This is a genomic window from Streptomyces sp. NPDC060002 (assembly GCF_042737245.1).
GTDB lineage: Bacteria > Actinomycetota > Actinomycetes > Streptomycetales > Streptomycetaceae > Streptomyces.
Genome location: NZ_JBHWUW010000016.1, coordinates 96732 through 151685, shown reverse-complemented (window position 1 = coordinate 151685; position 54954 = coordinate 96732). Strand labels below are relative to the sequence as shown.

The window sequence follows — 54954 nt, the reverse complement described above, 5'->3', positions numbered from 1 at the left end:
GGGTGCGTGGTGTTGACCACGCACCCCGGCCGTCGGGCAGTTCCGCTCAGCGCAGGAAGGGGTCCACCGCGACCGCCACGAACAGCAGCGACACATAGGTGATGGACCAGTGGAACAGCCGCATCTCCTTCAGCTTCCCGCCCGAGGCCTCCGCCTTCGCGCGGCTCTGGAGCGCGTGCGCCTCCCACAGCCACCAGCCGCCGGCCACCAGCGCGACCGAGGTGTAGAACCACCCGGTGTAGCCCAGCGGGGTCAGCAGCAGCGAGACGGCGACCATCACCCAGCTGTAGAGGACGATCTGCTTGGCGACGGTCTTGTTGGAGGCGACGACCGGCAGCATCGGCACGCCCACGCGCGCGTAGTCGTCCTTGACCTTCATGGACAGCGGCCAGTAGTGCGGCGGCGTCCAGAAGAACATCACGAGGAAGAGGACGACCGGCGCCCAGGACACCGAGTCCGTCACGGCCGACCAGCCGATCAGGACCGGCATGCAGCCGGCGATGCCGCCCCAGACGATGTTCTGCGAGGTGCGGCGCTTGAGGATCATCGTGTAGACGACGACGTAGAAGAGGAGCGCGCCGAGGGCCAGCCAGGCCGACAGCCAGTTGACGGTCAGACCGAACAGGAGTGTGGAGACCACCGCGAGGGTGATGCCGAAGGCGAGGCATTCACGCGGGCTGACCATTCCGGTGACCAGCGGGCGCTGCGAGGTGCGGTCCATCAGCGCGTCGATGTCGCGGTCGATGTACATGTTCAGCGCGTTGGCGCCGCCCGCGGAGAGATAGCCGCCGAGGCAGGTCAGGAGGACCAGGCCGAGGTCCGGAACGCCCTGCTGCGCCAGGAACATCACCGGGACGGTGGTGATCAGCAGCAGCTCGATGATCCGCGGCTTGGTCAGCGCCACGAACGCCTTGACCCGGGCCCCGAACGGCCGCCGGCTCGGGCTCTGGCTCGTCCCGATCATCCCTACTGGACGGGATTCAACGGCCGTCACGCACACCCCTGACAGAGACTCCCAGCAAGCCCGCGGGTGTGAACTCCCCGTAAAGGCTCGCGCGTACCACGCCACTGTAGACGTTGCCCAGACCCGGACATTCGCGGGGGTGGGGTCGTGTTGGACGGCACCTGCGAAAGAGCCGGAGGGCACTCTGTTGAGCACTCGTACGAGCGGCTCCGTATTCACTTGCCGAACAGGGAACACACCGGTCGGGAGGCGGATCACCAAGACTCCCGGCAGTCTGGAATGACTCGAAAAAATGCACGTTCTCACGGGGGTAGGCTCGACAACGGCCGGTGGGCGCCGCGTGCACCGGCATTCGACATGCGTGACATGTGGAGAGGAGCCCTGACCCAGGGTGAGCACCAAGCCGACCACCACAGACCTCGAGTGGACCGAGTTGGACCAGCGGGCCGTGGACACCGCCCGCGTCCTGGCCGCCGACGCCGTACAGAAGGTCGGCAACGGCCATCCCGGTACGGCGATGAGCCTGGCGCCTGCCGCGTACACCCTCTTCCAGAAGGTGATGCGGCACGACCCGGCGGACGCCGACTGGGTCGGCCGCGACCGCTTCGTGCTGTCCGCGGGCCACTCGTCCCTGACGCTCTACACCCAGCTCTACCTGGCCGGCTTCGGCCTGGAGCTGGACGACCTGAAGGCGTTCCGTACCTGGGGTTCGAAGACGCCGGGTCACCCGGAGTACGGCCACACCACGGGCGTCGAGACGACGACCGGCCCGCTGGGCCAGGGTGTCGCCAACGCCGTGGGCATGGCGATGGCCGCCCGCTACGAGCGCGGTCTGTTCGACCCGGAGACCCCGGCCGGCGAGTCGCCGTTCGACCACTTCGTCTACGCGATCGCCGGTGACGGCTGCCTCCAGGAGGGCATCTCCGCCGAGGCGTCCTCGATGGCCGGTCACCAGAAGCTCGGCAACCTGGTCCTGCTGTGGGACGACAACCACATCTCGATCGAGGGCGACACCGAGACGGCCGTCTCCGAGGACACGGCCAAGCGCTACGAGGCGTACGGCTGGCACGTGCAGCGGGTCGCCCCCAAGCCGGACGGCGACCTGGACCCGCACGCCCTCTACGACGCGATCGAGGCCGCGAAGCTGGTGACGGACAAGCCGTCCTTCATCGCGATGCGCTCGATCATCGCCTGGCCCGCGCCGAACGCGCAGAACACCGAGGCCGCCCACGGCTCGGCGCTCGGCGACGACGAGGTCGCGGCCACCAAGCGCGTCCTCGGCTTCGACCCGGAGAAGTCCTTCGAGGTCGCGGACGAGGTCATCGGCCACACCCGGGGCGCCCTGGAGCGCGGCCAGGCGGCCCGCGCCGTGTGGGAGAAGTCCTTCCAGCAGTGGCGGGACAACAACCCCGACCGCGCCGCCGAGTTCGACCGCGTCGCCGCGGGCGAACTGCCCACCGGCTGGGAGGAGAAGCTCCCGGTCTTCGAGCCCGGCAAGGGCGTCGCCACCCGTGCCGCGTCCGGCAAGGTGCTCCAGGCGCTCGGCGCGGTCATCCCCGAGCTGTGGGGCGGCTCCGCCGACCTCGCGGGTTCCAACAACACGACGATCGACAAGACGTCGTCGTTCCTCCCGGCGGACAACCCGCTGCCGGAGGCGGACCCGTACGGCCGCACCGTCCACTTCGGTATCCGCGAGCACTCCATGGCCGCGGAGATGAACGGCATCGCGCTGCACGGCAACACCCGCATCTACGGCGGCACGTTCCTCGTGTTCTCCGACTACATGCGCAACGCCGTCCGGCTGTCCGCCCTGATGCACGTGCCGGTGACGTACGTGTGGACGCACGACTCCGTCGGTCTCGGCGAGGACGGCCCCACCCACCAGCCGGTCGAGCACCTCGCCTCGCTCCGTGCCATCCCGGGCCTGAACGTCGTCCGTCCGGCCGACGCCAACGAGACGGCGATCGCCTGGCGCGAGATCCTCAGGCGCTGGACGAAGGTCTTCGGCAAGGGCGCCCCGCACGGTCTGGTCCTCACCCGCCAGGGCGTGCCGACGTACGAGCCCGACGAGAACGCGGCCAAGGGCGGGTACGTCCTGTTCGAGGCCTCCACGGGGACGCCGGAGGTGCTCCTCATCGCGACCGGCTCCGAGGTGCACGTCGCCGTCGAGGCGCGCGAGCGGCTGGAAGCCGACGGTGTGCCCACCCGCGTGGTGTCCATGCCGTCCGTGGAGTGGTTCGAGGAGCAGGACCAGGGGTACCGGGACAGCGTCCTGCCCCCGTCCGTCAAGGCCCGCGTCTCGGTCGAGGCCGGTATCGGTCTCACCTGGCACAAGTACGTCGGGGACGCAGGCCGCATCGTTTCCCTGGAGCACTTCGGTGCTTCCGCCGATGGCAAGGTCCTCTTCCAGGAGTACGGCTTCACTGCCGAGAACGTGGCCGACAAGGCCCGGGAATCCCTCGCCGCCGCCCAGCGCTGACGCTCACATACGACACGTAGGAGATGTAATTCCATGACAGACGCACTCAAGCGCCTCTCCGAAGAAGGCGTCGCGATCTGGCTGGACGACCTGTCGCGCAAGCGGATCACGTCCGGCAACCTGGCCGAACTGATCGACCAGCAGCACGTCGTGGGCGTCACCACCAACCCGTCGATCTTCCAGAAGGCCATCTCGCAGGGCGACGGCTACGACCAGCAGCTGTCGGACCTCGCCGCCCGCAAGGTCACCGTCGAAGAGGCCATCCGCATGATCACGACGGCGGACGTCCGCGACGCCGCCGACATCCTGCGCCCGGTCTTCGACGCCACCGGCGGCCAGGACGGCCGGGTCTCGATCGAGGTCGACCCGCGCCTGGCGCACCACACCAAGCCGACGGTCGCCGAGGCCAGGCAGCTCGCCTGGCTGGTCGACCGCCCCAACACGCTCATCAAGATCCCGGCCACGATGGGCGGCCTGCCCGCGATCACCGAGGTCATCGGCCTCGGCATCAGCGTCAACGTCACGCTGATCTTCTCGCTGGAGCGCTACCGCCAGGTCATGGAGGCCTACCTGGCCGGCCTCGAGCAGGCCAAGGAGCAGGGCCTGGACCTGTCGAAGATCCACTCCGTGGCGTCCTTCTTCGTGTCCCGCGTGGACACCGAGATCGACAAGCGGCTCGACGCGCTCGGCACCGACGAGGCCAAGGCCGCCCGCGGCAAGGCGGGCCTGGCCAACGCCCGGCTCGCCTACCAGGCGTACGAGGAGGTCTTCGCCGGCGAGCGCTGGGCCGCGCTGGAGAAGGCGGGCGCCAACAAGCAGCGTGCGCTGTGGGCCTCCACCGGTGTGAAGGACCCCGCCTACAAGGACACCCTGTACGTGGACGACCTGGTGGCGCCGAACACGGTGAACACCATGCCGGAGGCGACCCTGTTCGCCGCCGAGGACCACGGCGTGATCACCGGCAACACCGTCGCCGGCACCTACGAGCAGGCCCGCGCCGAGATCGACGCCGTCGAGAAGCTCGGCATCTCCTACGACGAGGTGGTCCAGCTCCTCGAGGCCGAGGGCGTGGAGAAGTTCGAGGCGTCCTGGAACGACCTGCTCAAGTCGACCGAGGCGGAGCTCCAGCGCCTCGCCCCCACGGAGGGCTGAACTCTGTCGAGCAGCAACCCGCTGCGTGACCCCGCCGACCGACGGCTCCCGCGTATCGCGGGGCCGTCGGGCCTGGTCATCTTCGGCGTCACGGGCGATTTGTCCCGGAAGAAGCTCATGCCCGCCGTGTACGACCTCGCCAACCGGGGTCTGCTGCCGCCGGGCTTCTCGCTGGTCGGCTTCGCCCGCCGCGAGTGGGAGCACGAGGACTTCGCACAAGAGGTCCACGACGCCGTCAAGGAGCACGCCCGCACGCCCTTCCGCGAGGAGGTCTGGCAGCAGCTCGTCCAGGGCATGCGCTTCGTGCAGGGCACCTTCGACGACGACGACGCCTTCGAGCGGCTGCGCGGCACGATCGAGGAGCTCGACAAGGCGCAGGGCACGGGCGGCAACTTCGCCTTCTACCTCTCCGTGCCGCCGCGTTCCTTCCCCGTGGTCATCCAGCAGCTGAAGAAGCACGGGCTGGCCGACCAGAAGAACGGCTCCTGGCGACGCGCGGTCATCGAGAAGCCCTTCGGTCACGACCTCGCCTCGGCCGAGGACCTCAACAAGGTCGTCCACGAGGTCTTCGGCTCGGACCAGGTCTTCCGCATCGACCACTACCTGGGCAAGGAGACCGTCCAGAACATCATGGCGCTGCGCTTCGCCAACACGATGTTCGAGCCGATCTGGAACCGGTCCTTCGTGGACCATGTGCAGATCACGATGGCCGAGGACATCGGCATCGGCGGCCGGGCCGGCTACTACGACGGCATCGGCGCCGCCCGTGACGTCATCCAGAACCACCTGCTCCAGCTCATGGCCCTCACGGCCATGGAGGAGCCGGCCTCCTTCGACGCGGACGCGCTGGCCGCCGAGAAGACCAAGGTGCTCGGCGCGGTGCGGCTGCCGAAGGACCTGGGCCGCGCCACCGTGCGCGCCCAGTACGCGGCCGGGTGGCAGGGCGGCGAGAAGGCCGTCGGCTACCTCGAAGAGGACGGCATCGACCCCCAGTCGAAGACCGACACCTACGCGGCCGTCAAGCTGGAGGTCGACAACCGCCGCTGGGCGGGCGTCCCCTTCTACCTGCGCACCGGCAAGCGCCTCGGCCGCCGGGTCACCGAGATCGCGGTCGTCTTCCAGCGGGCGCCGCACTCCCCCTTCGACTCCACGGCCACCGAGGAGCTCGGCGCGAACGCGATCGTCATCCGCGTCCAGCCGGACGAGGGCATCACGGTCCGCTTCGGCTCGAAGGTGCCCGGCACCTCGATGGAGATCCGGGACGTGTCGATGGACTTCGCCTACGGCGAGTCCTTCACGGAGTCCTCGCCCGAGGCGTACGAGCGCCTCATCCTCGACGTGCTGCTGGGCGACTCGAACCTCTTCCCCCGCACGGAAGAGGTGGAGCTGTCCTGGAAGATCCTCGACCCGATCGAGCGGTACTGGGACAAGAACGGCAAGCCCGCGCAGTACCCGTCGGGCACGTGGGGGCCCGTCGAGGCCGACGAGATGCTCGAGCGAGACGGACGGAGCTGGCGCCGGCCATGAAGACAGACCTCACGGACACCACTGCCAGCAAGATCAACAAGGCGTTGGTGCAGGGCAGGCGGGCGATAGGCACACCCGCCGTCGGCATGGTGCTCACCCTCGTCGTCGTCACGGACGAGGAGAACGCCTACGACGCCCTGAAGGCCGCCAACGACGCGTCGCGCGAGCACCCCTCGCGCACGCTCGTGGTCATCAAGCGCGTCTCGCGGTCCCCCCGGGGCCGCACCCAGTCCCGTCTCGACGCCGAGGTACGCCTCGGCGCGGACGCGGGCAGCGGCGAGACGGTGATCCTCCGGCTGTACGGCGAGGTCTCCGACCACGCCCAGTCCGTCGTCCTCCCGCTGCTGCTGCCGGACGCGCCGGTGGTGGTCTGGTGGTCGGTGGACGCCCCGCGCGACCCGGCGGGCGACCCGCTGGGCGCCCTGGGCCAGCGCCGGGTCACCGACAGCTACGCGGCCGAGAAGCCCATCAACGAACTGCGGGGCCGCGCCGAGAGCTACGAGCCGGGCGACACCGATCTGGCCTGGGCCCGGATCACCCCGTGGCGCTCGATGCTGGCCGCCGCCCTCGACCAGGTCAGCTGCGAGATCGTCTCCGCCGAAGTGGCGGGCGAGGAGTCCAACCCGAGCGTCGAACTGCTCGCCATGTGGCTCGCCGACCGGCTCCATGTGCACGTCCGCCGCGCGATCTCGGCCGGCCCGGGTCTGACCCAGGTCCGGATGGAGACCACCGGCGGTCCGATCACGCTGCACCGGTCGGACGGTGCGATGGCCACGCTGGCGCTGCCGGGCCAGCCGGACCGCGCGGTGGCGCTCAAGCGCCGCGAGACGTCCGAGCTGCTCGCGGAGGAGCTGCGCAGGCTCGACCCCGACGACACGTACGCGTCCGCCCTGCGGTTCGGCGTGGACCGGCTGGGCGGGATCCAGTCGGCCGCGGAGCGGGAGGCGGAGCGGGCCGAGGCCGCCGGCCAGCCCACCCCGTCCCTCCCGGTCCGCGCGGTGCCGGAACCGGCGGGCGCGGGGCGCGACTCCGAGCCGGCCGTGCCGTCCGCGGCCCCGGCCGGCCACGGCGACGCCGACCGGCCCTCGCCGGCGCAGATGCCCCCGGTCAGGAAAGCGGAGCCGCAGTGAGCACTCCCCAGCTGGTCGTGCACCACGACAAGGAACTGATGGCGCAGGCCGCCGCGGCCCGCCTCATCACGAAGATCGTGGACGCCCAGGCCTCCCGGGGCCAGGCGTCCGTGGTCCTCACGGGCGGTCGCAACGGCAACGGCCTGCTGGCCGCGCTGGCCGCCGCGCCCGCCCGCGACGCCGTCGACTGGGCCCGGCTGGACCTGTGGTGGGGCGACGAGCGCTTCCTGCCCGAGGGCGACCCGGAGCGCAACGTCACGCAGGCCCGTGAGGCCCTGCTGGACTCCGTCCCGGTGGACCCGAAGCGCGTGCACGCCATGCCCGCGTCCGACGGTCCGTACGGCGCCGACGTGGAGGCGGCCGCGGCCGCCTACGCGGAGGAGCTGGCCCGCGCGGCCGGCCCCGAGAACCATGGCGACGTGCCCGCCTTCGACGTCCTGATGCTGGGCGTCGGCCCGGACACCCATGTGGCCTCGCTCTTCCCGGAGCTGCCGGCCGTGCGGGAGACCGAGCGCACGGTGGTGGGCGTGCGCGGCGCGCCCAAGCCCCCGCCGACCCGGGTCACCCTCACCCTCCCGGCGATCCGGGCGGCCCGTGAGGTGTGGCTGCTCGCGGCCGGCGAGGACAAGGCGCAGGCCGCGGCGATCGGGCTGTCCGGCGCGGGCGAGATCCAGGCCCCGGCGGCGGGCGCCCGGGGCCGCTCCCGCACCCTGTGGCTCCTGGACACGGCCGCGGCCTCCCAGCTCCCGAGGTCGCTGTACCCTCCGGCGTCCGCCTGACGCGGTCGCCGCTGCACAGAACCAGAACCCGTACGGTCAACCGCCGTACGGGTTCTGCCCGTTGTGGGCCTGGTACGACCCGTACGGGTTGCCCTGGGGAGACGGCTGCCCCGGGCCCGGTGCGTACGGATGGCCGTACGGGTGTCCGTAGGGCTGTCCGTACGGGTTTCCCTGCGGCGGGACCCGGGACGGCGACCCGGCGGGGGTCGGCGGCAGGGTGGCCGGGTGGGCCGCCAGCCGGATGCCGTACCGCCGCTTGAGGCGGCGCATCTCCAGCAGCGCGAGCCCCGTGACCGTCACCGGTGCGCCCAGGATGAAGACGATGCCCATGGTGAGGCTGAGGCCGTGCAGATCGCCGGTGATCAGGTCGGGGACGGCCATCAGCCAGGTCGTCACCGTGGCGAGCAGCGGCGGCAGACAGCGGTGCACCGCTGCGGAACCGAAGAAGTTCCCGGAGAGCCGGACGGCGCCGGCCATCACGAAGAAGGCCATCCAGAGGCCCACGAGGGTGAGCAGCATCCTCGGCATCAGCCCGAGTGTCTCGCTGGACCGGAAGATCCCCACGGTCGTCAGGACACAGCCGATGAAGAGCAGCAGCAGCTTGAGCGAGTCGAGGAGCGGCGACTTCAGCTGCCGGACGGTGCCGGTGTGCCGCCAGACGAAGAGCATCACGCCGACCGTCAACGGGGTGAGGAAGAACAGGACGGCGGAGGCGATGGCCGTGTTCTCCAGCATCTCCTCGAAGGCGAAGCCGCCCTGGACGAAGGTGTAGACGCCGACGGCCGCGACCGCCCCGGCGATGACCCGGCCGCGCTTGAGCCGTTCCACCGTCGGATCGAGCGCTTCCGGTATCCACGCCGGATGGAACACCGCCCACGCCACCTTGTGGGGCTTCAGGAACGAGCGGGCGGTCAGCGAGCCGTCGGTCCAACTCCTGCGCACACGGGTCACGTTGCTCTCCCCCGAGAGATCGGTCTCATGATCGCCGGGGATTCTACGGGAAGCGGACGGCCACTCGCCGCCCGCTTCCCGCTTCTCCCGTCCGGTGACCGCTAGCGGCCGCGCAGCTCCCGGTACTTGGCGACCAGGGCCTTGGTGGACGCGTCCAGGCCGGGGACCTCGGCGCCCTCGGTGAGGGCGGGTTCCACGCGCTTGGCGAGCACCTTGCCGAGCTCCACGCCCCACTGGTCGAAGGAGTCGATGTTCCACACCGCGCCCTGCACGAACACCTTGTGCTCGTAGAGCGCGACGAGCTGGCCGAGGACCGAGGGGGTCAGCTCACGGGCGAGGATCGTGGTCGTGGGGTGGTCGCCCTTGAACGTCTTGTGAGCGACCAGTTCCTCGGGCACGCCCTCGGCGCGCACCTCCTCGGGCGTCTTGCCGAAGGCCAGCGCCTGGGTCTGGGCGAAGAAGTTGGCCATGAGCAGGTCGTGCTGTGCCTTGAGTTCGTCGCTCAGCTCGGCGGCCGGCTCGGCGAAGCCGATGAAGTCCGCCGGGACGATCTTCGTGCCCTGGTGGATCAACTGGTAGTAGGCGTGCTGCCCGTTGGTGCCGGGGGTGCCCCAGACGATCGGGCCGGTCTGCCAGTCGACCTCCTGGCCGTCCCGGTCGACGGACTTGCCGTTGGACTCCATGTCCAGCTGCTGGAGGTAGGCGGCGAACTTGGACAGATAGTGGCTGTAGGGCAGCACGGCGTGCGACTGAGCATCGTGGAAGTTGCCGTACCAGATGCCCAACAGGCCGAGCAGCAGCGGCACGTTGGACTCGGCGGGCGCGGTCCTGAAGTGCTCGTCGACGAGGTGGAAGCCGTCGAGCATCTCCCGGAAGCGGTCCGGGCCGATGGCGATCATCAGCGACAGGCCGATCGCCGAGTCGAAGGAGTAGCGGCCGCCGACCCAGTCCCAGAACTCGAACATGTTGGCCGTGTCGATGCCGAAGTCGGCGACCTTCTCGGCGTTCGTCGACAGCGCGACGAAGTGCTGGGCGACGGCCGTGTCCTTCCCACTCCCGACTTCGCCCGAGCGGGAGGCGCCCCCATCGAGCGCGTCCAGCAGCCAGCTGCGGGCCGAGGTCGCGTTGGTGATCGTCTCGATCGTGGTGAAGGTCTTCGACGCGATGACGAACAGCGTCTCCGCCGGGTCCAGGTCCCGGGTGGCCTCGTGCAGGTCGGCGCCGTCCACGTTGGACACGAAACGGACCGTGAGGTCGCGGTCGGTGTAGCCGCGCAGCACCTCGTAGGCCATCGCCGGGCCCAGGTCGGAGCCGCCGATGCCGATGTTCACCACGTTCCGGATACGCCGGCCGGTGTGGCCGGTCCAGGCGCCGGAGCGGACGCGGTCGGCGAAGCCGGCCATCTTGTCGAGGACCGCGTGCACCGCCGGGACGACGTTCTCCCCGTCGACCTCGATCACCGCGTCGCGCGGGGCGCGCAGGGCGGTGTGCAGGACGGCACGGCCCTCGGTGGTGTTGATCTTCTCGCCGCGGAACAGGGCGTCCCTGAGGCCGAAGACGTCGGTGGCGACGGCCAGTTCGCGCAGGTGCCGCAGCGTCTCGTCGGTGACGAGGTGCTTGGAGTAGTCGATGTGCAGGTCACCGACCCGTAGCGTGTATCCCGCGCCGCGCTCGGGGTCGGCGGCGAACAGCTCCCGCAGCCGTACCTCGCCGAGTTCCTCGCGGTGTTTGGCCAGAGCGGTCCACTCGGGCGTCTGGTTGAGCCTCGTACGGCCGTCTGCGTTCATGTCGGACTTCAGCCCTCTTTCCTCATCTGTCCGTGCTGCGCACGCCTTGCCCCGCCGGTTCCAACCTAGTTGATCAGCGCGTCGGGTGAGCGGACGTGCCACGGTCGCAGGGGGCGACAACAGGTACGTTCGCCTGGCCCACGGGTATCAACGCGGCGACGGCGAGTATGAGAGGCAGGGCCGCGCAGGCGTCGTCGAAGAGGGGCTGAAGGGTGGTCAGCGAGAAGCCGGTGGCGTGCGGACAGAGGGACGGAGGCATGACCGAGGGGCACGGCGCGGGCGGACGGCCACCCGTGGGTGAAACAGGTCCGGCCAGGCGCCCCAGGACACCCGGCCGGTCTCGGTCGTCAGATCTCGCCCCGCAGTTTGGCGAGCGCCTCCGCGAGGATCGCCTCACCGTCCGCGTCGCTGCGCCGCTCCCGCACATAGGCGAGGTGCGTCTTGTAGGGCTCGGTGCGCGGCGGGGCCGGGGGGTTGTCCCGGTCCTGCCCGGCGGGAAAGCCGCAGCGCGGGCAGTCCCAGGTCTCGGGAACCTGCGCGTCGCTGGCGAAGCTGGGCACCGTCTCGTGTCCGTTGGAGCACCAGAAGGAGATGCGCAGACGGGGCGCGGACTCGCCCCGCTCGGCCTCGCCCATCGGCCCCGCCCCGACCCGGCTTCCTCGGATCGCGTTGCCACTTGCCACGGTCGTAACTCCCTGCGTGATGGTGCCGCAAAGCGAGTCGGCGTTTCGCTTCGCTGCGAGCGCCTCAGTCTACGTAAGGCCCAACGCGCGTCCAGTGATTGGAGTTACAGCTCCCACACCTAGACGCAAGCCCCATGATAGGCCGCGCTCAGCTGCGCGTACCGAACATGGGGCCTTACGTACCGGAATGTGTGTGACTGTGCGAAGTTGATCAGCTGTTCGTCTTCATCACGATGCCGAGAACGATGATGCAGGTGAACCACAGCAGACCGATGACGACGGTGATGCGGTCGAGGTTGCGCTCGGCGACCGAGGAGCCGCCGACGGAGGACTGCATGCCGCCACCGAACATGTCGGAGAGACCGCCGCCCTTCCCCTTGTGCATCAGCACCAGCAGCATCAGCAGCAGGCTGAAGACGATCAGGGCGATCGAGAACCCCAAAACCACGGCTGGACCAACTTCCTCGGATTCGGATAACGACTCGGACGAACGACGGGGGCATAGCGACAACCGCTATGCCCCCGCAAGGGTACGACGGATCGCCGCTACCGCATACTCACAGCTCGGATCACTGGTCGCGGAAGCGCACGATCTTGACGAACTCGTCGGCGTCCAGCGAGGCACCGCCGACCAGCGCGCCGTCGATGTCGGCCTGCGCCATGATCTCGGCGACGTTGCCGGACTTCACGGAGCCGCCGTACTGGATGCGGACCTTGTCGGCCAGCTCCTGGGTGTAGAGCTCGGCGATCTTGCCGCGGATGGCGGCGCAGACCTCCTGCGCGTCCTCGGCGCCGCAGACCTTGCCGGTGCCGATGGCCCAGACGGGCTCGTAGGCGATCACGATCGTCTCGGCCTGCTCGGCCGCGAGATCCTTCAGACCGCCCTCGACCTGGGTGAGGGTGTGGGAGACGTGGTTGCCCGCCTCGCGGACGTCCAGTTCCTCACCGACGCACAGGATCGGGGTCAGACCGTGCTTGTAGGCGGCCTTGACCTTGGCGTTCACGAGCTCGTCGGTCTCGTTGTGGTACTGGCGGCGCTCGGAGTGGCCGATCGCCACGAACGTGCACTTCAGCTTGGCGAGCATCGGGCCGGAGATCTCGCCGGTGTAGGCGCCGGAGTCCTGCGCCGAGATGTCCTGGGCGCCGTACTTGATCTTCAACTTGTCGCCGTCGACCAGGGTCTGCACGGAGCGCAGGTCGGTGAAGGGCGGCAGGACGGCGACCTCGACGGCCTCGTGGTCCTTGTCGGCCAGGGCGAAAGCGAGCTTCTGGACGTGGGCGATGGCCTCGAGGTGGTTGAGGTTCATCTTCCAGTTGCCCGCCATCAGCGGCGTGCGAGTGGTCATGCGGGGTCAGCCTTCCAGTGCGGCGAGACCGGGGAGCGTCTTGCCCTCGAGGTATTCGAGGGAGGCGCCACCACCGGTCGAGATGTGGCCGAATGCGTTCTCGTCGAAGCCCAGGAGGCGGACGGCCGCGGCGGAGTCGCCGCCGCCGACGACCGTGAAGGCCGGGGAGTCGATGAGGGCCTGGGCTACCGCCTTGGTGCCCTCGGCGTAGTCGGGGTGCTCGAAGACGCCCATGGGGCCGTTCCAGAAGACGGTGCCGGCGTCGGCGAGCTTCGAGGCGTACAGGGCACCGGTCTCGGGACCGATGTCGAGGCCCATCAGGTCGGCGGGGATGGCGTCCGCGGCGACGGTGACGGGGTCGGACGGGGCCTTGGTCTTCAGGTCCGGGAACCGGGCCGCGGCCACGACGTCGACGGGCACGATCAGCTCGACGCCGTTCTTCTCGGCGCGCTCGACGTACTCATTGACGACGGGCAGCTGATCGTCCTGGACGAGGGAGGCACCGATCTCGTACCCCTTCGCCTTGAGGAAGGTGAAGGCCATGCCGCCGCCGATGAGGAGGCGGTCGGCCTTGCCGAGCAGCTGGTCGATGACGGCGAGCTTGTCGGAGACCTTGGAGCCGCCGAGGGCGACGACGTAGGGCCGCTTGACGTCGTCGGTGAGCTGCTTCAGGACGCCGACCTCGGTGGCGATCAGGAAACCGGCCGCGTGCGGCAGCCGCGCCGGGAGGTCGTAGACGGAGGCGTGCTTACGGTGCACCGCCCCGAACCCGTCGCCGACATAGAGGTCGGCGAGTTCGGCGAGCCGGTCGGCGAAGGCGCCGCGCTCGGCGTCGTCCTTGCTGGTCTCGCCCGCGTTGAAGCGCAAGTTCTCCAGGACTGAGACCTGGCCGTCGGTGAGGCCCGCGACCGTGGACCGCGCGGACTCGCCGACCGTGTCGGTCGCGAAGGCCACGGCCGTGCCGAGGAGTTCACCCAGCCGGGCGGCGGCGGAGGCGAGGGAGAAGGCCGGGTCCGGCGCGCCCTTGGGGCGGCCCAGGTGCGAGGCGACGACCACCTTGGCACCCGCGTCCGCGAGGGCCTTGACGGTGGGCAGGACGGCCCGGATACGGCCGTCGTCGGTGATGGTGCCGCTGTCGAGCGGCACATTGAGGTCGGCGCGGACGAAGACCCGCTTGCCTGCGACGCCTTCGGCGAGAAGTTCGTCGATCGTCTTCATTACGGGGGCTCCTGAGGAGGGCTCGTGGTGCTCGTGATCGCTCGTGATCGCCGGCAACCGTGAAGAAGGCTGATCCGTACGTGCGTCAGGGCTCGGGCGGCGCGTCCCTGCGCCGCCCGAGCCCTGCACTCACATCAAGGTGCCTGATCCGACGATCAGAGCTGGCCGCCGACGAAGACCGTCAGGTCGACGAGGCGGTTGGAGTAGCCCCACTCGTTGTCGTACCAGCCGAGGATCTTCACCGAGTTGCCCTCCTGGACCATGGTCAGGGAGGAGTCGAAGGTGCAGGAGGCCGGGTCGCCGACGATGTCCGAGGAGACGATCTGGTCCTCGGTGTAGGTCAGGTAGCCCTTGAGGTCGCCGTCCTCGGAGGCCTTCTTGAACGCGGCGTTGACCTCGTCCTTGGTGACCTCGCGCTGGAGCGTCACGACGAGGTCGGTGGCCGAGCCGGTCGGGACCGGGACGCGCATGGCGATGCCGTCCAGCTTGCCCTTGAGCTGCGGGAGGACCAGGGCGGTGGCCTTCGCGGCACCCGTCGTGGTCGGGATGATGTTCTCGGCGGCGGCGCGGGCGCGGCGCAGGTCCGAGTGCGGGAAGTCCAGGATGCGCTGGTCGTTGGTGTACGCGTGGACCGTCGTCATCAGACCCTTGACGATGCCGAAGTTCTCGTCGAGGACCTTGGCCATCGGCGCCACACAGTTGGTGGTACAGGAGGCGTTGGAGATGACGTGGTGGTTGGCCGCGTCGTACTTGTCCTGGTTGACGCCCATCACGATGGTGATGTCCTCGTCCTTGGCCGGAGCCGAGATCAGGACCTTCTTGGCGCCGCCTGCGATGTGCTTCTCGGCGTCGGCCTTCTTGGTGAAGATGCCGGTCGACTCGATCACGATGTCGACGCCCAGGTCGCCCCACGGGATGTCCGCCGGGTTGCGCTCGGACAGCACCTTGATGGTGTGACCGTCGACGGTGATCGTGTCGGCGGTGTGCGACACCTCGGCCTTGAGACGGCCCAGGATGGTGTCGTACTTCAGCAGATGTGCGGTGGTCGCGGTGTCACCCAGGTCGTTGACAGCCACGATCTCGATGTCAGCACCCTGCTCCAGCAGCGCGCGGAAGTAGTTACGACCGATGCGGCCAAAGCCGTTGATGCCTACGCGGATCGTCACGAACCGATCTCCTCGTTGATACACCGGCTATGCGGTGCCGGCGAGCTGTATTTGGGATGTCCCCGACCACCCACGACCCTACCTCTCCGAGGCCGCCGGAGTGACATCGACTTCGCCCATACACGGCAGGGCGGTCCGTACCCGCCAGTAGGGGTACGGACCGCCCGGACCGGAAGGCCCGATCGCTCGATATGATTACGATCTGTCACACGCCGTTGACTACCGTGCTTCAGCTCTCAAGTGAGGCAAGGGCCTTTCCGATGAGCGCGACACGGTCGGCCGCCGAGGCGACGTGCTCCAGGCCGAAGCCCAGCAGCACCGTGTCGTCGGTGGTGACCGCTCCGTACGTCTGGAACAGGGCGCCGGTGCGCGTCCAGTCCTTCAGGACGGCGGGGCTGCCCGCGGGCGGACCCGCGACCTGCCAGGCGCCGAGCGACGTCTCGAAGCCCTCGGTCCCGGTGGCGGTGCCGCCGACGACCAGCGAGGTGTCGTCCACGAGGACTCCGTGGCCGCCGCTGCCGGGGTCGGTGACATAGGAGATCGAGATCTCGACCTGCTTGCCCGCGTAGCCGCTGAGGTCGAAGTTCACCTGCTGCCAGCCGCTGGAGGCGCCGGTGAGGGCGTTCCAGGAACCGGTGGTGCCGGTCGCGGCACAGTTGCCCGCGCCGAGGGTGAGGTAGTGCCGCAGCCACGGGTGCTCGCCGACGTAGAAGCCGCCGTCGCACTCCGCGGGGACGGCGGTGCTGCTGGCGCCGCCCGCCTCGGGGAGCGTCGTCCAGTCGTCGGCGCCGACCGTGTGGATCTCGACGATCGCGTTGTCGTAGCCGGGCTCGGTGTCCCACAGCAGCTGGGTGCGCAGGGCCGGCTTGCCCGCCGCGGCCACACCACTGAGGTCGACGGTGCGGGTGAGCCGCTTGTAGCCGTCGTCGGTGTGCACGGCCGCGGCCATGTACGAGCCGGCGAACGGCCCGTACGGGTTGACCGTCCCGGCGAACTGACCGGCGCCGGCGCTGGCGAACTGCGGGTGGGCGCCGGCCGGCAGCTCGTCCGAGGTGACGCCGTAGGTACCCGCCCTGTCGAGCGGGTTGCCGGTCGCCGGGCCCAGGGCCCCGCCGGCGCCGCCGAGCTTGCCGGAGCCGGTGAAGCCGGTGGCGCCGGGGGTCGAGGTCCGGGAGTAGGCGCCCAGGTAGTACTGGCTGAAGTCGTTCGACGGGGTGCCGTCACCGAGGTCGACGTTGCCACCGGCCAGCTCGCCCGCCTCGATCAGCTTGCCGCCCTCGTTGAGGAAGGCGCGCAGTTCGAGCTGGGTCGGATTGCCGGGGACGCTCGCGCCGGTGTAGTGGACGACCGTGTCGAAGTGGCTCAGCACGCCGAGCGCGTCGGGCGCGCCCTGGGTGGCGACGTCCCAGACGATCGCCTTGCGGCCGTTGGCCTTCAGCGCGTCGACGTAGGTCTGCGCCTGCGTGGCGGCCGTGCCCTCCTCTGCCACGACGAGGGTGCCGGCCCTGGGACGCGCGGCGACCGTGTAGGTGAAGTGCGCGCTGGAGACCTTCTTGCCGTTCTTGGTCTCGCCCGTGAACCACACCTCGACCTTGTCGCCCGGTTCGCCGTCCCGCACCTTGGCCCGGTACTCGTCGAAGTAGAGGTTGTCGTCACCGCCGAAGGTCTCGCCGCCCTTCCAGGCGTTGAGCGCCTGGTCCCGCGTACGGCCGCCGTTGACGCGGTACTTGAGCTCCTTGTCGCGGATCGCCCTGCGTGCGACGACGGAGACCGCCTGGTCGGCGCCGCGCGAGTACGAGGTGGTGAACGGCGCCGGGGTGAAGTCGGCGGCGGCCAGACCGACCGACGACTTCGGCTGGTCGGGGTGCGCGGCGGACTCCGCGACGGAGAGCGCGAACGGGACGTTCTTGGCGAACTCGTCCTGGATCAACTTCTCGTCGTCCGGGAAGTTGAAGACCGACTGGCAGTCGGCGGCGTTCCACTGATCGTTCGGGTCGATGCCCGACGCGGTCTGGCAGGTCGACATCTCGGGGGTGAACATCGCCGTGCCGTTGACGTTCGCCGCGTGCCCGTCGGCCTCGCCGTTGGTCGTGTACAACTCCGAGGAGACCTGCGGGTGGTAGCCCGGGACCGCGGAGTTGTCGGGGGTGCCGGCGAGCGCCTTGTAGACGACGTCGTCCGGGGTGTCGGTCGCGACCTGCCAGCCGACGCCGTACAGCAGCAGCTCGGCGGCGGAGTGGTAGTTGATGCCGTACGTGAACCCGATCCGCTTCTCGAAGGCGTCGAGCGCCTTGGTCTCGGGCTCGGAGCCGGGGCTCACGCCGCGGTAGGTCTGGCTGGTGGGGTTCGGGGACGAACCCTCGTCGTCGTAGCCCCACTTGTAGGGAAAGTTGCGGTTGAGGTCGACGCCGTCGCCGGTGGAGATCGCGCCGTCGCCGTTGACGTCCCGCAGGTTCTTGCGCCACAGGCGGTTGTCGGTGTTCTCGAAGGTGTAGTCGTAGCCGTCCGGGTTGGCCGACAGGACGAACCACAGCTCGCTGGAGTCGACGATCTTCTGTACGCGCCGGTCGGTCTTGTAGGTGTCCAGGTAGTAGTGCATCAGCCGCCGGGTCATCTCCGGGGTGATCCACTCCCGCGCGTGCTGGTTGGACATGTACAGGACCGAGGGCTTGGAGCCGTCCTTGGACTTCTTCGCGTTCCTGGTCAGTTTGAGCGCGAGGATGTCGTGGCCTTTGACCGTCTTGCCGATGGAGACGACCTTGGTGAGGCCCGGGTTCTCCTGGGCGGTGCGGAGGATCTCCTCCTGGAGACCGCCGCTGCCGCTGTACGGTCGGAACACCCCGTCGGCGGCGGCCTCGACGCGGTTCTCCGCCTTGGCCGAAAGAGTGTGCTCGGAGAGGGCGACGCCCTGCTTCTCGAGCTTCTTCGACTGCTGGTCGGTGAGGTAGACCTCGACCGTCGCGGTGCCCTTCTCGGGCGCCTGCTCGCTGAGTTCGTGACCGTCCTGGCCGGCCGCCAGCAGCAGGGGTACCTGCTGCTTGGTGACCTCGGCGCGGAAGACCTTGACCTCGTCCGCGTCGGGTTTCGGTGTGGTGCCGGGCTGTGCCTGGGCGATGGGTGCGAGTGCCGCTCCGCCGAGCAGCAGCGCGCCGACAGCGAGGATCGATCTCGCTCTTCGTCTCATGAACCCCCCTAGCCTGAGTTCGCCCCAGCAGCGAACTCTGCCAGGCTCATGACAGTTCATGATCCAGTCAAGAGCGCCTCAAAGCCACGCAAACGCCGGTGGTGTCACCCGAACGGGCGACACCACCGGCGCTCCTGAGGAACCATCAGCAGAACTGTCCGTCAGCCGACCAGATTGTCTGCGAGCTCGTCGCTGAGGTTGGCGTCCGTGCCCGCGATGCCGAGGTCGGAGGCCCTCTTGTCGGCCATCGCCAGCAGTCGGCGGATCCGTCCGGCGACCGCGTCCTTCGTCAACGGCGGGTCGGCGAGCGCGCCCAGCTCCTCCAAGGAGGCCTGCTTGTGGTCCATGCGGAGCCGGCCGGCCGCCTCGAGATGCTCGGGCACCTCGTCCGCGAGGATCTCCAGGGCGCGCTGGACGCGGGCCCCGGCGGCGACGGCCGCACGCGCCGAGCGGCGCAGGTTGGCGTCGTCGAAGTTCGCGAGACGGTTCGCCGTGGCCCGCACCTCGCGGCGCATCCGGCGCTCCTCCCAGGCCAGCACCGACTCGTGCGCGCCCAGCCGGGTGAGCAGCGCGCCGATGGCGTCGCCGTCACGGACCACGACCCGGTCGACCCCGCGCACCTCTCGCGCCTTCGCGGCGATGGACAGCCGACGGGCGGCGCCGACCAGCGCGAGCGCGGCCTCCGGGCCCGGGCAGGTCACCTCCAGGGAGGACGAGCGGCCGGGCTCGGTGAGCGAGCCGTGCGCCAGGAAGGCCCCGCGCCAGGCCGCCTCCGCGTCGCAGGTCGCGCCGGAGACCACCTGCGGGGGCAGACCCCGGATCGGGCGGCCTCGGCCGTCGACGAGTCCCGTCTGCCGGGCCAGCTGGTCACCGCCCGCGACCACCCGCACCACATAGCGCGAGCCGCGGCGCAGACCGCCGGGAGCCATCACGATCAGCTCCGAGCTGTGGCCGAAGATCTCCAGGATGTCCCGCTTGAGCCGGCGGGCCGCCATCGCCGTGTCCAGCTCCGCCTCGATCACGATCCGCCCGCTCACCAGGTGGAGGCCGCCGGCGAACCGCAGGATGGCGGAGACCTCCGCCTTTCTGCAGCAGGTCCGGGTGACGGGTAGCCGGGAGATCTCGTCCTTCACCGCTGCCGTCATCGCCATGGGCCGATCCTTCCATGCATCCGAAAAATACGGTCGTACGCGGCAGCCAACAGCTCCGGGTCATGCCTCGGGGTTCCGTCGGGCCGGGCCACCGGCGCCAGCTCGACCGCGGCCCCGAACCGTTTGGCGGCGTCGGTCAGCGAGTCGCGGTCGGGCACGGCGGCCACGTCGGCCAACACCACGTCCAGGGCGAGTTTAGGGGCGTGTCGCCCCAAAACCTCCAAATGACGCTGCGGGGAGAAGCCGTCGGTTTCTCCGGGCTGCGGGGCGAGGTTCAGGGAGAGCACCCGGCGCGCCCTCGTCTCCATGAGGGCGTCCAGCAGATCCGGCACCAACAGGTGCGGCATGACGGAGGAGAACCAGGAACCGGGCCCGAGCACCACCCAGTCGGCGTCCAGGACGGCGTCGACCGCCTCCGGGACGGCCGGCGGGTCGTGCGGCACCAGGTGCACGGACTGCACCTCGCCGGGCGTCAACGCCACGGTCGCCTGTCCCCGGACCGTGTCGACGTCGTCCGGCCGCTCCGGATCGTGCCCCTTGACCAGCGCCTGGAGCTCCAGCGGCACGGCGGACATGGGCAGCACACGCCCCTGCGCGCCCAGCAGCTTGCCGACCAGGTCCAGAGCCTGGACGTGGTCACCGAGCTGCTCCCACAGGGCGACGATCAGCAGATTGCCCACCGCGTGGCCGTTGATCTCGCCCTGCGACTGGAAACGGTGCTGGATGACCCGGGCCCAGGTCTGGCCCCAGTCGTCGTCACCGCACAGCGCGGCCAGCGCCTTGCGCAGGTCACCGGGTGGCAGTACGCCCAGCTCCTCACGCAGCCGTCCGCTGGAACCACCGTCGTCGGCCACCGTGACGACACCGGTGAGGTCGCCGGTGATCCGGCGCAGCGCGGTGAGCGAGGCCGACAGTCCCATGCCGCCGCCGAGGGCGACGACCTTGGGCTGGGTGCCGCGGCGGCGCGGTTTGCCGCCGCGTGCCTCGACCGGCCGGACCACACGCCCGTCGGAGGCGCTCCTGCGCAGTCGGCCGAGCCGTGGAGAACGTCCTGTCATTCCCGTCCCATGTCCCGGTGCACGACCACCGTCTCCACGCCCTCGGCCGCGAGACGCGCGGCGAGCTTCTCCGACATGGCCACCGAGCGGTGCTTGCCGCCCGTACAGCCGACCGCGATGGTCACATAGCGCTTGCCCTCCCGGCGGTAGCCCGCGGCGACCAGCTGGAGGAGCTCGGCGTACCGGTCGAGGAACTCCTTGGCGCCGGGCTGGTTGAGGACGTACGCCGAGACCTCCTCGTTGAGGCCGGTGTAGGGGCGCAGCTCCGGGACCCAGTGCGGGTTGGGCAGGAAGCGCATGTCCACGACCAGGTCGGCGTCGACCGGCAGGCCGTACTTGAAGCCGAAGGACATCACCGTGGCCCGCAGCTCGGGCTCCTCGTCACCGGCGAACTGGGCGTCCATCTTGGCGCGCAGTTCGTGGACGTTGAGGCTGGAGGTGTCGATCACCAGGTCGGCGTCGCCGCGCAGCTCGCGCAGCAGCTCGCGCTCGGCGTCGATGCCGTCGACGATGCGGCCGTCGCCCTGGAGGGGGTGCGGGCGGCGCACGGACTCGAAGCGGCGTACCAGGGCGTCGTCGGAGGACTCCAGGAAGACGATCCGCCGCGTGACGCCCTTCGACTCGAGGTCGGCGAGGGACTCGCGGAGGTTGTCGAAGAAGCGCCGGCCGCGGACGTCGACGACGACCGCGATCCGCGCCACGTTGCCCTGGGAGCGGGCGCCCAGCTCCACCATGGTGGGGATCAGGGCGGGCGGGAGGTTGTCGACGACGAACCAGCCGAGGTCCTCCAGACACTTGGCTGCCGTCGAGCGGCCGGCCCCGGACATGCCGGAGATGATCACCAGCTCGGGGATGGCCGCGTCGGGGATCCCTGGCGGCGTGACGTCCGTACTCACCTGTGCTCCGTCTTCCTGACGTACTTCTTGCTGAGGGCTGTCGGGGACCGCGGGGTGCGTGGTGGAATCCTCGCCTGGTTTCCTGGGTCCCTGCTGGGGCGCGGCTGTGGGCACAGTAGTGGGCGCCTGTTCCTGCTCCGGTGTGGGGTGTGCGTCGTGCTCGGTCATGTCTCCTGCCCCCGTCTTTCTTCCGGGGCGCCCGTCGTCACGGGATCTCCGGGGGAACCCACCGTCGTATCGGATTCCTCATCATCAATGATCTCTCCGGTCGCCGTGTTCACGGCGGGGGCGGGCGATGCCGCCCGGGCGAGGGCCGCGGCGATGGTCTCGGCCGTCTTGCGGCCTATGCCCGGCACCTCGCAGATCTGGTCGATCGTCGCGGCCCGCAGCCTCTTGACCGAGCCGAAGTGCTTGATCAGTGCCTGCTTGCGCGTCTCGCCGAGGCCGGGGACGTCGTCCAGTGGGCCGGCGCGGAAACGCTTGGCCCGCTTGGTGCGCTGGTAGGTGATGGCGAAGCGGTGGGCCTCGTCACGGACGCGCTGGAGCAGGTAGAGACCCTCGCTGCTGCGCGGCAGGACGACCGGGTCGTCGTCGTCCGGCACCCAGACCTCTTCCAGGCGCTTGGCGAGGCCGCAGACGGCGATGTCGTCGATACCCAGCTCGTCCAGCGCCCGCTTGGCCGCCGCGACCTGCGGCTGTCCGCCGTCGACGACGACGAGCTGAGGCGGGTAGGCGAAGCGCTTGGGGCGGCCGTCGTCGTCCTTGAGGCTGCTGGTGAGAGGTGCTTCGGTGGCGTCGGTGAGGGGTGCTTCGGTGGCGTCGGTGAGGGTGGTCTCGGTGGCGTCGGCCAGCGGGTTCTCGCCGTCGGTCCACTCCCCCGTCCGCTCCTTCTCGGCGATGTAGCGCCGGAAGCGGCGGGTGATCACCTCGTGCATGGAGCGGACGTCGTCCTGGCCCTCGAAGCCCTTGATCTGGAAGCGGCGGTACTCGCTCTTGCGCTGGAGGCCGTCCTCGAAGACGACCATGGAGGCCACCACGTCATCGCCCTGGAGGTGCGAGATGTCGTAGCACTCGATCCGGAGCGGCGCACTGTCCAGGTCGAGGGCCTCGGCGATCTCCTCCAGGGCACGCGAACGGGTGGTCAGGTCGGAGGCGCGCCTGGTCTTGTGCAGGACGAGCGCCTGCTGCGCGTTGCGCTCGACGGTCTCCATCAGGGCCTTCTTGTCGCCCCGCTGCGGGATGCGCAGCGACACGTTGGACCCGCGGCGCTCGGTCAGCCACTCCTGGACGGGTTCGACGGGCTCCGGCAGGGCGGGGACCAGGACCTCCTTGGGGACGGAGTCGCCCCGCTCCTCGCCGTACAGCTGCTGGAGGGCGTGCTCGACGAGGGCGCCGGTCGTGACGTCCTCGACCTTGTCGGTCACCCAGCCGCGCTGGCCGCGTACACGTCCGCCGCGGACGTGGAAGATCTGGACGGCCGCCTCCAGCTCGTCCTCGGCGACCGCGATCAGGTCGGCGTCGGTCGCGTCCGCGAGCACGACCGCGTTCTTCTCCATGGCCTTCTTCAGGGCCTCGATGTCGTCGCGCAGGCGGGCGGCCCGCTCGTACTCCATGTCCTCGGCCGCCTCCCTCATCTGCTTCTCCAGCCGGCGGAGGTAGGTGCCCGTGCGGCCCGTCATGAAGTCGCAGAACTCGTCGGCCAGTTCCCCGTGGTCCTCGGCGGAGACCCGGCCGACGCACGGCGCGGAGCACTTGCCGATGTAACCGAGCAGACAGGGCCGGCCGGTGCGGGTGGCGTTCTTGAAGACGCCGGCGGAGCAGGTGCGCACGGGGAAGACCCGCAGGAGCAGGTCGACGGTGTCCCGGATCGCCCACGCGTGCGCGTACGGTCCGAAATACCTGACGCCCTTCTTCTTGTGGCCGCGCATCACCTGGACGCGCGGGAACTCCTCGTTCATCGTCACCGCGAGGTAGGGATAGCTCTTGTCGTCGCGGTACTTGACGTTGAACCGGGGGTCGTATTCCTTGATCCAGGAGTACTCCAGCTGGAGCGCCTCGACCTCCGTGGACACCACCGTCCACTCCACCGACGCGGCCGTGGTCACCATGGTGCGGGTGCGCGGGTGGAGCCCGGACAGGTCCTGGAAGTAGTTCGCCAGGCGCTGGCGCAGGCTCTTCGCCTTTCCGACGTAGATCACCCGGCGGTGCTCGTCGCGGAATCGGTACACCCCCGGGGAGTCCGGGATCTGTCCCGGCTTGGGGCGGTAGCTGGAGGGGTCGGCCATGTCTCACACCCTACTGGCGCGGGGTGACACTCCGGCGGGCTGTGGACAACGGCCGGGTGTCCGAGAGGGCTGTGGACAAGCGGGGCGCCGGGGGCGGGAACCGGAGGCGTCGACTCGGCCACACGCACGTGCCACTCGGGCATCAGGTGTTGTCGGGACTTGGTCAACACGCTTCAATGCGGGGGGACTCGGGCCCTGAGGGCCGCCCTACGGATGTGAAGGAGCTCCGGCGACGCCGGAAAGGCCCCGACCACCCACACGAACGGTCCGACCAGCCGTCGTGAGCTTTCACAGAGAGGCCCCTGCATGCCGCACGCCACACAGCACGCGGACGCCGCCGTCTACGCCACCTCCGCGGAGTTGGACACGGCCCTGCGAGGCGGTCCTTTCCATGTGGCGCTGCGTGCCGCGATCGCCGCCCGTGGCCTGCCCCTGCAACGTGTCCAGCACCATCTGTCGCGCTACGGGGTGAAGGTGGGCGTGACCAGTCTGAGCTACTGGCAGCAGGGCGCCCGGCGGCCGCAACGCCCCGAGTCGCTGCGCGCCGTGCGTGCGCTGGAGGAGATCCTGCACCTGCCGGACGAGTCCCTGATCCGGCTGCTCGCGGAGCCCGACGGCGGGGACGGCGGCACGGCCACCGGACTGTCCGCGGGCCGCTCCTACCGCTCGCTCCTGGAGGCCTCCGGCATCCTCGAACAACTGCTCGGCGAACTGGAGTGCCCCATCGACGGGGGGCTGCACACCCTGGGCCACCACGAGCGGGTCCGTATCGGGTCGCGCCGCGAGCTGCTGGGACGCGAATCCCAGCACATCGTGCGCGCCCACCGCGACGGCGTCGACCGTTTCGTGGCCGTCCATCACGGCGACCCGGGCTGCGCACCGGAACGGATGACGGTGCGCGCCCTGGAGAACTGCCGGGCCGGCCGTGTCCGCAGCCACCATGACACCGGGGTGCTCGTGGCCGAACTCCTCTTCGACACCCGGCTGAGGGCCGGCGACACCTTCCTCTTCCGCTACGCCGTCGAGGACGGCACCGCCGACGTGTCCCGTGAGTACGTTCGCGGCTTCGGGGCGGCGGGCGGCCAGTACGCCCTCCAGATCCGCTTCGCCGAGAACGCCCTGCCCGTGCGCTGCCACCGGTTCACCCAGCACTCGGCGGCGGCCCCGCGCGGCGGCCGCCAGGAGCTGCCGCTCAGCGGCCGGCACCGTTCGGTGCACCTCGTCGAGCCACGGGTGCGGTCGGGCATGGTCGGCATCGGCTGGGACTGGGAGTGAACCGCGGCCGTCGGCGGGCCTCGACGGCCTTCGGCGGACCCCGGCGGACCCCGGCGGACTTGGACGCAAGCTTTTGCGCGCGGCTGCGCATGGGGTAGCTTCCCGGCCTGCGGCTCACCTGCTCCTGCGTCCGTCGCACCTCGTGCGGCTGCCCCGCGGACACGGTCCGAGCAGTCGCAGACAGCCTGAGAAAGGAACCGCCCCGTGATCGTCGTCGCCGGTGAGGCCCTGATCGACCTGGTACCGCAGGGTGCGGGCGCCCTCGCGGGTCTGCGGCCGGCGCTCGGCGGCGGCCCCTACAACACGGCCGTCGCCCTCGGCCGCCTGGGCTCCCCCACGGCCTTCTGTTCCCGAACCTCGCGGGACGCCTTCGGCGAGGCGCTGCTCGCCGGGCTGCGGGACTCGGGCGTGGACGTGTCCGCGGTGCAGCGCGGTACCGAGCCGACCACGCTCGCGGTCGCCACCCTCGACGGGAACGGTTCGGCCGCCTACTCCTTCTACGTCGACGGCACCGCCGACCGGCTGTTCACGGCCCCGGACACACTGCCCGCGGGCACGCGCGCGGTGTCCTTCGGCACCTGCTCGCTCGTCCTGGAACCGGGTGCGAGCGCGTACGAGGAGCTGATGCGGACCGCCGCGTCACAGGGGCTGTTCACTGCGCTCGACCCGAACATCCGGGCCGGGCTGATCCCCGACGCCGACGCCTACCGGGCCCGCTTCGAGAGCTGGCTGCCCTCGGTGTCCCTGCTCAAGCTCTCCCAGGAGGACGCCGAGTGGCTGGGCGGCACCCCGCGCGAGTGGCTGTCCGCCGGCCCCTCGGCGGTCGTGATCACCCAGGGCGGTGACGGGCTGACCGCCTTCACCCAGGGCGGGGCCGTGTACTCGGTGCCGGGCGAGCGGGTGGACGTCGTGGACACCATCGGCGCCGGGGACACCGTGAACGCGGCTCTGCTGCACACTCTTTCGGCGCGGGACGCCCTGTCCCCGGCAGGCCTCGCGGACCTGGGCGCCGACGGCTGGGAGCAGTTGCTGCGGTTCGCCGCCCGCGCGGCGGCGATCACCTGCTCCCGGGCCGGCGCGGAGCCGCCGTACGCCTGCGAACTGGGCGGCTTCCCGGACCTGTTCTAGGGGCTGCCGGGACGGTCGAAACGGCGAACGGCGCCCCACGGGGAGTTCCCGCGGGGCGCCGTACCTTTCACTCAGCTCGCCAGGCCTCGCGGCCCGGATCTTCCGGGGCTGCCCACGGCCTGGTGCGCGGTCACAGGCCTCACGGCCCGTGTCCCGTCAGGCCTTGCGGGCCCGCGCGGCCTTCTTCGCCGGGGTCGCCTTCGTCGTCGCCCCGGCGGCCTTCTTGGCCGCCGTGTTGTTCGCGGCGGCCGTCCTGGCCGTGGCCGTCTTGGCCGTGGCCGTCTTGGCCGTGGCCGTCTTGGCGGTCGTCGTCCTGGCGGTCGTCGTCCTGGCGGTCGCGGTCTTGCGTGCCGTCGTCTTCGCCGCGACCGTCTTCTTCGCCGCCGCCTTGCGCGGGGCTTTCACCGGAGCCGCGTCGCTGATCCGGTCGGCGCCGAGAACCTCCCGCAGGAACTTGCCGGTGTGGCTGGTCGACACTGCGGCGATCTCCTCCGGCGTGCCCTCGGCGATGACGAGGCCACCGCCGGCGCCGCCCTCAGGGCCCATGTCCACGACCCAGTCGGCGGTCTTGATCACGTCGAGGTTGTGCTCGATGACGATGACCGTGTTGCCCTTGTCGACCAGGCCGGCCAGCACCCTCAGGAGCTTGCTGATGTCCTCGAAGTGCAGGCCCGTCGTCGGCTCGTCCAGGACGTAGACCGTGCGGCCGGTGGAGCGCTTCTGCAGCTCGCTGGCGAGCTTCACACGCTGGGCCTCGCCGCCGGACAGGGTGGTCGCGGCCTGCCCGAGCCGGACGTAGCCGAGGCCGACGTCCTTCAGGGTGTTGAGGTGGCGGGCGATCGCGGGGACGGCCTCGAAGAACTCCGTCGCCTCCTCGATCGGCATGTTCAGGACGTCGGCGATGGACTTGCCCTTGTAGTGGACCTCCAGGGTCTCCCGGTTGTAGCGGGCGCCGTGGCAGACCTCGCACGGGACGTAGACGTCCGGGAGGAAGTTCATCTCGATCTTGATCGTGCCGTCGCCCGCGCAGTTCTCGCAGCGGCCGCCCTTGACGTTGAAGGAGAAGCGGCCGGGCAGATAGCCGCGGACCTTCGCCTCGGTGGTCTCCGCGAACAGCTTGCGGACGTGGTCGAAGACACCGGTGTACGTGGCCGGGTTGGAGCGCGGGGTGCGCCCGATGGGCGACTGGTCGACGTGCACGACCTTGTCGACGAGATCATCGCCGTCCACGCGCGTGTGCCGCCCCGGCACGCTCCTCGCGCCGTTCAGTTCGCGGGCCAGGTGCGTGTACAGGATGTCGTTGACCAGCGTCGACTTGCCGGAGCCGGACACGCCGGTGACCGCGGTGAACACGCCCAGCGGGAAGGACACGTCGATGTCCTGGAGGTTGTTCTCGCGGGCGCCGTGGACGGTGAGCCTGCGGGACGGGTCCTGCGGGCGCCGGATGTCGGGCACCGGGATCGCCTTCTTGCCGGACAGGTACTGCCCGGTCTGCGACTCGGTGTTGGCGAGCAGTTCCTTCAGGCCGCCGCTGTGCACGACGTTGCCGCCGTGCTCGCCGGCGCCGGGACCGATGTCGACGATCCAGTCGGCGACCTTGATGGTGTCCTCGTCGTGCTCGACGACGATCAGCGTGTTGCCCATGTCCCGCAGCCGGACCAGGGTCTCGATCAGCCGGTGGTTGTCGCGCTGGTGCAGGCCGATGGACGGCTCGTCGAGGACGTACAGGACGCCGACGAGACCGGAGCCGATCTGGGTGGCCAGGCGGATGCGCTGGGCCTCACCGCCGGAGAGCGTGCCGGCCGCGCGGTTGAGCGAGAGGTAGTCCAGACCGACGTCGACGAGGAACCGCAGTCGCTCGTTGACCTCCTTCAGGACGCGCTCGGCGATCTTCTTGTCGCGGGCGTCGAGCTTCAGCTCGCCCAGGAAGTCCGCACAGTCGCTGATGGACATCCCGGAGACCTCGGCGATGGACTTCCCCATGACCGTGACCGCGAGGACGAGCGGCTTGAGGCGGGTGCCCTCACAGGTGGGGCAGGGCACCTCGCGCATATAGCCCTCGAAGCGCTCACGGCTGGCGTCGCTCTCGGCCTCGCCGTGCCGGCGCTTCACGAACGGAAGGGCGCCCTCGAAGGGGGTCGTGTAGACGCGCTCGCGCCCGTACCTGTTGCGGTAGCGGACCTCGATTTGTGTCTTGTGGCCGTGCAGCAGGGCCTTCCTGGCGCGCAGCGGCAGCCCCGCGAAGGGGATGTCCGTACGGAAGCCGAGCGCGTCCGCGAGGGCGCCGATCAGCCGGCCGAAGTAGTCCTTGGTGTGGCCGTGCGACCAGGGGTGGATGGCGCCCTCGTCGAGGGACTTGTCCTCGTCCGGGACGATCAGCTCGGGGTCGACCTCCATGCGCGTGCCGATGCCGGAGCACTCGGGGCAGGCGCCGAAGGGCGAGTTGAAGGAGAAGGAGCGGGGCTCCAGCTCCTCGAAGGACAGGTCGTCGTACGGGCAGTACAGGTGCTCCGAGTACATGCGCTCGCGCTCGGGGTCGTCCTCGGGGAGGTCGACGAAGTCGAGCACGACCATGCCGCCGGCGAGGCCGAGGGCGGTCTCCACCGAGTCGGTGAGCCGGCGCTTGGCGGACTCCTTCACCGTGAGGCGGTCGATGACCACCTCGATGGTGTGCTTCTCCTGCTTCTTCAGCGTGGGCGGGCTGGACAGCTGGATCGTCTCGCCGTCGACCCGCGCGCGGGAGTAGCCCTTGGTCTGGAGGTCGGCGAACAGGTCGACGAACTCTCCCTTGCGCTCGCGCACCAGTGGCGACAGCACCTGGAAGCGGCTTCCCTCGGGCAGCTCCAGGACCCTGTCGACGATGGCCTGCGGCGACTGGCGCGTGATCGGCCGGGAGCACTCCGGGCAGTGCGGCTTGCCGATGCGCGCGAAGAGCAGGCGCAGGTAGTCGTAGACCTCGGTGATGGTGCCGACCGTGGAGCGCGGGTTGCGCGAGGTCGACTTCTGGTCGATGGAGACGGCCGGGGAGAGGCCCTCGATGAAGTCGACGTCCGGCTTGTCCATCTGGCCGAGGAATTGGCGGGCGTACGAGGAGAGGGACTCGACGTAGCGCCGCTGGCCCTCGGCGAAGATGGTGTCGAAGGCCAGCGAGGACTTGCCCGACCCCGACAGGCCCGTGAAGACGATGAGCGAGTCGCGAGGCAGGTCGAGCGAGACATTCTTGAGGTTGTGCTCGCGCGCGCCACGGACGATGAGACGGTCGGCCACGCCGGTCCGCACCTTTCTTGAGAGAAGTGACAGGGGCGGGGCCCCCGTCTTCTTCAGACTAGGGCGAGCCACTGACAACGCCGGTCGGGATTCACCGGTCAACAACATTCCCCGGCCTTCCAGCATGCCCGACGCCGCCACCGACCTTATAGCACGCGCATTCGATTTGCGGGCTTGCTCGACCACCTTCACCCGAAGGGGTGGCGGGGCTAGGGTCAGCACCATGATTGATCACGCTCATGACCTGGAGTCTGTACGTGACGCGACCGAGCGGCTCCTCACCGCAGTCGCCAAACTGGACAACGCGTCGGTGGCCGAGCCGTCACGCCTGCCCGGCTGGAGCCGCGGACATGTCCTGTCTCACATCGCCCGCAACGCGGACGCCCTCGTGAACGTCCTCGAGGGCCGTCCGATGTATGGCGACGCACATGTCCGCGACGCCGACATCGAGCGGGACGCCCCGCGCCCCCTGTACGTCCAGCTCACGGACGTACGGGAGAGCGCGGCCCGCTTCCAGGCGACGGGGGCCGCGCCCGCGGACTGGTCGCGCACGGTGGCGCTGCGCAACGGGGTCGTCGACGCGGCGGCCCGCGTGCCGTTCCGGCGGTGGGTGGAGGTGGAGCTGCACGCCGTGGACCTCGGCATCGGCTACGAGCTGGAGGATCTGCCGGAGGAGTTCGTCGTTCGGCAGATCGGCTTCCTCGCGGAACGCTTCGCCGGACACAGGGCCGTACCGTCGACGGGCCTGAGGAGCGACGACGGCGGGATCTGGACCACGGGGGGCGGCTCTCCCGGCGGCCCCGTCGGCGTCAGGGGCCCGGCCCCGGAGCTCCTGGGCTGGCTCGCCGGGCGCCGCGACGGCTCGGGGCTGACGGCGGACGGCGGGCCGCTGCCGGTCCTTCCGCCGCTATAGGCTGCCGCCATGACGTACAGCGGAGAGGTGACGGTCGGCGGGCCGGCGGACGTGCACGAGCTCAAGGACCTGATGATCACCAAGATCGCGGTCGGCCCGATGAACAACAACGCCTATCTGCTGCGCTGCCGGGCCACGGACGAGCAGCTGCTGATCGACGCGGCCAACGACGCGCACGCCCTGCTCGGCACGATCGGTGACGACGGCATCGCGTCCGTCGTCACCACCCATCAGCACGGCGACCACTGGCAGGCGCTCGCCGAGGTCGTGGCGGCCACGCGCGCGCGTACTTACGCGGGCCGGGAGGACGCCGAGGGCATCCCTGTGACGACCGACGTCCCGGTCGACGACGGTGACGTCATCCGGGTGGGGAACGTGGAGCTCACCGCGCGCCATCTGGTCGGGCACACGCCCGGCTCGATCGCCCTGGTCTACGACGACCCGCACGGCCACCCCCATGTGTTCACCGGCGACTGTCTCTTCCCGGGTGGCGTGGGCAACACCCGCAAGGACCCGGAGGCGTTCGCCACTCTGATCCGCGACGTCGAGACGAAGATCTTCGACGTGCTGCCGGACGAGACCTGGGTCTATCCGGGCCACGGCAACGACACCACGCTGGGCACGGAGCGGCCGCACCTTCCGGAGTGGCACGCGCGCGGGTGGTGAGTTCTCATCGCAGAGGGCGTGCGTTGCCGAACGCGCGCCCCGTGTGATTCGCGCGCACGCGCCGGTCCCTCGCACGCGCTCCCCGCACTTGTGGTTGCGCGGTCAACTGGTGACAGTTCCGCGTGGGATGACGGCTCCGGCGCGGATCGGGCCGCCGGTCTACGATCCCCGCCCTCGGCCGGCGGCCCAGGCGGGTCCGCCGAACCTGTTCACAAGAACGCAACACCCGTTCCCAGTATGCGGACAGGTGAGGGTGTGACCTCGACAAACAGGGGTTCTCGCTGCCACTCTCCCGCCATGCACCTCGCCCCTCGTGTACTGCGCCGCGCCGTCGCCGGCGCCACCGTGGCCCTCCTCGCGACCGCCGTCGGCTGTGCCCCGCAGCCGGAGGAGAAGGCGGCCTCGACGCCTTCCGGTTCGAGCGCGAACGCCTGCGCCAAGGGCAAGCTGGCCACCGAGACCTCCGGCAAGCTGACGATCGCGACCGACCAGCCCGCGTACGAGCCGTGGTTCAAGGACGACAAGCCGGCCAACGGCGAGGGCTTCGAGTCGGCGGTGGCGTACGCCGTGGCGGAGCAGCTCGGTTACGACAAGAGCGCCGTGGTCTGGCAGAGCGTGCCGTTCAACAAGGCCTTCGCACCGGGCGCGAAGACCTTCGACTTCGACATCAACCAGGTGTCGATCAGCGACGAGCGCAAGAAGGCCGTGGACTTCTCGTCCGGCTACTACGACGTGCGCCAGGCCGTCATCGCCCTGAAGGGCACGAAGGCCGCCGAGGCGACCGGCACAGCGGACCTCAAGGGCCTCAAGCTGGGCGCCCAGGTCGGCACGACCAGCCTCGACTACATCGACGACGTGGTGAAGCCGAGCCGGGACGCGGCCGTCTACGCCAAGAACGACCAGGCCAAGTCCGCCCTGAAGAACGGCCAGGTCGACGCCATCGTCACCGACCTGCCGACCGCCTTCTACATCACGTCCGCCGAGGTCACGGACGCCGAGATCGTCGGCCAGTTCGAGAACCAGGGGGGCACTCCCGAGCAGTTCGGTCTCGTGCTCGACAAGGGCAGCGCGCTCACCTCCTGCGTGACCGGCGCCGTGGACGCGCTCCGCGAGGACGGCACCCTGGCGAAGATCGAGCAGCAGTGGCTCTCCGACGCCGTCGACGCCCCGGTGCTCAAGTGACGGTCACGAAGGACGAGTCCGGCCGGGAAGGCGCGGCCGACGAGGGCGACATGTCCGGGGGCGACAAGGGCGCCCCCGACGACGGATACGTCCCCTCGCCGCGGCGGCTGGAACGCGAGCGCCACAAGCGCACGCGTGCCCGCCGCGCCACCGCGATAGCCGCGGTGTCGACCCTGGTCACGGGCGCCGTCCTCTACCTGGTGGTCGTCGGCGCACCCGGCTGGCCGCGCGCCAAGGAGACCTTCTTCAACGGGCAGTACGCGCGCGAGGCGTTCCCCAAGGTCCTCGAAGGGCTCTGGCTGAACGTCAGACTGCTGCTGATCTGCGGCGCGGCCGTGCTGGTCCTCGGCATGCTCATCGCCGTGGCCCGCACCCTGCGCGGGCCCGTGTTCTTCCCGCTGCGGGCGCTGGCGGCGGCGTACACGGACTTCTTCCGCGGTCTGCCGCTGATCATCAACCTGATGATCGTGGTGCTGGGCGTCCCGGCACTGCGGCTCCAGGGCGTGACCGTCGACCCCGTCCTGCTGGGCGGTACGGCACTGACGCTGACGTACTCGGCGTACGTCGCCGAGGTGTTCCGCGCGGGCATCGAGTCCGTGCACCCCTCCCAGCGCGCCGCGGCCCGCTCGCTGGGCCTGAAGAACCGGCAGTCGCTGCGTTTCGTGGTGCTCCCCCAGGCCGTGCGCCGCCAGGTCCCGCCGCTGCTGAACGACCTGGTGTCGCTCCAGAAGGACACCGGTCTCGTCTCGATCGGCGGCGCGATCGACGCCGTCCGCGCGGCGGACATCATCGTGGGCCGCAGCCTGAACTACACGCCGTACATCGTCGCGGGACTGGTCTTCGTGGCCCTGACCATCCCGATGACCCGCTTCACGGACTGGGTGACGGCCCGGATGGACCGTCAGCGGGCCCAGGGAGGAACGACATGAGCGACGCTCCGGTACTGCGGATGGAGTCCGTCCGCAAGACCTTCGGCGGGTCCGTCGTCCTGCGGGACGTCGATCTGGAGGTCGCCCCGCACACGGTGACGGCGCTGATCGGCGCCTCCGGCTCCGGCAAGTCCACGCTGCTGCGCTGCGCCAACCTGCTGGAGGACATCGACGACGGCGCGATCTGGCTGGACGGCGAGGAGATCACCGACCCGCGCGTCGACCAGGACGCGGTGCGGCGCCGGATCGGCGTGGTCTTCCAGGCGTACAACCTGTTCCCGCACATGACGGTGCTGGAGAACATCACGCTCGCCCCGCGCCGTGTGCACGGCGTCGCCCGCGCGCAGGCCGAGACACACGCCAGGGAGCTCCTGGAGCGCCTCGGGCTGGCCGGTAAGGCCGACGAGTATCCCGACCGGCTCAGCGGCGGCCAGCAGCAGCGCGTCGCGATCGTGCGCGCGCTGGCCGTGCGTCCCCGGCTGCTGCTGCTCGACGAGATCACGGCGGCCCTCGACCCGGAGCTGGTGGGCGAGGTCCTGAACGTCGTCCGCGATCTGAAGGCCGACGGCATGACCATGGTGCTCGCCACCCATGAGATGGGCTTCGCGCGCGAGGTCGCCGACCAGGTCTGTTTTCTGGACGGAGGCGTCGTGCTGGAACGGGGCAGCGCCGAGCAGCTCTTCGGCGACCCGCGGCAGGAGCGCACCCAGCGCTTCCTGCGGCGGATCGTGGAGGCCGGCCGCCTCTAGGGCGCGCGGTAAGGGGCGCCGGCCTGGAGGGCGATACTTACGCGTCCGCCTTGCCCGCCCCCGCCAGCGCGGCGACGCGCTCCACGCCGAACACGTATCCCTGCACGCCGCAGCCCGCGATGACGCCGTCGGCGCGCAGCGAGACGTAGGAGTGGTGCCGGAAGGACTCGCGCCGGTGGATGTTGGAGATGTGGACCTCCAGCACCGGCAGGCCGTCACAGGTGTTGAGGGCGTCCAGGATCGCGACCGACGTGTGCGAGTAGGCGCCCGGGTTGATCACGATGCCGCAGTGGTTCAGCCGCGCCTCGTGGATCCAGTCGACCAGGTGACCCTCGTGGTTGGACTGCCGGAAGTCGACGGTGCCGCCGTGCGCTGCCGCAGCCCCGACGCACAGCGCCTCGACGTCGGCGAGCGTGTCGGAACCGTAGATCTCCGGCTGGCGCTGGCCCAGGAGGTTCAGGTTGGGGCCGTTCAGGATCATGATCGGGGCGTTGGCCAGGCTGCGGGGCACGGTTCCTCCGGTCCGTTCGTGGACGGCCCGTCGGGGGGCCGCCGCTCGGACCGGTTTATCACGGTGAAACCGCAGGGCAGCAGGCCGTACCCTCCCGGGATGACGACGCCCTCGTATCCCCCGAAGCCCGCGCCCGGCGACCGCATCGCCGTCGTCTCGCCCTCCGCGGGCCTGCCCGGGCTCTTCCCACGCCCCTACGAACTGGGGCTGGAGCGGCTGCGCGGGGAGTTCGGTCTGGAGCCCGTCGAGTACCCGACGACGCGCAGGACGGCGGCGACCCCGCGGGAGCGCGCCGACGACATCCACGCCGCGTTCGCCGACCCGGGCGTACGGGCGGTCATCGCGTCGATCGGCGGCGAGGACCAGATCACCGTACTGCCGCTGCTGGACCGGGAGTTGCTGCGCGCCGACCCGAAGCCGTTCTTCGGGTGGAGCGACAACACCAACCTGCTGGCGTTCCTGTACAACTCCGGTGTCGTGGGCTACCACGGCGCGAGCGTGATGTGCGAGCTGGGGCGCCCCGGAGCCATGCACCCGCAGACCGCCGACTCGCTGCGCGCCGCGCTGTTCACCTCGGGCCCCTACGAGCTGCGGCCCGCCGAGCGCTGGAACGACGTCGACCGCGACTGGGCCGACCCGGCGGCCTTCGAGTCGGAGCCCGACACCCGGCCGGGCGCCGGCTGGAGCTGGCTCAACGCCGACCGCGTCGTGGAGGGCCGCAGTTGGGGCGGCAACCTGGAGATCCTCTCCTGGCTGCTGATGGCCGACCGCGAGATCGCCCGCGATCCCGCGGCGTACGACGGCGGGGTGCTGATCCTGGAGACGTCGGAGGAACTGCCGAGCGCCACGGAGGTCTTCCGGATCCTGCGCAACATGGGCGAGCGCGGTCTGCTGCGGCGCTTCCCGGCGCTGCTGATGGCCCGGGCCAAGAGCTGGTCCTTCGAGCACCCCAACAGCCCGGAGAAGGCCGCCCGTTACGCAGCCGAGCAGCGCGCGGCGGTGGAGCGCGCGCTGCGGACCTACGCGCCCGACGCCCTGGCCGTCTTCGACGTGGACTTCGGCCACACCGACCCGCAGCTCGTCATCCCCTACGGCGGCACGATCCGTGTCGACGGTCCCGCACGGCGCATCACCGTGACCTACTGAGCCCCCGTGCGGCGGTCCGCGCCCCCGCACGCCCCCGTAACCCGCGATCACTGTGGGTAGTTGACGCGGCATGCGCGACGTACACACCGTGAAGGCGCCCTCCATGCCACGGCTCGCGGCCGCCTCCCTCGCCGGGACGGCCATCGAGTTCTACGACTTCTTCGTCTACGGGACCGCGGCCGCGCTGGTCCTGGGGCCGCTGTTCTTCCCGACGTTCTCGCCGCTGGCGGGGACACTGACCGCGTTCGCGACGTTCGGCGTGGGATTCGTGGCGCGGCCGCTGGGCTCGGTGCTGTTCGGGCACATCGGGGACCGGCGCGGGCGCCGGCCGGTCCTGGTCGCCTCCCTGCTGCTGACCGGTGCCTCGACGGTCGCGGTCGGCTGCGTGCCGACGTACGACTCGATCGGGGTGGCCGCTCCCCTGCTGCTGCTCGTCCTGCGTTTCCTCCAGGGGCTGGGGCTCGGCGGGGAGTGGGGCGGCGCGGTGCTGCTGACCGCGGAACACGCGCCCGCCGAGCGGCGCGGGCTGTGGTCGAGCTTCCCGCAGGTCGGCCCCGCGGTGGGCTTCGTGCTCGCCAACGGGGTGGTGCTGGTCCTGTCGGTGACGCTGACGGAGGCGCAGTTCACGCAGTGGGGGTGGCGGGTGCCCTTCTGGGCGGCCGGGGCGCTGGCCGTGCTCGGGCTGTGGCTCCGGTCGTCGCTGCCCGAGAGCCCCCGGTTCCTGGAGATCGACGACCACGCGCGGATGCCGCTCGCCGAGGTCGTGCGTGACCACTGGCGACTCGTCCTGCTGACCGCCGGCGCGCTCGCCGTCGGGTACGCGATCTTCTACGCCGTGACGACCTGGTCCCTGGCGTACGCGACGGAACGGCTCGGGGTCAGCCGCACGGTCATGCTGGTCTGCATCATGGCCGCCGTGGTGGTGAAGGGTGCGCTGACTCCCGTGGTGGCGATGCTCGGCGACCGCTTCGGCCGCCGGCCGTTGTGCCTCGTGGGCTGCGCGGCGGCCGCGCTGTGGATGTTCCCGCTGGTCGCGCTGCTCTCGACCGGCCAGCCGCTGCCGATGTTCCTCGGCTTCCTGGGTGCGCTGCTCGCCTTCGTCACGATGTTCGCGGTGATCTCGGCGTATCTGCCGGAGCTCTACGCGCCGCGCGTGCGCTGCACCGGTGCGGCGGTCGGCTACAACCTGGGGGGCGTCTTCGGGGGCGCGCTCACGCCGATCGTGGCGACCGCCCTCGCCGAGCACTCGGGGCGCGTCCCGTGGGGTGTCGGCGCCTATCTGACGGGGATCGCGCTGGTCAGCCTGGGCTGCTTCGCGCTGCTGCCGGAGACCCGGCCGGTGCGGGTGGCGGCCGTGCGGCCTGCTACGGATTGATCGCCAGTTCCAGGTAGGCCGCGAACAGCACGAGATGGACGCCGCCCTGCAACGGTGTGGCCCGTCCCGGGACCACCGTCAGCGAGCTGACCACGACGGTCAGCACGAGCAGCACCATATGGGTGGGGCCGAGGCCGAGGACGAGCGGCCCGGAGAGCCAGACGGAGGCCAGGGCGACCGCCGGGATCGTGAGCCCGATGCTGGCCATCGCGGAGCCGAGCGCGAGGTTGAGGCTGGTCTGCACCCGGTCTCGGCGGGCGGAGCGCAGCGCGGCGATCGTCTCGGGGAGCAGCACGAGCAGCGCGATGATCACACCGACCACCGCTTGGGGCAGTCCGGCGGCATCCACTCCGGACTCGATCGTGGGCGAGACGCCCTTGGCGAGGCCCACCACACCGATCAGGGCCAGGCCGAGCAGCCCGAGGCTGATCAAGGCGGTCCGGGCGGTGGGGACGCCGGCGTGGTCGTCGGCGGTGATCACGTCTCCCTGCCGGGTGATCGGCAGGAAGTAGTCGCGGTGCCGGATGGTCTGCGTCGCCACGAACAGGCCGTACAGGACCAGGGAGGACAACGCGGCGAAGGTGAGCTGGACGGCGGAGAACTCCGGGCCGGGTTTGCTGGTGGTGAAGGTCGGCAGGACCAGGCTGAGCGTGGCCAGGGTCGCGACGGTCGCCAGCGCCGCGCCGGTGCCCTCCGGGTTGAAGATCGCCGTGCCGTGGCGCAGCGAGGCGACCAGGAGGCACAGGCCGACGATGCCGTTGCAGGTGATCATCACGGCCGCGAAGACCGTGTCCCTGGCCAGGGTCGAGCTCTTGTCGCCGCCGTCCGCCATCAGTGTGACGATCAGGGCCACCTCGATGATCGTCACGGCGACCGCGAGGACGAGGGATCCGAAGGGTTCACCGACCCGGTGGGCGACGACCTCCGCGTGGTGCACGGCGGCCAGGACCGCTCCGGCGAGGACCAGCGTCACCACGGCGACCACCGCGCCGGGCAGGTCGCGTCCCCAGGTCAGGGCCAGCAGGACGACCGCCAGAGCCGGCACGAGGGCTGTCCAGCGGGTCGTGACCGACCTGAGCCGAGCGATCATTCAGCGATCGTCGCAGAGCCGTAGGGGCTCCGCATTCCGGCCCGACGGGCGGGTGCGCCACTGCCGTCACCTGAAGTCGGTCGTGTCCTGCACGTCGCAGTCGATGAAGGACGGGGGCCGGGTACAGAGCGCGGCCATCCGCTCCGCGAACTTGCCCGTCTCCGGGTCGCCGCTGTTGCGCACGGCCTCCTCGGGGGAGTCGAACTCGATCACCGCGAGGTAGCGGTTCGGCTGGTCGCGGTCCTTGAGGACGAGGCGGCGCTTCGGGCCGTCGGCTCGGCCCGTGACGCGCTGGTCCCCCTCCTCGGCCAGCGCCCGCATCTCCTCGATGCGGTCGGTCTCGAACTCGACGATCTGGACGAACCTCGGCGATGTGCCCACGGTGCCTCCACCCGGAACCGGCGTCCCCGGGTGGAAACGCCCCGCTCCAACGAAGCACCGGGAGCGGTGCTCGGCAATTCACCGCGCACCGCTCCCGGGGGTGGTTGTTCCTACGTCCTCCGTGCTCAGGCCTCGATGCTGTCCTTCGGAGCGCCTTCGCTCTCCGTCCGCGCCGCCTCGGCCGCCGCCTGCTTCTTCGAAGCCCGCAGGCTGGTGAGCGTGGTGACGATCAGGACGGAGCAGATGACGCCGAGCGAGACCGGGATGCTGATCTCGGGGACGTGGACCCCGGACTCGTGCAGGGCGTGCAGCACCAGCTTCACGCCGATGAAGCCCAGGATCACCGACAGGCCGTAGCTGAGGTGGACGAGCTTCCGCAGCAGGCCGCCGATGAGGAAGTACAGCTGCCGCAGACCCATCAGGGCGAACGCGTTGGCGGTGAAGACGATGTACGGGTCCTGCGTCAGGCCGAAGATCGCGGGGATCGAGTCGAGGGCGAAGAGCACGTCGGTGGTGCCGATCGCGAGCATCACGACCAGCATCGGGGTCATGACCCGCTTGCCGTTCTGCTCGATCCACAGCTTCGTGCCGTGATAGCGGTCGGCGACGCCGAACCGCTTCTCCACGGCCTTGAGCAGCTTGTTCTCCTCGAACTCCTCGTCCTCCTCGTCGGCCCGGGCCTCCTGGATGAGCTTCCAGGCGGTCCAGATGAGGAAGGCGCCGAAGAGGTAGAACACCCACGCGAAGCTGGCGAGGATCGCGGCGCCCGCGGCGATGAAGATCGCCCGCAGGACCAGGGCTATGAGGACACCGACGAGCAGGACCCGCTGCTGGTACTGCGACGGGACCGCGAACTTCGCCATGATCAGAACGAAGACGAAGAGGTTGTCGACACTGAGCGACTTCTCGGTGATGAAACCCGCGAAGAACTCGCCGGCCGGCTCACCGCCGCTGAAGAGAAGCAACCCGACTCCGAAGAGCCCGGCCAGGGCGATCCAGACGACGGTCCAGATCCCCGCCTCCTTGATCGACACGTCGTGCGGTTTGCGGCCGATGAAGAAGTCGACCGCGATGAGGGCGGCAAGGCCCACGATGGTGAGGACCCATAGGGCCAGGGAAACATTCACTGCGCCTCCGACAGTACGTAACGGCAGGTGATCAGCGTCGTCGCGCTGCCGGAGGTCTCTTCCACCCGAAATGGGCCGACGCCCCGGGATCAGGCCTGATCCGTATTGACGGGTGCGCCGCAGTAGGGAGTACTCCCCTCCGTGAGGAAAACAGTACCCCAACCACCAAGAAAAGGTAAAGCGATTGGCAAAAGAAAGACCAAGTCTCCTGGTCAGGTGCCTTTACTAGTACTTGACACGAGCCGCCGCCACCTGGGCGAGGACCTGCTGAAGCACCTGGCTGCCGGGCGGCACGAGGCTCGGTTCATACGTCCAGGCATGCCCCACCCAGGGATCGGCGAGGTGGTCCTCGGCCACCGGCGTCAGCCGCAGCAGCGCACGCCACAGCGGGTCCAGCAACGGACCGTAACCGTCGGCGTCCTCCCGGTCGGCGACCATCATCAGGTGGACGCCGACACCGGGCCCCTCGTCCGCGAGGTAGCGCAGCTGGGTCACGGCACGATCGTCGAAGCCGTGCGGGAAGTCATTGACGACCAGGAGCTGCTGGGCCGTGTCGAAGCCGGGCGGCAGCGAGTCGGCCATGCCGCCTCGCACCGCCATCTGCACCAGGTCGACCCGCTCGGTGAGCCGGCCCAGGACCGCCGCGACCCCTGCCGCGCCGACCGCGGGCGGGGCCGCGAGCACTCCGCTCTGCACCAGCGGCGCGAGTTCCCTGGCGCCCGAACCGGCCGGATCGACGACGTGCACGGTGAACTCGTCCGCCGGATGCACGGCCAGCAGCCGGGCCGTGTGCGCCACGGCCGACTCCATGGCGAGGCGGCGCAGTTCGTGGGAGTCGGCGAACGACCCGTCGGACGAACCCGACCGACCGCTGTCGATCCACAGGCCGCGTTCGAGCGGGAGCCTGACCAGCATCGGAATGTGCAGCGGGTCGCTCTCCGGAAGGTGGAGGTCGCCCAGCCGCACGGCCATGGGCATCTCCATGGGGACGCGGTAGGCGTGCCAGACGGGGTTGTCCCAGCGCGCGTACGCCGCGGGCAGCGCCGGTTCGACGACGTCGGCCTCGGCTCCCAGCTGGACGAGATCCCGGTCCAGGGCCTCCCGGGCCTGGTCGACGAGCTGGATGTGCTTGGCCTGGGCCGCCTCTCGGGCGGCGTCGCCCTGGCCGCCCATCCTGCTGCGCGGATCGGACAGGACCTGGTCCAGCTCCTTCTCCATCCGCGTATCGGCGAAGTCGACGGCACTGCGGTACGCGGCCGTGCTGCGGGCCAGGTCCTCGAACATGCCCCAGACCTGGTTGTAGAGCCGCTCCTCCATGGACCAGCCGGTCGCGTCACCCGCGACGGGCCGGGCGGGCTGCCCGGGCTGGGCCGGGGGCGCGGTGGGCGCAGGCGGGGGCGGAGCGGCGTTCTGCCGGCGTGGGTGGCTGTAGTCGATCGAGCCACCGGTGGTGGCTGTCGCCGGCGTCGGCTGGGTGGCGTCGGGATCCGGCGGCGGCGCGGCACCCGCCGGGTAGCCCGTACCCGAGGGGCCCTGCGGGTTCTGGGCCGCCCCGTACGGGCCGGTACCGGCCTGGGTGCCCTGCGCACCGTACGGCGAACCGCTCTGGTCCGGGCCGAGGGCGGACGCGGCCGCCTGCCGGGAGCGGTCGCCGTCTCCCGTACGCGGCGGCGCCGGCACCGAGCGGGCCAGTCCCTGGACCACGGCGTCGTTGATGCCGGCCGCGAGTCGGTGCGCCTGGGACAGGCCCTGGTCGGTGAGGAGTTCCGCGAGGCCGCCCGCGTAGCCCTGGCCGACGGCGCGCACCTTCCAGGCGCCCTGCCGCCGGTACAGCTCCAGCGCGACGACCGCCGACTCCGCGTCCAGGCCGGTGATGGTGTACGTGGCGACCTCGGTGCCGTCGAGGCCGGTGACCGCGACGAAGGGGGCCGCGACCGAGCCGAAGCTGACCGGCCCGCCGACGCCCGCGGGCAGCGCGAGCAGCACGCTGACCCGGTGCACGGCCGCCGACACGGCGTCCAGGTCCACCGCGAGGCGGTGATCGGCGGCCGCCTGCCGGGAGACCTCCAGGCCGGGCAGTGTGGGTACGCCGGGGTGGGCCACCCACTCGACGCCGGGGACCGTGCCGCTCTCGTCGCCGAGCGTGGCAACCGCCATGACCGGCCCGCCGGCCGAGACCCGGATCTCGAGGCGGACCTGGGAGAGCGGGTGGTTCTGCCCCCGCACCAGCTCGGCCGTCATCGCCTGTCGTCCCCCTGCGTCGCGTGTGGTGTCGTCTTGGGTGCCGCTCTCCGCCCTACAGCGCGGGCAGGATCGCGGGCATCAGGTCCTGGAAGGTGCGGCCGTTGGCCGGCGCGCCGAGGGCCGTCATGTTCCAGCCCCCGCCCACCCGGTGCACCTTCGCCATGATCTGGGCCGTGTAGGCGCCGCCGCCCGCCAGCGTGTACCGCGCGAGCTCCTGGCCGTTGGTCTCGTCGACCAGACGGCAGAAGGCGTTCTGCACTTCCTGGAACGTCTGGCCGGTGAAGGAGTTCACCGTGAAGATGATCTGGTCGATGTGGACCGGTACGCGCGCGAGGTCGACGAGGATCGCCTCGTCGTCGCCGCCCTGACCGACACCGCCGACGAGGTTGTCACCGGTGTGACGGACCGAGCCGTCATCGCTCACCAGGTGACGGAAGAAGACGACGTCGACCGGCTGCTTGTCGGCGAACAGGACGGCGGAGGCGTCGAGGTCGATCTCCCGGGTCCGGGAGCCGAACAGGCCGCGCCGCGGGGCCGCCTGCCAGCCGAGACCCATGCGCACCGCGGTCAGGCTGCCCCCGTCGTGCTTCTGAAGACTGATGGCCTGACCCTTGGTCATGTTGACGGTCACGCGCTGATTCCCCTCTCGAGCTGTCCCCTGTTGCCGCGAGCCCGCGGTTGACGGAAACCCTACGCAAAGGCACTGACAGTGCCGTACCCAGGCCCGCACTTTGTGTCGGTCTTGCAACACAGCGCGTGGGGGGCGAGGGCACGGCAACCGCAGGGGTCCGTCAGGCCAGACCCGCCTCCCTCATCTGACGCAGTTCCTTCTTCATCTCGGAGACCTCGTCGCGGATCCGGGCGGCGACCTCGAAGTGGAGGTCTGCGGCGGCGGCCCGCATACGTTCCGTCATCTCCTCGATCTGCTCGGCGAGTTCGGCCGCGGGCCGGTCCGTCGGCACCGTCTCCTGGGACTTGCCCTTGGCCGACCTGGACTTGGCGCCCTTGGCCGCCTTGTCGCCGAGGGCGGGCACCGGGGCCCTGGTGCCGCGCCCGTCCTTCTTCGCGCGGTAGCCCGAGCCGAGGAGCTGCTCGGTGTCGACCTCCTCACGGGAGATCTGGGCGACGATGTCGTTGATCTTCTTTCGGAGCGGCTGCGGGTCGATGCCGTTCGCCGTGTTGTAGGCGACCTGCTTCTCCCGGCGGCGGTTGGTCTCCTCGATGGCCCGCTCCATGCCCGGGGTGATCTTGTCGGCGTACATGTGGACCTGCCCGGAGACATTGCGCGCCGCGCGGCCGATGGTCTGGATCAGCGAGGTGCCGGAGCGCAGGAAGCCCTCCTTGTCGGCGTCGAGGATCGCCACCAGGGACACCTCGGGCAGGTCGAGGCCCTCCCGCAGGAGGTTGATGCCGACCAGGACGTCGAACTCGCCGGCGCGCAGCTCGCGCAGCAGCTCGATGCGGCGCAGCGTGTCGACGTCACTGTGCAGGTAGCGCACCTGGATGCCGAGCTCCAGGAAGTAGTCCGTGAGGTCCTCGGCCATCTTCTTGGTGAGTGTGGTGACCAGGACGCGCTCGTCCTTCTCGACCCGTGTGCGGATCTCGTGCACCAGGTCGTCGATCTGGCCCTCGGTGGGCTTGACCACGACCTCGGGGTCGATCAGGCCGGTCGGGCGGATGATCTGCTCGACGGCGCCGTCCCCACGCGAGAGCTCGTACTTGCCGGGGGTCGCCGACAGGTAGACGGTCTGCCCGATGCGCTCCTGGAACTCCTCCCACTTCAGCGGGCGGTTGTCCAGGGCGGAGGGCAGCCGGAAGCCGTGGTCGACGAGGGTGCGCTTGCGGGAGGCGTCTCCCTCGTACATGGCGCCGATCTGCGGGACGGTGACATGGGACTCGTCGATGACGAGCAGGAAGTCGTCCGGGAAGTAGTCGAGCAGGGTGTTCGGCGGGGAGCCGGGCTCACGGCCGTCGAAGTGCATCGAGTAGTTCTCGACGCCGGAGCAGGAGCCGATCTGGCGGAGCATCTCCAGGTCGTACGTGGTGCGCATGCGCAGGCGCTGGGCCTCCAGGAGCTTGCTCTGCTTCTCCAGATCGGCCAGGCGCTCGCCCAGCTCCTTCTCGATGTCGTTGGCGGCCCGCTCCAGCCGCTCGGGTCCCGCCACGTAGTGGGTGGCCGGGAAGATGTACAGCTGCTGGTCGTCGCTGATGATCTCGCCGGTGAGCGGGTGCAGCGTGGACAGGGCCTCGATCTCGTCGCCGAACATCTCGATGCGGACGGCGAGCTCCTCGTAGACCGGGAAGATCTCGATGGTGTCGCCGCGCACCCGGAAGGTGCCGCGGCTGAACGCCAGGTCGTTGCGCGTGTACTGGATGTCGACGAAGCGGCGCAGCAGCTGGTCCCGGTCGAGCTCGTCGCCGACGCGGAGCGGGACCATGCGGTCCACGTACTCCTGCGGGGTGCCGAGGCCGTAGATGCAGGAGACCGAGGCGACCACGACGACGTCACGGCGGGTGAGCAGCGAGTTGGTCGCGGAGTGGCGCAGGCGCTCGACCTCCTCGTTGATCGAGGAGTCCTTCTCGATGTAGGTGTCCGACTGCGGGACGTACGCCTCGGGCTGGTAGTAGTCGTAGTACGAGACGAAGTACTCGACCGCGTTGTTCGGCAGCAGTTCGCGGAACTCGTTCGCCAGCTGGGCGGCCAGGGTCTTGTTCGGCGCCATCACCAGGGTGGGGCGCTGGAGCTTCTCGATCATCCACGCGGTGGTCGCGGACTTTCCGGTGCCGGTCGCGCCGAGCAGGACGACGTCCTTCTCACCTGCCTCGACGCGCTTGGCCAGCTCGGCGATGGCCGCCGGCTGGTCGCCGCTGGGCTGGTAGGGGCTGACAACCTCGAAGGGCGCCACCGTGCGTTCGATGTGGGAAACAGGCCGCATGTCATCCACCGTACGACCCCCCACTGACAACGGGGTCCGATCAGCGGTTTCGCGGGGGCCGGCCCCGGGGTCGCACGGGTGCGGAGGTCAGCGGTTCTGCGGGGTCCGGTACTCGCGGTGGGTCACCTTACGGCGGCTGCGGACCTGGGAGCGGCCCGAAGGGTGCGGGGCGGGCGGGTGTGCCGGGACGCCGGGTTTGTGCTCGGCGGGGGTCCAGTCGGGCTTGCCCATGACCATCAGCGGGTCGAACGTCACGACGACACCGGCGAGACAGAGGAAGGCGAGGGGACCGATCAGCATCGGCGCGAGGAGCGCGGCGGGAGAGTCGCCCGCGGTCGGGGCGCCCGTGTGCAGATGGACGCTCAGGGCGGCCATCCCGGTGTAGTGCATGCCGGTGACGGCCAGCCCCATGACCAGGCTGGCGCCCACGCTCCACAGGAAGCCCCTGACCTGTCCCGCGGCCCACAGGGCGGCGGTGGCGGCCGCCATGGCGATGGCGACGGAGGTGGCGACGGTGAGCGTGTTGTACTCGAACGTGCCGTTGAAGCGCATCCCGGCCATGCCCAGGTAGTGCATCGACGCGATACCCAGGCCGGTGATGGTGCCCCCGGTGAACAGCGCCGTTCCGGTCGCGCCCCGGTAGCCGACTATGAAGATCCCCACGCCCACCATGACGATGGCGACGCCCAGACTCGCGTAGGTCATCGGCTTGTCGTAGTGGATCGGGGCGCCGTCGACCGTGAAGCCGATCATCGCGATGAAGTGCATGGTCCAGATGCCTGAGCCGATCGCCGCCGAGCCTAGGGCGAGCCATCCCGGGCGCCAGGACTGGGCTACGAGCAGGGCTCTCGTGGTGCAGCGCAGACCGAGAGCGCCGCCGAGGCAGGCCATGAGGTAGGCCACCAGCGGTGTGACGAGTCCGTAGCTGAAACCGTCGACCGTGCCGTGCATGCGCGGTTGCCCTTCGCCCTGTTGCTTGACTTTCCTGAAACTCGCCCCTCCCCGGGACCGCTGAGCGCGGTCAAGGCTGAGAGAGAGTATGACTCCCACCGGAATGGTCGAACGATTTTCCGGCAAAGAAACACGCCCCTGTCGCACATGTGCGGCATCGGTGAGCGGCCTCCGGCGTCTCCATTCATTGTGTGGTCATCCTGCACTCCCCCGCCGTCGACCCTCTGCTGTCACTGTTGAGCTGTATGTGATGGCCCGACGCGAGGAGTACGCATGCACGCGCGCGTAGTTGCCGCCACGACCACCGCGGTCCTGGGCACCGTCGCCCTCCTGCTCCCCGTTGACGACGCCCGGGCGGGCAACGCCTTCCGGCCGTCGGTGATCGCCCACCGGGGAGCCTCGGCCCAGGCACCCGAGAACACCCTGGACGCCGTCGACGAGGCGGCCTCGCTGGGCATCCTGTGGGTGGAGAACGACGTCCAGCGCACCAAGGACGGCGAGCTCGTGGTGATCCACGACGACAGTCTCCGCCGCACGACCGACGCCGAGGAGGTCTTTCCCGGCCGGGCCCCGTGGAAGGTGCGGGACTTCACGGCGGCCGAGATAGCCCGGCTCGACGCGGGGAGCTGGTTCGACACCGCGCACACGGGCGCGCGCGTGCCGACGCTGAAGGAGTACGTCGACCGTGTCGAGCATCACCACCAGAAGCTGCTTCTGGAGGTCAAGAACCCCGAGCTGTATCCGGGGATCGAGCAGCAGACGCTCAGACTGCTGAGCAACGAGGGCTGGCTGGACCGGCGGCACCTCACGAACCGGCTGATCGTGCAGAGCTTCAGCGCCGACAGCCTGCGGACCGTCCACGAACTGACGCCAGGGGTACGGACCGGTCTGCTCGGGATGCCGGCCCTCGCGGACCTGCCCCGGTACGCAGGCTTCGCCGACCTGATCAACCCGTCGTACGCCTCCCTCTCCCCCGCGTACGTCTCCGCCGTGCACGCGCTCACCGGACCGCACGGCAAGCCCGTGAAGGTCTTCGCCTGGACCGTCGACGACCCCGCGACCGCCCAGGCCGTCGCGGGGTGCGACGTCGACGGCATGATCACCAACAGACCCGACGTGGTGCGGCGGGCCCTGTACGGGTACTGAACGCCCGACGGCCCCGGGGTACCGGTGCAGAAGTGGGCCGTGCAGAACGCCCCGGGGCGTTGTCAGTGGCAAGCCGTACGGTGGGCGCATGGACAGCCATGGGCAGTACGAGCAGCGGGTCGTGTGGGCCGTCGTCGGTACCGACATCGGTCCGCTGTTGCTGGCCGCGACCGGTGAGGGCCTGCTCAACGTCGTCTTCCACGCCACCGACGCGGTACGCGACCAGGCGCTCGGCCGGCTCGCGGCCCGGCTGGGCGCGGAGCCCGTCGAGGCGCCCGACTCCCCGCTGCTGGCCGAGGCGATACGCCAGGTGGAGGCCTACTTCGCCGGTGCGCGGCGGGCCTTCGAGCTGCCGTTGGACTGGTCGCTGGTCTCGGGCTTCAACCGGCAGGTGCTCCGCGAACTCGCGTCCGGCGTCCCGTACGGCGCGGTCGTCGGCTACGGCGATCTCGCCGGGCGGGTGGGACAGCCGCTGGCGGCGCAGGCGGTGGGGGTGGCGATGGGCGCCAATCCGCTGCCGGTCGTCGTGCCCTGTCACCGGGTGGTGGAGAGAGACGGCGGCATCGGCGGGTTCGGGGGCGGTCTGGAGACCAAGCGGAAGCTGCTCGCGCTGGAAGGGGTACTACCCGAGCCGCTGTTCTGAGGGGACACTGCGCCGGTGACCACATCTCCCGGTCGTCGCCAGGGCCGCGCGACGGTCCGGCGCGGCCCGTGACCGCCGTCGGGCGCGCCGCCGCCGCGCCCGTCGACGCCGCTCTCCTGCCCGCGCTGCGGCGCCGCACGACCGCGGTGCTGGTCGCGAGCCAGATCCTCGGCGGCCTCGGCGTGGCCACCGGCATCGCGCTGTCCGCCGTACTGGCCCGGCAGGTCAGCGGCACCGAGGCGCTGTCCGGACTCGCGCCCACCGCCACCGTCGCCGGCACGGCCGTGCTGTCGATGCCGATGGCCGCGCTGATGACCGCGCGCGGGCGCCGGCCGGGTCTGGTGCTGGCCTATCTGGTGGGCGCTCTGGGCGCCTGTGTCGTCGTGGTGGCGGCGCGGGCCGTGAACTACCCGCTGCTGCTGTGCGGCATGGCCGCTTTCGGCGCGGCCTCCTCGGCGAACCTCCAGGCGCGGTTCGCCGCCGCCGACCTCGCCGAACCGCAGCGGCGCGCCCGGGCCATCTCGAACGTGGTGTGGGCGACCACGATCGGCGCGGTCCTGGGCCCGAACATCGCCGCGCCGGCCGGCCGGAGCGTCGCCGGACTCGGGATACCCGCGGCGGCGGGCCCGTTCCTGTGGGCGGCCGGGATCTTCGTCATATCGGCGGTCCTGGTCGCCGTGCTGCTGCGCCCCGACCCGCTGCTGACGGCCCGCGCGCTCGCGCCGGAGGAGGAGCGGTCCCCGCAGGCCCGTTCCCTGCGCGCCGGGCTGACGGCCGTCTCCGCCTCGCCCCGCGCGCGGCTCGCGCTCGTGACGGTGGCCGTGTCGCACACGACGATGGTCTCGGTCATGTCGATGACCCCGCTCGATCTCGCCCACCACGGCGCGAGCATCGATCTGATCGGGCTGGTCATCAGCGGGCACATCGCGGGCATGTACGCGTTCGCGCCGCTGATGGGACGGCTGGCGGACCGGGTGGGGCGGCTCTCGGTGGCGGGACTCGCGGCCGGGCTGCTGGCCGTCGCGATGTTCCTGGCGGGGACGGCGGGCGGCAGCCACGGGCAGACCGCCGCCGGGCTCTTCGTGCTGGGGCTGGGCTGGTCGGCCGGGCTCGTGTCGGGTTCCGCGCTGCTGACGGACGCGGTGCCGCAGTCCGCGCGGGCCGCCGCCCAGGGACTCTCCGACCTCACCATGAACACCTCCGCGGGGTTCGGGGGAGCGATCGCCGGGCTGATCGTCGCGCAGGCGAGCTACGCGTGGCTCAACCTCGCCGCGGCGGTTCCGCTCGTCCCGCTGGCCGCCCTGGTGCTGTTCACCCGGGCCGGGAACGGGACCAGGAACAAGGGCAGGCCCAGGACGGTCGCGGACAGCCCGCCGGGCGTACGACAGCCGTAGGCACGTCGGTCGCAGCCGTGTCCGTCGCGGGCACGACAGGCGCGGGTACGACAGTCGTGGCCAGGTCAGTCGTAGTGCCGTGCCTCGATGACGTTGCCGTCCGGGTCGCGGAAGTAGAAGCTGCGTGTGGCCTCGCCGCGGGCGCCGAAGGATCCCTGCGAGACGTCCGAGACGGGGACGGAGCGCTCCTCCAGGCGGGCGAGCAGCGTGTCGAAGCCGCCTTGCGGCAGGGCGAGGCAGACATGGTTCACCGGGTGCCCCGCGCTCTCGGCGGCGCCGGGGAGCATCTTCATCCGCCCGGCCATCGACAACGGCATGAGGTCGAGAAGGGCCTCGTCGTTGACGCGTACGGAGGGAAACGGTTCCTCACCGGCGGCGAACTCGGGGAGCCGTACGGGCTCCAGGCCGACTGCCTTCTCGTAGAAATCGGCGGCGGCGATCGGGTCGCGTACCCACAGGACGACATGGTCGAGACGTGTCGTGTTCTCCGTCATACCTCCCAGGCTGGTGTCCTGCCCCACAGGCCGCAAGGGTTTGGCCGGGCGCGCCGCCCGCCAGAGATGAGGGGAGACCGACGGACAGGAGGCGGGCGCGTGGTGCTGGTGGTGTCGGAAGAGGTGCGGGACGCGGTCGACGCGCGTCGACCCGTGGTGACCCTGGAGTCCACGATCATCTCGCACGGGCTGCCCCGCCCGCGCAACCTCCAGGTGGCGCTGGAGCTGGAGGCGGTCGTACGCGCGGAGGGCGCCGTACCGGCGACGATCGCCGTGCTGGACGGGCGGCCCCATGTGGGCCTGGACAAGGGCCAGTTGGAGCGGGTCGCCAACGAGGACGGGTTCCGCAAGCTGGGCCATCGCGACCTGCCGCTCGCCGTGGCCTCGGGGGCGAGCGGGGCGACCACCGTCTCGGCCACGGCGCTGCTGGCGGCGCTCGCGGGGGTGCGGGTGTTCGCGACGGGCGGGCTCGGCGGGGTGCACCGGGAGTGGACGGTCACCCAGGACGAGTCGGCCGACCTGGGGCTGCTGGCGAGCACCCGGATCACGGTGGTGTGCGCGGGGGTGAAGTCGATCCTGGACGTGCCGGCGACCCTCCAGCGGCTGGAGACGCTGGGCGTCGCCGTCGCCGGGTACGGCACCGAGCGCTTCCCGGGGTTCTATCTGTCCGACTCGGGGCATCCCGTGGACTGGACGGTGCGGTCCCCGCGGCAGGTGGCCGACGTGATGCGGGCTCAGGACGCGCTCGGCGTACCGCAGTCCGCGCTGATCGTCGCCAACCCGGTTCCCGAGGAGGAGCAGCTGGATCCCGGGCTGCACGCGCGTGTGCTCGCCGACGCGCTGCACGCGTGCGAGGAGGCCGGCGTCACCGGCCAGGGCGTCACGCCGTTCCTGCTCGACTACCTGGTCCGGCACACCGACGGCGCGTCCCTGAGCGCCAATCTGGCAGCGGTGCGCGGCAATGTGCGACTGGCCGCGCGGATCGCGACGGCGTGGGCCGGGGCATGACCGCGCGACCGGACGGGACGTACGGCGGTCGAGGCGACCCCGGCGAGCCGGTCCGGGAAGCGGCTGCGGGGGCGAGGCCGGGGTCGGAAACAGGGACAGGGACAGGGACAGGGACGGGCTCACGCTCCGGCCCTGGCGGAAGGACGCAGGAGGCAATCGCGGCCGGCGACTCGGGAAGCGGGGCGCTGCTGGTCGTCGGGGACGTCGTGACGGACATCGTCGCCCGCCATCGCGGCCCGCTCGCGTCGGGCACGGACACGGCCTCCGTGATCCGGACCCTGCCGGGCGGGGCGGGCGCCAACGTGGCGTGCTGGGCGGCGCACTGGGGGTGCGCGGACGTACGGCTCCTCGGCCGGGTGGGCGCGGAGTCGGCGGCCTGGCACGAACGGGAGCTGACCGCCTGCGGGGTGCGGCCCCGGCTCGTCGTCGACCCGCAGGCGACCACGGGGACGGTGATCTGCCTGGTCGACACCGGTGCCGCGGCCGAGCGGACGTTCCTCACCGACAGCGGCGCGTCCCTGCGGCTCGAGCCCGGCGACTGGTCGGACGGGCTCCTGGACGGGGTCGGCCGACTGCATCTGTCGGGCTATCTGCTGTTCTCGGAGTCCGGACGTGCGCTGGTGGGTACGGCGACGGCGGCGGCACGCGCGCGCGGGGTGCCGGTGAGTCTCGATCCGGCGTCGGCGGGCTTCCTGGTGGACCTGGGCGTCGACCGCTTCCTGTCCCTCGTCGAGGGAGTGGACGTGTTGCTGCCCAGCCGCGCCGAGGCCTGTCTGCTGACCGGACTGCTGGACGGGGCGGGAGCGGCGGCCGCGCTGAGCCGCCTGGTCCCGCTGGTGGTGTCCAAGGAGGGGGCCGACGGTGCGCTGGTGGCCCGTGACGGCGCTGTGCTCGTCCGTGTCCCCGCCGCTCCGGCGACGCCCATGGACACCACGGGAGCCGGCGACGCCTTCACCGGAGCGTTCCTCGCCGCGCTGCTCGCGGGCGCCGATACGGGTGCCGCGGCGGCCGAGGGGTGCCGGGCGGGGGCCCGGGCGGTGGAACGGGTGGGCGGCAGGCCACCCGCGCGGACCGAAGGCGCGACGACGGCGACGTACCGGGCCCACGCCGGCTGAGGGCTCTACGCCGGCTGAGGGCCCCACGCCGGGCGGCGCACAGGGTCGCCTCCGGCGGGTCCCACCCCTCCTACCGCTGACGCCGTCTACGCCATACGCCGTCCACCGCGCACGCCTCCTACCCGCTTGCCTCTTCTACCCCTTGCGTCCCCACGCCGAGATCATGGGCGCCGTGGCCAGGTCCATGTCCCCGGAGGCGACGTTCGCCAGGTGCCGGTCGATGTCCACGTCGGTCGCGAGGCCCGCTTGGACGAGCTCGGCGCGGATCTGGCGGACCGTCGCGGACTCCAGGGCCGCGCCGGCGGGTGAGGTGACGGGGAAGTAGGCGTCGGCCTCGACCCGGCGCAGTCCGGCCTCGCGAAGCAGACGCGGCAGCTTACGACCGTAGGCGAGGTCGGCGCCCCGGCCGGCCAGAAGCGTGCGGAAGCCGTGCCGCAAGCGGTTCGCCAGCTGCTGTTCGGGGCCGTGCTCGTCGGGGCAGAGCAGGGGCTGGAGGGCGGGGTCGCCGTCCTCGATCAGGAGCCGTCCGCCCGGTCGCAGCGCCTTGACCATCGATCGCAACGCCCGCTCCCGGTCCGGCACATGGACCAGCACGAGCCGGGCGTGCACCAGGTCGAAGCCCTCCATCGGCGGCTCCTCGGTGCCGAGGTCGTGGACGCGCACCTCGACCGGCGGGCGGGCCGCCGAAGTCAGCAGGGAGGTGTCGATGTCGGTCGCGAGGACCTTGCCTGTCGGGCCGACCTTCTTCGCCAGCCAGGACACCACGGAGGTGCCGCCGGCGCCGGCCTCCCAGCAGCGCCAGCCGGGCCCGACCCCGAGCGCCTCGAAGTGGCGGAACGTCGTGGCGTCGAAGAGGGCGGCGAAGGCGTCGAAGCGTTCCCCCGCCTCGGGCTGCCGGTTGTCGAGGAGGTACCCGTCGGATCGCGTCATGCGCCGATCATCCCAGTTGTCCCGCTCTGCGGAGGTCGTCGACGCGGCCGGGATGGGGGTACGGGACAGCCCGGCCCGGATGCGGTCGGCAACGCCGGGAAACCGTACCGGGTACGGCCGGCCGCCGGTCCCGAGAGCCGTCCGCGGTACCCGTCGTCCACAGGCGGGAACAAAGCGGAACCGCCCCTTTCCACAGGCTTACCCTCGGCATACGCGGGCCTGGCAGACTGGCGCGCCAGGACGCGGGAGCGCGGCCCGCGGAGATACACGCAAGGAGACCCAGATGACCATGGCGGGGAATCTGCGGAAGGTCACCGGCCTCGGAGGGGTCGGCGGCCTGCGCAGGGTGACGCGGTTGGCCCGGCGACGCCCGAAGGTCGACCTGAGTCACCCCGCGCGGTCCCCGCTGGGCTCCTCGGTGGTGAACTGCGTGACGTACCGGGACGGCGTCCGGGCCCCGCGCGGCGGCGATCTGGTCGAGACGGTGCAACGGGTGCGCAAGCACGGCCACGGTTTCGTCTGGCTCGGCCTGCACGAGCCGACGAACGAAGAGTTCGCCGGCATCGCCGAGCTCTTCGACCTGCATCCGCTGGCCGTCGAGGACGCCGTCGAGGCTCATCAGCGGCCCAAGGTCGAGCGGTACGGGGAGACCTTGTTCGCCGTGTTCAAAACGGTCTGCTACGTCGAGCACGAGGAACTCACGGCGACCAGCGAAGTGGTCAACACCGGCGAGATCATGGTGTTCGTCGGCCGGGACTTCGTGATCACGGTGCGCCACGGACGGCACGGTTCGCTGGGCCCGCTGCGCGAGGAGCTGGAGTCCGACACGGCTCAGCTGGCCAAGGGGCCTTCGGCGGTACTGCACGCGATCGCGGACCATGTGGTGGACGACTACCTCAATGTCATCGACTCCGTACAGGAGGACATCGACAAGGTCGAGACGGATGTCTTCGCGGCGAACGGCGCACGGGCGGATCCGGGTCGCATCTACCAGCTCAAGCGTGAACTCCTCGAGCTGAAGCGGGCGGTGGTACCGCTCGGTCGTCCGCTGCTGGACCTCGCGGACCGGCCGGTCCGGGTGATCGATCCGGAGATACAGGCCTACTTCCGGGACGTCTCCGACCACCTGCTGCGTGCCACGGAGCAGATCGCCGCCTTCGACGAGTTGCTCAACTCGATCCTTCAGGCGCACCTGGCGCAGGTCACGGTCGCGCAGAACGAGGACATGCGCAAGATCACGGCCTGGGCCGCGGTGATCGCCGTGCCGACGATGGTCTGCGGGATGTACGGCATGAACTTCGACCACATGCCGGAGCTGCACTGGAGGTTCGGCTACCCCCTGGTCGTCGGCGTGATATCCGTCGCGTGCTGGGTCCTGTACCGCGGCTTCCGGCGCAACGGCTGGCTCTGAGCGACCGCTCCGGCCCGGGCGACCGCTGCCACCGCTGTCCCGGCTGCCACGGCTGCCACGGCTGCTGCACCGGCTGTCTCGGCTGCCACGGCTGCCACGGCTGCTGCACCGGCTGTCTCGGCTGCCTCGGCTGTCTCGGCTGTCAGTACTGTCACCGCTGTCAGTGCCGGACGGGGCCGGACCTGGCGTAGACGGTCTCGGCCCAGGTGGCGATCTGCTCCTCGGGCAGGTGCCGGGCGAGGTCGGCCTCGCTGATCATGCCCACCAGGCGCTTGTTCTCGATGACGGGCAGCCGGCGGATCTGGTGTTCCTGCATCTCCTGGAGCACCTCGCCGACGTCGGCGCCCGCGTCGATCCAGCGCGGTGTGCCCTGGGCCATCTCGCCGGCCGTGACCTCGGCGGGGTCGTGCCCCATGGCCACGCAGCCGACGACGATGTCCCGGTCGGTGAGGATCCCGCAGAGCCGCTCGTTCTCGTCGCTGATGGGGAGCGCGCCGACGTTCAGTTCGCGCATCAGCTGGGCGGCCCGGTCGAGGGTCTCGTGGGCGGGGATCCACTGGGCGCCCCGGTGCATGATGTCTGCGGCGGTGGTCATGAAGTACCTCCCGGTGCCGGACGGCCGGCGCGGCACGGGGGGCACCGCTGGTCCCGGCGCCCTACATTCTTGCCGCGCCACCTGGCGCCCGCACCCGGAGCGCGGCACGCCGGGCCCGGCACTCCGCCCCCCGGCTCCCCCGCGGCTCCCCTCTGGGCTCTCCCAGGCTCCCCCCTCGGAACAGAGCGGGTCGTCCCGCGGTTCGCCGGCTCCGGATCAGCCGCCCCAGGCCGGATGGCGGGGGTCGTCGGCGCGGACGAGGACGTCGGCCGCGGCGGCCGGATCGGTCTCCTGGACGTATCGCTCGAAGGCGGGCAGCGTCCAGTGGTCGGCTTCGGGGGTGCGCCGGCGCAGGGCCGGCGGGGAGAGGAGGACGTGGACGGTCAGGTCGAAGGGGAACCAGTGCCGCAGCAGAAGGGGGCCGTGCAGCAGCAGGAAGCCGCCGGGCGGGAGGGGGACGTAGGGGCTGCGGGTGGCACGGTCGGTGACGGGGTCCCGGAGATCGGGCAGGATCCGTCCGTCGCCGCCGGGTTCGAGGGGATCGAACACCTCGCGCCACAGGGCGCCTGTGTCGAACCAGCCGTCGTAGTAG

Annotated in this window: 46 protein-coding genes (1 of these 46 cut by a window edge); 20 read left to right on the top strand and 26 right to left on the bottom strand. The window is 70.7% G+C overall.

What is annotated here, in order from left to right; all coding sequences use genetic code 11:
- Window positions 1-46: 46 nt before the first annotated feature.
- Window positions 47-964, bottom strand: coding sequence for a heme o synthase (locus tag ACFWBD_RS17290; protein WP_385667413.1), 918 nt, complete (start codon window positions 962-964; stop codon window positions 47-49).
- A 391-nt stretch (window positions 965-1355) separates the two neighbouring features.
- On the opposite strand from ACFWBD_RS17290, the gene tkt reads away from it, so the two are divergent.
- The 5 genes from tkt to pgl are packed head-to-tail and all read left to right on the top strand — an operon-like array spanning window position 1356 to window position 8031.
- Window positions 1356-3443, top strand: a complete 2088-nt coding sequence (tkt, locus tag ACFWBD_RS17285; protein ID WP_385667412.1) for a transketolase — start codon at window positions 1356-1358, stop codon at window positions 3441-3443.
- 33 nt (window positions 3444-3476) lie between these two features.
- Window positions 3477-4595, top strand: a complete 1119-nt coding sequence (gene tal, locus ACFWBD_RS17280) for a transaldolase (protein ID WP_385667411.1) — start codon at window positions 3477-3479, stop codon at window positions 4593-4595.
- 3 nt (window positions 4596-4598) lie between these two features.
- Window positions 4599-6122, top strand: coding sequence for a glucose-6-phosphate dehydrogenase (zwf, locus tag ACFWBD_RS17275; RefSeq protein ID WP_385554783.1), 1524 nt, complete (start codon window positions 4599-4601; stop codon window positions 6120-6122).
- The gene (opcA, locus tag ACFWBD_RS17270; RefSeq protein WP_385667410.1) at window positions 6119-7252 is read left to right on the top strand and encodes a glucose-6-phosphate dehydrogenase assembly protein OpcA; all 1134 of its coding nucleotides are present in this window, start codon (window positions 6119-6121) and stop codon (window positions 7250-7252) included. The genes zwf and opcA overlap by 4 nt, the downstream gene beginning before the upstream one ends.
- Window positions 7249-8031, top strand: coding sequence for a 6-phosphogluconolactonase (gene pgl / locus ACFWBD_RS17265; protein ID WP_385667409.1), 783 nt, complete (start codon window positions 7249-7251; stop codon window positions 8029-8031). Before opcA ends, pgl begins: the two co-directional genes overlap by 4 nt.
- Before the next feature lie 36 nt (window positions 8032-8067).
- Here pgl and ACFWBD_RS17260 read toward each other — a convergent pair whose 3' ends face one another.
- The 12 genes from ACFWBD_RS17260 to uvrC form a co-directional block, all read right to left on the bottom strand.
- Complete coding sequence (locus ACFWBD_RS17260) at window positions 8068-8982, bottom strand: hypothetical protein (RefSeq protein ID WP_385667408.1); 915 nt, start codon at window positions 8980-8982, stop codon at window positions 8068-8070.
- A gap of 101 nt (window positions 8983-9083) precedes the next feature.
- Window positions 9084-10769 (bottom strand): glucose-6-phosphate isomerase, encoded by a 1686-nt coding sequence (gene pgi / locus ACFWBD_RS17255; protein WP_385667407.1) that lies wholly within the window; start codon window positions 10767-10769, stop codon window positions 9084-9086.
- 347 nt (window positions 10770-11116) lie between these two features.
- Window positions 11117-11452 (bottom strand): RNA polymerase-binding protein RbpA, encoded by a 336-nt coding sequence (locus ACFWBD_RS17250; RefSeq protein WP_082412914.1) that lies wholly within the window; start codon window positions 11450-11452, stop codon window positions 11117-11119.
- 211 nt (window positions 11453-11663) lie between these two features.
- Window positions 11664-11894, bottom strand: coding sequence for a preprotein translocase subunit SecG (gene secG, locus ACFWBD_RS17245; protein ID WP_385667426.1), 231 nt, complete (start codon window positions 11892-11894; stop codon window positions 11664-11666).
- Window positions 11895-12021: 127 nt separating this feature from the next.
- The gene (gene tpiA, locus ACFWBD_RS17240) at window positions 12022-12798 is read right to left on the bottom strand and encodes a triose-phosphate isomerase (protein WP_351764448.1); all 777 of its coding nucleotides are present in this window, start codon (window positions 12796-12798) and stop codon (window positions 12022-12024) included.
- A 6-nt stretch (window positions 12799-12804) separates the two neighbouring features.
- Window positions 12805-14016 (bottom strand): phosphoglycerate kinase, encoded by a 1212-nt coding sequence (locus tag ACFWBD_RS17235; protein WP_385667406.1) that lies wholly within the window; start codon window positions 14014-14016, stop codon window positions 12805-12807.
- A gap of 155 nt (window positions 14017-14171) precedes the next feature.
- On the bottom strand, window positions 14172-15182 hold the full coding sequence (gap, locus tag ACFWBD_RS17230) for a type I glyceraldehyde-3-phosphate dehydrogenase (protein ID WP_385667405.1): 1011 nt from the start codon (window positions 15180-15182) through the stop codon (window positions 14172-14174).
- Between the two features lie 229 nt (window positions 15183-15411).
- On the bottom strand, window positions 15412-18366 hold the full coding sequence (locus ACFWBD_RS17225; RefSeq protein WP_385667404.1) for a M14 family zinc carboxypeptidase: 2955 nt from the start codon (window positions 18364-18366) through the stop codon (window positions 15412-15414).
- Window positions 18367-18527: 161 nt separating this feature from the next.
- Window positions 18528-19517 (bottom strand): DNA-binding protein WhiA, encoded by a 990-nt coding sequence (gene whiA / locus ACFWBD_RS17220; RefSeq protein ID WP_385667403.1) that lies wholly within the window; start codon window positions 19515-19517, stop codon window positions 18528-18530.
- Window positions 19508-20575, bottom strand: a complete 1068-nt coding sequence (yvcK, locus tag ACFWBD_RS17215; RefSeq protein WP_385667402.1) for a uridine diphosphate-N-acetylglucosamine-binding protein YvcK — start codon at window positions 20573-20575, stop codon at window positions 19508-19510. Before yvcK ends, whiA begins: the two co-directional genes overlap by 10 nt.
- Entirely contained in the window at window positions 20572-21639 is a 1068-nt protein-coding gene (gene rapZ / locus ACFWBD_RS17210) for an RNase adapter RapZ (RefSeq protein WP_385667401.1), read from the bottom strand. Before rapZ ends, yvcK begins: the two co-directional genes overlap by 4 nt.
- Window positions 21636-23756: an excinuclease ABC subunit UvrC gene (gene uvrC / locus ACFWBD_RS17205; RefSeq protein WP_385667400.1), complete on the bottom strand. Its 2121-nt coding sequence runs from the start codon at window positions 23754-23756 to the stop codon at window positions 21636-21638. The genes rapZ and uvrC overlap by 4 nt, the downstream gene beginning before the upstream one ends.
- Before the next feature lie 306 nt (window positions 23757-24062).
- Between uvrC and ACFWBD_RS17200 the strand changes: the two genes are divergently transcribed.
- Together ACFWBD_RS17200 and ACFWBD_RS17195 are read left to right on the top strand one after the other, a co-directional pair.
- Complete coding sequence (locus tag ACFWBD_RS17200) at window positions 24063-25031, top strand: hypothetical protein (RefSeq protein ID WP_385667399.1); 969 nt, start codon at window positions 24063-24065, stop codon at window positions 25029-25031.
- Window positions 25032-25235: 204 nt separating this feature from the next.
- Complete coding sequence (locus ACFWBD_RS17195) at window positions 25236-26159, top strand: carbohydrate kinase (RefSeq protein ID WP_385667398.1); 924 nt, start codon at window positions 25236-25238, stop codon at window positions 26157-26159.
- Window positions 26160-26315: 156 nt separating this feature from the next.
- On the opposite strand, the gene uvrA is transcribed toward ACFWBD_RS17195, so the two are convergent.
- Window positions 26316-29426 carry an excinuclease ABC subunit UvrA gene (gene uvrA / locus ACFWBD_RS17190; RefSeq protein WP_385667397.1) on the bottom strand — a complete coding sequence of 1037 codons (3111 nt, stop codon included), beginning with the start codon at window positions 29424-29426 and terminating at the stop codon, window positions 26316-26318.
- 223 nt (window positions 29427-29649) lie between these two features.
- Between uvrA and ACFWBD_RS17185 the strand changes: the two genes are divergently transcribed.
- From ACFWBD_RS17185 to ACFWBD_RS17165, 5 genes are all read left to right on the top strand, one after another.
- Complete coding sequence (locus ACFWBD_RS17185; protein WP_385667396.1) at window positions 29650-30339, top strand: maleylpyruvate isomerase family mycothiol-dependent enzyme; 690 nt, start codon at window positions 29650-29652, stop codon at window positions 30337-30339.
- 9 nt (window positions 30340-30348) lie between these two features.
- Window positions 30349-31005, top strand: coding sequence for an MBL fold metallo-hydrolase (locus ACFWBD_RS17180; protein WP_385667395.1), 657 nt, complete (start codon window positions 30349-30351; stop codon window positions 31003-31005).
- A gap of 297 nt (window positions 31006-31302) precedes the next feature.
- Window positions 31303-32187, top strand: a complete 885-nt coding sequence (locus ACFWBD_RS17175; RefSeq protein WP_385667394.1) for an ABC transporter substrate-binding protein — start codon at window positions 31303-31305, stop codon at window positions 32185-32187.
- Complete coding sequence (locus tag ACFWBD_RS17170; RefSeq protein WP_385667393.1) at window positions 32184-33116, top strand: amino acid ABC transporter permease; 933 nt, start codon at window positions 32184-32186, stop codon at window positions 33114-33116. Before ACFWBD_RS17175 ends, ACFWBD_RS17170 begins: the two co-directional genes overlap by 4 nt.
- The gene (locus ACFWBD_RS17165) at window positions 33113-33865 is read left to right on the top strand and encodes an amino acid ABC transporter ATP-binding protein (RefSeq protein WP_385667392.1); all 753 of its coding nucleotides are present in this window, start codon (window positions 33113-33115) and stop codon (window positions 33863-33865) included. The genes ACFWBD_RS17170 and ACFWBD_RS17165 overlap by 4 nt, the downstream gene beginning before the upstream one ends.
- Before the next feature lie 37 nt (window positions 33866-33902).
- Here the strand turns inward: ACFWBD_RS17165 and aroQ are convergent, their stop codons facing one another.
- Window positions 33903-34376, bottom strand: a complete 474-nt coding sequence (gene aroQ / locus ACFWBD_RS17160; RefSeq protein ID WP_385667391.1) for a type II 3-dehydroquinate dehydratase — start codon at window positions 34374-34376, stop codon at window positions 33903-33905.
- 99 nt (window positions 34377-34475) lie between these two features.
- Between aroQ and ACFWBD_RS17155 the strand changes: the two genes are divergently transcribed.
- Window positions 34476-35522 carry a S66 peptidase family protein gene (locus tag ACFWBD_RS17155; RefSeq protein WP_385667390.1) on the top strand — a complete coding sequence of 349 codons (1047 nt, stop codon included), beginning with the start codon at window positions 34476-34478 and terminating at the stop codon, window positions 35520-35522.
- A 70-nt stretch (window positions 35523-35592) separates the two neighbouring features.
- Window positions 35593-36897: an MFS transporter gene (locus ACFWBD_RS17150; protein WP_385667389.1), complete on the top strand. Its 1305-nt coding sequence runs from the start codon at window positions 35593-35595 to the stop codon at window positions 36895-36897.
- On the opposite strand, the gene ACFWBD_RS17145 is transcribed toward ACFWBD_RS17150, so the two are convergent.
- From ACFWBD_RS17145 to ACFWBD_RS17115, 7 genes are all read right to left on the bottom strand, one after another.
- A complete protein-coding gene (locus ACFWBD_RS17145; protein ID WP_385667388.1) occupies window positions 36887-37987 on the bottom strand; it encodes a calcium:proton antiporter in 1101 nt (366 codons plus the stop codon). The genes ACFWBD_RS17150 and ACFWBD_RS17145 overlap by 11 nt on opposite strands.
- Window positions 37988-38053: 66 nt before the next feature.
- Window positions 38054-38368 carry a hypothetical protein gene (locus ACFWBD_RS17140; RefSeq protein ID WP_385667387.1) on the bottom strand — a complete coding sequence of 105 codons (315 nt, stop codon included), beginning with the start codon at window positions 38366-38368 and terminating at the stop codon, window positions 38054-38056.
- A 125-nt stretch (window positions 38369-38493) separates the two neighbouring features.
- Window positions 38494-39495 (bottom strand): TerC family protein, encoded by a 1002-nt coding sequence (locus ACFWBD_RS17135; protein ID WP_385667386.1) that lies wholly within the window; start codon window positions 39493-39495, stop codon window positions 38494-38496.
- A gap of 225 nt (window positions 39496-39720) precedes the next feature.
- Complete coding sequence (locus tag ACFWBD_RS17130; protein WP_385667385.1) at window positions 39721-41736, bottom strand: TerD family protein; 2016 nt, start codon at window positions 41734-41736, stop codon at window positions 39721-39723.
- Between the two features lie 55 nt (window positions 41737-41791).
- Window positions 41792-42370, bottom strand: coding sequence for a TerD family protein (locus ACFWBD_RS17125; protein WP_020131883.1), 579 nt, complete (start codon window positions 42368-42370; stop codon window positions 41792-41794).
- Window positions 42371-42530: 160 nt separating this feature from the next.
- On the bottom strand, window positions 42531-44675 hold the full coding sequence (uvrB, locus tag ACFWBD_RS17120) for an excinuclease ABC subunit UvrB (RefSeq protein WP_385667384.1): 2145 nt from the start codon (window positions 44673-44675) through the stop codon (window positions 42531-42533).
- Window positions 44676-44762: 87 nt separating this feature from the next.
- The gene (locus ACFWBD_RS17115) at window positions 44763-45626 is read right to left on the bottom strand and encodes an MHYT domain-containing protein (RefSeq protein WP_385667383.1); all 864 of its coding nucleotides are present in this window, start codon (window positions 45624-45626) and stop codon (window positions 44763-44765) included.
- Window positions 45627-45899: 273 nt separating this feature from the next.
- On the opposite strand from ACFWBD_RS17115, the gene ACFWBD_RS17110 reads away from it, so the two are divergent.
- The 3 genes from ACFWBD_RS17110 (at window position 45900) to ACFWBD_RS17100 (ending at window position 48809) form a co-directional block, all read left to right on the top strand.
- A complete protein-coding gene (locus ACFWBD_RS17110) occupies window positions 45900-46772 on the top strand; it encodes a glycerophosphodiester phosphodiesterase (protein ID WP_385667382.1) in 873 nt (290 codons plus the stop codon).
- An 88-nt stretch (window positions 46773-46860) separates the two neighbouring features.
- On the top strand, window positions 46861-47415 hold the full coding sequence (locus ACFWBD_RS17105) for a methylated-DNA--[protein]-cysteine S-methyltransferase (protein ID WP_385667381.1): 555 nt from the start codon (window positions 46861-46863) through the stop codon (window positions 47413-47415).
- A gap of 68 nt (window positions 47416-47483) precedes the next feature.
- Window positions 47484-48809, top strand: a complete 1326-nt coding sequence (locus tag ACFWBD_RS17100; protein ID WP_385667380.1) for an MFS transporter — start codon at window positions 47484-47486, stop codon at window positions 48807-48809.
- A gap of 65 nt (window positions 48810-48874) precedes the next feature.
- Here ACFWBD_RS17100 and ACFWBD_RS17095 read toward each other — a convergent pair whose 3' ends face one another.
- Window positions 48875-49303 carry a VOC family protein gene (locus ACFWBD_RS17095; protein WP_385667379.1) on the bottom strand — a complete coding sequence of 143 codons (429 nt, stop codon included), beginning with the start codon at window positions 49301-49303 and terminating at the stop codon, window positions 48875-48877.
- Between the two features lie 99 nt (window positions 49304-49402).
- On the opposite strand from ACFWBD_RS17095, the gene ACFWBD_RS17090 reads away from it, so the two are divergent.
- Window positions 49403-50311, top strand: coding sequence for a pseudouridine-5'-phosphate glycosidase (locus ACFWBD_RS17090; RefSeq protein ID WP_385667378.1), 909 nt, complete (start codon window positions 49403-49405; stop codon window positions 50309-50311).
- Window positions 50308-51426, top strand: a complete 1119-nt coding sequence (locus ACFWBD_RS17085; protein WP_385667377.1) for a carbohydrate kinase family protein — start codon at window positions 50308-50310, stop codon at window positions 51424-51426. Before ACFWBD_RS17090 ends, ACFWBD_RS17085 begins: the two co-directional genes overlap by 4 nt.
- Window positions 51427-51561: 135 nt before the next feature.
- Here ACFWBD_RS17085 and ACFWBD_RS17080 read toward each other — a convergent pair whose 3' ends face one another.
- Window positions 51562-52356 (bottom strand): methyltransferase, encoded by a 795-nt coding sequence (locus ACFWBD_RS17080; RefSeq protein ID WP_385667376.1) that lies wholly within the window; start codon window positions 52354-52356, stop codon window positions 51562-51564.
- Window positions 52357-52639: 283 nt separating this feature from the next.
- Between ACFWBD_RS17080 and ACFWBD_RS17075 the strand changes: the two genes are divergently transcribed.
- On the top strand, window positions 52640-53767 hold the full coding sequence (locus ACFWBD_RS17075; RefSeq protein WP_385667375.1) for a magnesium and cobalt transport protein CorA: 1128 nt from the start codon (window positions 52640-52642) through the stop codon (window positions 53765-53767).
- Window positions 53768-53927: 160 nt separating this feature from the next.
- Here the strand turns inward: ACFWBD_RS17075 and ACFWBD_RS17070 are convergent, their stop codons facing one another.
- Together ACFWBD_RS17070 and ACFWBD_RS17065 are read right to left on the bottom strand one after the other, a co-directional pair.
- A complete protein-coding gene (locus tag ACFWBD_RS17070; protein ID WP_385667374.1) occupies window positions 53928-54362 on the bottom strand; it encodes a CBS domain-containing protein in 435 nt (144 codons plus the stop codon).
- Between the two features lie 216 nt (window positions 54363-54578).
- Window positions 54579-54954 carry the 3' portion of a uridine kinase gene (locus ACFWBD_RS17065; protein WP_385667373.1) on the bottom strand. The gene runs 266 nt beyond the window's last position, so 376 of the gene's 642 nt are visible here — the last part of the coding sequence; its start codon lies off the right edge, out of view; the stop codon is at window positions 54579-54581.

Coding starts and splice junctions, on each gene's coding strand:
- ACFWBD_RS17290 (WP_385667413.1), bottom strand. CDS start 964: ATGATCGGGACGAGCCAGAGCCCGAGCCGGCGGCCGTTCGGGGCCCGG.
- ACFWBD_RS17225 (WP_385667404.1), bottom strand. CDS start 18,366: ATGAGACGAAGAGCGAGATCGATCCTCGCTGTCGGCGCGCTGCTGCTC.
- ACFWBD_RS17145 (WP_385667388.1), bottom strand. CDS start 37,987: ATGATCGCTCGGCTCAGGTCGGTCACGACCCGCTGGACAGCCCTCGTG.
- ACFWBD_RS17070 (WP_385667374.1), bottom strand. CDS start 54,362: ATGACCACCGCCGCAGACATCATGCACCGGGGCGCCCAGTGGATCCCC.
- ACFWBD_RS17155 (WP_385667390.1), top strand. CDS start 34,476: ATGACGACGCCCTCGTATCCCCCGAAGCCCGCGCCCGGCGACCGCATC.
- opcA (WP_385667410.1), top strand. CDS start 6,119: ATGAAGACAGACCTCACGGACACCACTGCCAGCAAGATCAACAAGGCG.
- ACFWBD_RS17165 (WP_385667392.1), top strand. CDS start 33,113: ATGAGCGACGCTCCGGTACTGCGGATGGAGTCCGTCCGCAAGACCTTC.
- ACFWBD_RS17185 (WP_385667396.1), top strand. CDS start 29,650: ATGATTGATCACGCTCATGACCTGGAGTCTGTACGTGACGCGACCGAG.
- uvrB (WP_385667384.1), bottom strand. CDS start 44,675: ATGCGGCCTGTTTCCCACATCGAACGCACGGTGGCGCCCTTCGAGGTT.
- ACFWBD_RS17180 (WP_385667395.1), top strand. CDS start 30,349: ATGACGTACAGCGGAGAGGTGACGGTCGGCGGGCCGGCGGACGTGCAC.
- ACFWBD_RS17105 (WP_385667381.1), top strand. CDS start 46,861: ATGGACAGCCATGGGCAGTACGAGCAGCGGGTCGTGTGGGCCGTCGTC.
- ACFWBD_RS17110 (WP_385667382.1), top strand. CDS start 45,900: ATGCACGCGCGCGTAGTTGCCGCCACGACCACCGCGGTCCTGGGCACC.
- ACFWBD_RS17130 (WP_385667385.1), bottom strand. CDS start 41,736: ATGACGGCCGAGCTGGTGCGGGGGCAGAACCACCCGCTCTCCCAGGTC.
- ACFWBD_RS17175 (WP_385667394.1), top strand. CDS start 31,303: ATGCACCTCGCCCCTCGTGTACTGCGCCGCGCCGTCGCCGGCGCCACC.
- ACFWBD_RS17085 (WP_385667377.1), top strand. CDS start 50,308: ATGACCGCGCGACCGGACGGGACGTACGGCGGTCGAGGCGACCCCGGC.
- ACFWBD_RS17235 (WP_385667406.1), bottom strand. CDS start 14,016: ATGAAGACGATCGACGAACTTCTCGCCGAAGGCGTCGCAGGCAAGCGG.
- ACFWBD_RS17095 (WP_385667379.1), bottom strand. CDS start 49,303: ATGACGGAGAACACGACACGTCTCGACCATGTCGTCCTGTGGGTACGC.
- pgi (WP_385667407.1), bottom strand. CDS start 10,769: ATGAACGCAGACGGCCGTACGAGGCTCAACCAGACGCCCGAGTGGACC.
- whiA (WP_385667403.1), bottom strand. CDS start 19,517: ATGGCGATGACGGCAGCGGTGAAGGACGAGATCTCCCGGCTACCCGTC.
- ACFWBD_RS17075 (WP_385667375.1), top strand. CDS start 52,640: ATGACCATGGCGGGGAATCTGCGGAAGGTCACCGGCCTCGGAGGGGTC.
- ACFWBD_RS17150 (WP_385667389.1), top strand. CDS start 35,593: ATGCGCGACGTACACACCGTGAAGGCGCCCTCCATGCCACGGCTCGCG.
- tpiA (WP_351764448.1), bottom strand. CDS start 12,798: ATGACCACTCGCACGCCGCTGATGGCGGGCAACTGGAAGATGAACCTC.
- tal (WP_385667411.1), top strand. CDS start 3,477: ATGACAGACGCACTCAAGCGCCTCTCCGAAGAAGGCGTCGCGATCTGG.
- yvcK (WP_385667402.1), bottom strand. CDS start 20,575: ATGACAGGACGTTCTCCACGGCTCGGCCGACTGCGCAGGAGCGCCTCC.
- ACFWBD_RS17080 (WP_385667376.1), bottom strand. CDS start 52,356: ATGACGCGATCCGACGGGTACCTCCTCGACAACCGGCAGCCCGAGGCG.
- uvrC (WP_385667400.1), bottom strand. CDS start 23,756: ATGGCCGACCCCTCCAGCTACCGCCCCAAGCCGGGACAGATCCCGGAC.
- ACFWBD_RS17115 (WP_385667383.1), bottom strand. CDS start 45,626: ATGCACGGCACGGTCGACGGTTTCAGCTACGGACTCGTCACACCGCTG.
- rapZ (WP_385667401.1), bottom strand. CDS start 21,639: ATGACCGAGCACGACGCACACCCCACACCGGAGCAGGAACAGGCGCCC.
- ACFWBD_RS17200 (WP_385667399.1), top strand. CDS start 24,063: ATGCCGCACGCCACACAGCACGCGGACGCCGCCGTCTACGCCACCTCC.